The sequence below is a fragment of the Sessilibacter sp. MAH3 genome (assembly GCF_054658275.1).
In genome coordinates this window covers 1-48,785 of sequence record NZ_BAAGIE010000027.1, presented here as the reverse complement: position 1 = coordinate 48,785, position 48,785 = coordinate 1, and the positions used below count along the sequence as shown (strand labels likewise).

General features: G+C 44.0%; 43 protein-coding genes and 1 riboswitch. Of the genes, 21 read left to right on the top strand and 22 right to left on the bottom strand.

Annotated features, from left to right (window positions below; all coding sequences use genetic code 11):
- From ACYQ2C_RS15030 to ACYQ2C_RS15015, 4 genes are all read left to right on the top strand, one after another.
- Positions 1-722: hypothetical protein (locus tag ACYQ2C_RS15030; protein WP_460115708.1), on the top strand; the 722-nt coding region annotated here is incomplete at its 5' end.
- 159 nt (positions 723-881) lie between these two features.
- Entirely contained in the window at positions 882-1,529 is a 648-nt protein-coding gene (locus ACYQ2C_RS15025) for an MBL fold metallo-hydrolase (RefSeq protein WP_460103905.1), read from the top strand.
- Position 1,530: 1 nt separating this feature from the next.
- Positions 1,531-2,169: a M48 family metallopeptidase gene (locus tag ACYQ2C_RS15020; protein ID WP_460103937.1), complete on the top strand. Its 639-nt coding sequence runs from the start codon at positions 1,531-1,533 to the stop codon at positions 2,167-2,169.
- A 154-nt stretch (positions 2,170-2,323) separates the two neighbouring features.
- Positions 2,324-2,692, top strand: coding sequence for a DUF2750 domain-containing protein (locus ACYQ2C_RS15015; protein WP_460051647.1), 369 nt, complete (start codon positions 2,324-2,326; stop codon positions 2,690-2,692).
- Between the two features lie 73 nt (positions 2,693-2,765).
- Here ACYQ2C_RS15015 and ACYQ2C_RS15010 read toward each other — a convergent pair whose 3' ends face one another.
- From ACYQ2C_RS15010 to ACYQ2C_RS14995, 4 genes are all read right to left on the bottom strand, one after another.
- Entirely contained in the window at positions 2,766-3,248 is a 483-nt protein-coding gene (locus ACYQ2C_RS15010; protein WP_460051649.1) for a peroxiredoxin family protein, read from the bottom strand.
- A 109-nt stretch (positions 3,249-3,357) separates the two neighbouring features.
- On the bottom strand, positions 3,358-4,020 hold the full coding sequence (locus ACYQ2C_RS15005) for an HAD family hydrolase (protein ID WP_460103908.1): 663 nt from the start codon (positions 4,018-4,020) through the stop codon (positions 3,358-3,360).
- Between the two features lie 401 nt (positions 4,021-4,421).
- Positions 4,422-4,730 carry a c-type cytochrome gene (locus tag ACYQ2C_RS15000; RefSeq protein ID WP_460051652.1) on the bottom strand — a complete coding sequence of 103 codons (309 nt, stop codon included), beginning with the start codon at positions 4,728-4,730 and terminating at the stop codon, positions 4,422-4,424.
- 174 nt (positions 4,731-4,904) lie between these two features.
- Positions 4,905-6,560, bottom strand: a complete 1,656-nt coding sequence (locus ACYQ2C_RS14995) for an acetolactate synthase large subunit (RefSeq protein ID WP_460103910.1) — start codon at positions 6,558-6,560, stop codon at positions 4,905-4,907.
- A 332-nt stretch (positions 6,561-6,892) separates the two neighbouring features.
- Between ACYQ2C_RS14995 and parC the strand changes: the two genes are divergently transcribed.
- The 4 genes from parC to ACYQ2C_RS14975 all read left to right on the top strand — a co-directional run bounded on the left by parC (position 6,893) and on the right by ACYQ2C_RS14975 (position 11,940).
- A complete protein-coding gene (gene parC / locus ACYQ2C_RS14990) occupies positions 6,893-9,139 on the top strand; it encodes a DNA topoisomerase IV subunit A (protein WP_460103912.1) in 2,247 nt (748 codons plus the stop codon).
- 269 nt (positions 9,140-9,408) lie between these two features.
- Positions 9,409-9,720: a DUF2834 domain-containing protein gene (locus ACYQ2C_RS14985; RefSeq protein WP_460051655.1), complete on the top strand. Its 312-nt coding sequence runs from the start codon at positions 9,409-9,411 to the stop codon at positions 9,718-9,720.
- Positions 9,721-9,939: 219 nt separating this feature from the next.
- The gene (locus ACYQ2C_RS14980; protein ID WP_460051656.1) at positions 9,940-10,215 is read left to right on the top strand and encodes a PilZ domain-containing protein; all 276 of its coding nucleotides are present in this window, start codon (positions 9,940-9,942) and stop codon (positions 10,213-10,215) included.
- A 495-nt stretch (positions 10,216-10,710) separates the two neighbouring features.
- The gene (locus tag ACYQ2C_RS14975) at positions 10,711-11,940 is read left to right on the top strand and encodes an HD-GYP domain-containing protein (protein WP_460103913.1); all 1,230 of its coding nucleotides are present in this window, start codon (positions 10,711-10,713) and stop codon (positions 11,938-11,940) included.
- Between the two features lie 177 nt (positions 11,941-12,117).
- Here the strand turns inward: ACYQ2C_RS14975 and ACYQ2C_RS14970 are convergent, their stop codons facing one another.
- Entirely contained in the window at positions 12,118-12,951 is an 834-nt protein-coding gene (locus tag ACYQ2C_RS14970; protein WP_460103915.1) for a glucosaminidase domain-containing protein, read from the bottom strand.
- Between the two features lie 261 nt (positions 12,952-13,212).
- On the opposite strand from ACYQ2C_RS14970, the gene ACYQ2C_RS14965 reads away from it, so the two are divergent.
- Entirely contained in the window at positions 13,213-13,767 is a 555-nt protein-coding gene (locus ACYQ2C_RS14965) for a TFIIB-type zinc ribbon-containing protein (protein WP_460051660.1), read from the top strand.
- A gap of 174 nt (positions 13,768-13,941) precedes the next feature.
- On the opposite strand, the gene ACYQ2C_RS14960 is transcribed toward ACYQ2C_RS14965, so the two are convergent.
- Both ACYQ2C_RS14960 and ACYQ2C_RS14955 read right to left on the bottom strand, forming a co-directional pair.
- A complete protein-coding gene (locus ACYQ2C_RS14960; protein ID WP_460103916.1) occupies positions 13,942-14,613 on the bottom strand; it encodes a replication protein P in 672 nt (223 codons plus the stop codon).
- Positions 14,525-15,913: a DnaT-like ssDNA-binding domain-containing protein gene (locus ACYQ2C_RS14955; protein ID WP_460103918.1), complete on the bottom strand. Its 1,389-nt coding sequence runs from the start codon at positions 15,911-15,913 to the stop codon at positions 14,525-14,527. The genes ACYQ2C_RS14960 and ACYQ2C_RS14955 overlap by 89 nt, the downstream gene beginning before the upstream one ends.
- A 155-nt stretch (positions 15,914-16,068) precedes the next feature.
- Between ACYQ2C_RS14955 and radA the strand changes: the two genes are divergently transcribed.
- The gene (gene radA, locus ACYQ2C_RS14950; protein ID WP_460051665.1) at positions 16,069-17,436 is read left to right on the top strand and encodes a DNA repair protein RadA; all 1,368 of its coding nucleotides are present in this window, start codon (positions 16,069-16,071) and stop codon (positions 17,434-17,436) included.
- Between the two features lie 16 nt (positions 17,437-17,452).
- Here radA and ACYQ2C_RS14945 read toward each other — a convergent pair whose 3' ends face one another.
- The 4 genes from ACYQ2C_RS14945 to ACYQ2C_RS14930 all read right to left on the bottom strand — a co-directional run bounded on the left by ACYQ2C_RS14945 (position 17,453) and on the right by ACYQ2C_RS14930 (position 23,698).
- Positions 17,453-17,812, bottom strand: a complete 360-nt coding sequence (locus ACYQ2C_RS14945; RefSeq protein WP_460051666.1) for a VOC family protein — start codon at positions 17,810-17,812, stop codon at positions 17,453-17,455.
- A 21-nt stretch (positions 17,813-17,833) separates the two neighbouring features.
- Positions 17,834-18,181: a PilZ domain-containing protein gene (locus ACYQ2C_RS14940; RefSeq protein ID WP_460051667.1), complete on the bottom strand. Its 348-nt coding sequence runs from the start codon at positions 18,179-18,181 to the stop codon at positions 17,834-17,836.
- Positions 18,182-18,675: 494 nt separating this feature from the next.
- A complete protein-coding gene (gene ettA / locus ACYQ2C_RS14935; RefSeq protein WP_460103920.1) occupies positions 18,676-20,340 on the bottom strand; it encodes an energy-dependent translational throttle protein EttA in 1,665 nt (554 codons plus the stop codon).
- A 223-nt stretch (positions 20,341-20,563) separates the two neighbouring features.
- Positions 20,564-23,698 carry a TonB-dependent receptor gene (locus ACYQ2C_RS14930; RefSeq protein WP_460103921.1) on the bottom strand — a complete coding sequence of 1,045 codons (3,135 nt, stop codon included), beginning with the start codon at positions 23,696-23,698 and terminating at the stop codon, positions 20,564-20,566.
- A gap of 281 nt (positions 23,699-23,979) precedes the next feature.
- On the opposite strand from ACYQ2C_RS14930, the gene ACYQ2C_RS14925 reads away from it, so the two are divergent.
- The 4 genes from ACYQ2C_RS14925 (at position 23,980) to ACYQ2C_RS14910 (ending at position 27,634) form a co-directional block, all read left to right on the top strand.
- Positions 23,980-25,122 carry an endonuclease/exonuclease/phosphatase family protein gene (locus ACYQ2C_RS14925; RefSeq protein WP_460103922.1) on the top strand — a complete coding sequence of 381 codons (1,143 nt, stop codon included), beginning with the start codon at positions 23,980-23,982 and terminating at the stop codon, positions 25,120-25,122.
- 499 nt (positions 25,123-25,621) lie between these two features.
- Positions 25,622-26,887 (top strand): serine hydroxymethyltransferase, encoded by a 1,266-nt coding sequence (glyA, locus tag ACYQ2C_RS14920; protein ID WP_460051673.1) that lies wholly within the window; start codon positions 25,622-25,624, stop codon positions 26,885-26,887.
- Between the two features lie 184 nt (positions 26,888-27,071).
- Positions 27,072-27,329 carry a type II toxin-antitoxin system Phd/YefM family antitoxin gene (locus ACYQ2C_RS14915; RefSeq protein WP_460051674.1) on the top strand — a complete coding sequence of 86 codons (258 nt, stop codon included), beginning with the start codon at positions 27,072-27,074 and terminating at the stop codon, positions 27,327-27,329.
- Positions 27,317-27,634 (top strand): type II toxin-antitoxin system RelE/ParE family toxin, encoded by a 318-nt coding sequence (locus ACYQ2C_RS14910; RefSeq protein WP_460051676.1) that lies wholly within the window; start codon positions 27,317-27,319, stop codon positions 27,632-27,634. The genes ACYQ2C_RS14915 and ACYQ2C_RS14910 overlap by 13 nt, the downstream gene beginning before the upstream one ends.
- A 307-nt stretch (positions 27,635-27,941) precedes the next feature.
- Here the strand turns inward: ACYQ2C_RS14910 and atzF are convergent, their stop codons facing one another.
- The 8 genes from atzF to ACYQ2C_RS14870 form a co-directional block, all read right to left on the bottom strand.
- Positions 27,942-29,750: an allophanate hydrolase gene (gene atzF, locus ACYQ2C_RS14905; protein WP_460103923.1), complete on the bottom strand. Its 1,809-nt coding sequence runs from the start codon at positions 29,748-29,750 to the stop codon at positions 27,942-27,944.
- Positions 29,751-29,760: 10 nt separating this feature from the next.
- Complete coding sequence (gene uca, locus ACYQ2C_RS14900) at positions 29,761-33,375, bottom strand: urea carboxylase (RefSeq protein WP_460103924.1); 3,615 nt, start codon at positions 33,373-33,375, stop codon at positions 29,761-29,763.
- Between the two features lie 61 nt (positions 33,376-33,436).
- A complete protein-coding gene (locus tag ACYQ2C_RS14895; RefSeq protein ID WP_460103925.1) occupies positions 33,437-34,075 on the bottom strand; it encodes an urea amidolyase associated protein UAAP2 in 639 nt (212 codons plus the stop codon).
- Positions 34,072-34,809 carry an urea amidolyase associated protein UAAP1 gene (locus tag ACYQ2C_RS14890; protein WP_460103926.1) on the bottom strand — a complete coding sequence of 246 codons (738 nt, stop codon included), beginning with the start codon at positions 34,807-34,809 and terminating at the stop codon, positions 34,072-34,074. Before ACYQ2C_RS14890 ends, ACYQ2C_RS14895 begins: the two co-directional genes overlap by 4 nt.
- Positions 34,810-35,068: 259 nt before the next feature.
- Positions 35,069-35,818 carry an ABC transporter ATP-binding protein gene (locus tag ACYQ2C_RS14885; protein ID WP_460103928.1) on the bottom strand — a complete coding sequence of 250 codons (750 nt, stop codon included), beginning with the start codon at positions 35,816-35,818 and terminating at the stop codon, positions 35,069-35,071.
- A complete protein-coding gene (locus ACYQ2C_RS14880) occupies positions 35,818-36,636 on the bottom strand; it encodes an ABC transporter permease (protein WP_460103929.1) in 819 nt (272 codons plus the stop codon). Before ACYQ2C_RS14880 ends, ACYQ2C_RS14885 begins: the two co-directional genes overlap by 1 nt.
- A gap of 11 nt (positions 36,637-36,647) precedes the next feature.
- Positions 36,648-37,688 carry a putative urea ABC transporter substrate-binding protein gene (locus ACYQ2C_RS14875; protein WP_460103930.1) on the bottom strand — a complete coding sequence of 347 codons (1,041 nt, stop codon included), beginning with the start codon at positions 37,686-37,688 and terminating at the stop codon, positions 36,648-36,650.
- Between the two features lie 71 nt (positions 37,689-37,759).
- Positions 37,760-37,883, bottom strand: a riboswitch (guanidine-I (ykkC/yxkD leader).
- Between the two features lie 234 nt (positions 37,884-38,117).
- Positions 38,118-39,869 (bottom strand): chloride channel protein, encoded by a 1,752-nt coding sequence (locus tag ACYQ2C_RS14870; RefSeq protein WP_460103931.1) that lies wholly within the window; start codon positions 39,867-39,869, stop codon positions 38,118-38,120.
- Between the two features lie 401 nt (positions 39,870-40,270).
- Here ACYQ2C_RS14870 and argC point away from each other — a divergent pair, with 401 nt between their 5' ends.
- The 6 genes from argC (at position 40,271) to ACYQ2C_RS14840 (ending at position 44,088) form a co-directional block, all read left to right on the top strand.
- Positions 40,271-41,308 (top strand): N-acetyl-gamma-glutamyl-phosphate reductase, encoded by a 1,038-nt coding sequence (gene argC, locus ACYQ2C_RS14865; RefSeq protein ID WP_460103932.1) that lies wholly within the window; start codon positions 40,271-40,273, stop codon positions 41,306-41,308.
- A gap of 65 nt (positions 41,309-41,373) precedes the next feature.
- Entirely contained in the window at positions 41,374-42,114 is a 741-nt protein-coding gene (locus tag ACYQ2C_RS14860; RefSeq protein ID WP_460051690.1) for a DUF6776 family protein, read from the top strand.
- A gap of 4 nt (positions 42,115-42,118) precedes the next feature.
- A complete protein-coding gene (locus ACYQ2C_RS14855) occupies positions 42,119-42,589 on the top strand; it encodes a bactofilin family protein (protein ID WP_460051692.1) in 471 nt (156 codons plus the stop codon).
- A 48-nt stretch (positions 42,590-42,637) separates the two neighbouring features.
- Positions 42,638-43,012 carry an iron-sulfur cluster insertion protein ErpA gene (gene erpA / locus ACYQ2C_RS14850; RefSeq protein WP_460051694.1) on the top strand — a complete coding sequence of 125 codons (375 nt, stop codon included), beginning with the start codon at positions 42,638-42,640 and terminating at the stop codon, positions 43,010-43,012.
- A 52-nt stretch (positions 43,013-43,064) separates the two neighbouring features.
- The gene (locus tag ACYQ2C_RS14845; protein WP_460051695.1) at positions 43,065-43,517 is read left to right on the top strand and encodes a DsrE family protein; all 453 of its coding nucleotides are present in this window, start codon (positions 43,065-43,067) and stop codon (positions 43,515-43,517) included.
- An 88-nt stretch (positions 43,518-43,605) separates the two neighbouring features.
- Positions 43,606-44,088, top strand: a complete 483-nt coding sequence (locus ACYQ2C_RS14840) for an N-acetyltransferase family protein (protein ID WP_460051697.1) — start codon at positions 43,606-43,608, stop codon at positions 44,086-44,088.
- A gap of 38 nt (positions 44,089-44,126) precedes the next feature.
- Here ACYQ2C_RS14840 and ACYQ2C_RS14835 read toward each other — a convergent pair whose 3' ends face one another.
- Together ACYQ2C_RS14835 and ACYQ2C_RS14830 are read right to left on the bottom strand one after the other, a co-directional pair.
- A complete protein-coding gene (locus ACYQ2C_RS14835) occupies positions 44,127-45,260 on the bottom strand; it encodes an anhydro-N-acetylmuramic acid kinase (RefSeq protein WP_460103933.1) in 1,134 nt (377 codons plus the stop codon).
- Positions 45,257-46,750, bottom strand: coding sequence for an OapA family protein (locus tag ACYQ2C_RS14830; protein WP_460103935.1), 1,494 nt, complete (start codon positions 46,748-46,750; stop codon positions 45,257-45,259). The genes ACYQ2C_RS14835 and ACYQ2C_RS14830 overlap by 4 nt, the downstream gene beginning before the upstream one ends.
- Before the next feature lie 240 nt (positions 46,751-46,990).
- Here ACYQ2C_RS14830 and tyrS point away from each other — a divergent pair, with 240 nt between their 5' ends.
- Positions 46,991-48,298, top strand: a complete 1,308-nt coding sequence (gene tyrS / locus ACYQ2C_RS14825) for a tyrosine--tRNA ligase (RefSeq protein WP_460103936.1) — start codon at positions 46,991-46,993, stop codon at positions 48,296-48,298.
- A 159-nt stretch (positions 48,299-48,457) separates the two neighbouring features.
- On the opposite strand, the gene ACYQ2C_RS14820 is transcribed toward tyrS, so the two are convergent.
- Positions 48,458-48,785: hypothetical protein (locus ACYQ2C_RS14820; protein WP_460115706.1), on the bottom strand; the 328-nt coding region annotated here is incomplete at its 5' end.

The following is a 48,785-nucleotide window of genomic DNA, read 5'->3' as shown; positions in this document are numbered from 1 at the left end:
AAGTAGAACAAGTAGAACAAGTAGAACAAGTAGAACAAGTAGAACAAGTAGAACAAGTAGAACAAGTAGAACAAGTAGAACAAGTAGTCGCGATAAATTCAGTTAATGCTAAATACTTGGACAATCAAAAAAAGACGCAAGAGTTTATTAGCGAACTTTCTATCGGCCCCGTTTTTAATTCTGATTTAAATTATGTCTTGACTCTCGATACTGAAAACGATTTTTCATTTTATGATTTATCGACAACAACTGCTGAAGTAATGTGGTTCGATGAAAATGTTGATTTGTTAGAGACCGAATATCGACTTAGCTTGAGTGACTTGATACTGAATAAATTCGTATCTGCCGAAAAATACGGTTTAATAAATAATCTATCGTTGTTTGACCGAGACTCCCTAGTTCATAGCTCGGATGTAAATATGGAGTCGTTTATGAATGAACCGGTGCACGTTATAAAACACACGAAAAAAATTACCGTGAGTTTTTTGGTGATTATCTCCGATATAAATTCGGGTCAGCAATTGCAGTCGAGAATTATCGATTTAAATGTCGATTATGTGGATTACAGTGTTAAGGCTGAGCAACTGGGTGAGACGGTTTTTATCCCCTATATTTTCGCAACCATTCCCACTGATCGATATTTGTTGGACGAAACCTTTCGCTACGGTCGTGAGCTGTTGTTATCTCGATACACAAATCCTATTAATCTCGCGGAGTTTTAATAAATATTCGCAAGTTGTTTGCAATTACCTGCAAATAAATTTTAGTGTAATTACCGATAGCATTACTCGGAAAACGCCGAGTCTGTAGCGCATCTGCTTTCACATCAATCTAAACTCGGTATACTTGGCCTAGGCATTCTCTCGTGTGGTATTTAGGCTATGTTAAAATTTGAGCTGGTTCCTGTTACGCATTTTCAACAAAATTGCAGTGTTGTTTGGTGCAGTGAAACCAATCAAGCGGCATTAATTGATCCCGGTGGTGAACCGGAGCGCATCATGCAAGTGGTGGAGCGACTTAAACTTACCGTGGTGGCAATTTGGCTAACCCACGGCCATCTCGATCATGTTGGTGCTTCAAATGCGCTCGCTAAAACACTCAAGGTTGATGTTATCGGCCCACACAAAGACGACGAATTTTGGCTTAAGGCGCTACCCGAACAAAGTAAGATGATGGGTTTCACCGCTCATGATGCTTTAGCGCCAACACGTTGGTTAAATGACGGCGATACATTGTCGTTGGGTAATTTAACTTTTTCGGTATTGCATTGCCCAGGTCATACACCGGGCCACGTGGTATTGTTTGAGCCAAACTCAAAAATGGCATTTGTGGGTGACGTGATTTTTGCCGGATCGGTTGGTAGAACAGATTTCCCGCGCAGTAATTCTCAGCAACTGATTGATTCCATTCGTGAGAAATTATGGCCATTAGGCGATGATGTGAAGTTTGTTCCCGGACACGGCCCAATGTCTACCTTTGGCCAAGAGCGGCGCGTCAATCCCTTTGTTGCGGATGCTCGATTTGGCTAGCGTGGCAGAAGTTGGTACTTCGACGGGTTTAGGTTTTCCCTATTCTTTGCGGCGTTCGCGACGACGAAAATCCCTCGAAGTCAGAATCAGTCAGGGACAGGTTTTGGTGTCGGTACCGCACTTTGTTAATGAGCCGGAAGTTTTACGATTTTTAATCAGTAAGCGTGCTTGGATTCTAAAAAAAGTTGGTGAGCAAAATCATCTACTCGATACAAAACCAAAGCGCGAATTTTGTGATGGTGCGAATTGGCCGTATTTAAACGAGAACTTAACACTACGGCTTTATTTTGGCTCCAAGCTTGATGTTAATCGTCGTGATAACGAACTGCTGATCAGTTTATCGCGACGATCAAAAAGCAGTATTGAGTCACAGGTGCGAGGCGCATTAGAGTTTTGGTACAAAGAGCAGGCTTTAAGAGTTCTCTCTGAAAAGAGTTTTGCGCTTGCCAAGCTGATTAACCAAGACTTTACTGAAGTTCGAGTTCGCAAAACCAAGTCGCGTTGGGGGCATTGCACCAGTAAAGGTGTGCTGCAATACAACTGGTTAATAATGCTTGCACCGGAAGCTATCGCGGATTATTTAGTGGCGCACGAAGTGAGTCATCTGCGTCACTTTAATCACAGCCCTGAATTTTGGTGATTGGTGGCGAGTTTGTGCCCCGATTATCAACAACGACGCCGATGGTTGAAATCCGAAGGTTTTAGCCTGTGGTTTTGATGTTAGGTTTTGATAAATGTCTGTCGCATAGATCCACAATAATTCATAATCGAATTTTTTAGCCCGGAAAGATCCCATGAGCACGCTTCCACTGAGCAACGATTTAGACGAAAACTATGACCGCTTCATTGTTGAAGCCCTAGAGACTGGTTGTGTTTGGGGATTGTGTAATGAAGAAGGTTGGGCGGTATGTCCTTCTGAGGCCAGCCCTAATCGCGATGTTATGCCGTTTTGGTCACAGCCAGAATTTGCAGAGGTGTTGTGTGATGACGAATGGCAAGATTACGAAGTTACCGCTGTAAGCACAGAGGAATTTTTAGAAGAGTGGCTAACTGGCTTACACGATGACGAAGTGTTGGTGGGAGTTAACTGGAACGAAAATCTTGAGGGTGATGAAATTGAGCCGCTGGATTTATTAGAAGATTTCGATGGCGAACTAGAGTAAAAACGCTTTTCAATGAAAAAAAACGAGCCTAAGGCTCGTTTTTTTATGCGTGTAATTTGGTTCGGAAAATCTATTAAAGCTCCAATGCTTCTCTAACCGCAGCCACAGCCGTCTCTTTACTGGTGCCTTTTTGACGAATGTAGGTGATGTTTTTATTCTCGTCCATCACAAATAAACCTGGAGTTCCTACAACGCCATAGCGTTGTGCCACTCGATCGGCTTGCAGCAACAGTTGCATGCCATAACCTTGTTTTTCCATGTAGGCTTTGGGGTCGCCGTCATCCCAAACATCTAAGGCATAGAATTTAACGTTTTGATCTTCGAGCTCAGCTCTTAAGGCATCTAACTCAGGCATTAGCTCGTGACAGAATGGACACCAAGTCGCCCAGAATAAAATAACCGCTTTTTGTCCTTCTGCGTCAGCGTACAAAGATATTCGTTCGCCGTCTCCAGTGGTTAAAATCCAGTCTGGAGCCTTTTCGCCACTTTGAGGTGGCATAGCTGCAAAGGCAGCAGTTGCAAAAAACATCCAAAATACAGCAGCAATCACTCGCATGAGAATTTCCAAATCATTATTGGTTTGTGTTCGACGTCGCCTTTTGACCTAGGTGGATTTTGATGGTTCCCAAGCGAACGTTTTGTGAAAGATTTGCGATATTTTTTACTTAATGGCCTGTGTAATTTCGCAACAGTTCAGGCAAATTTATCATGTCGTCGAAGGCGATAACCGCTCCCGCTGCCAATTGATCTTGTATGTTCATACCCGGCGCGTAAGCGAAGACGGTCATGCCAGCGGCGGCCGCAGCACGGATTCCCACCACTGAGTCCTCAATAGCGGCGCAATCTTGAGGATTGGTGTTAAGTCGGCGAGCGGCCTCCAGATAAACATCGGGGGCGGGTTTTGCTGCATCGACATCTTCAACGCAAACGGCGTCTAGAAAATAGTCTGTGAGCCTTGCTCGGGTGAGTTTGAGTTTAAGACTTTCGCGCTGAGTATTGGTGGCTACTGCTTTAGGCAAGGTGATGTTCTGTAAAGCATATTCAATATTGCTAATGGTTTGTAGGTTGGTTTGTAGCTCGTGAACGAATCGTTGATAGAGTTTTTGCTGGAACGATTCTGGAACTGGGTAACCCAATAACTCGGCTGCTTGTTGCAGGTTATCTGCCACAGATTTGCCAGCAAAATAATGCAACATCTGCTCGTAGCTTAATTCGAGTCCCAATTCGTTAAGACCCTTCTGCCACAAGATGTTGGTCATATGTTCGGTATCCACAAGAACGCCATCGCAATCAAAAATAACGGCTTTAAAAGGGAATGTATTTGTCATGGACCTTCCAAATCTTATGTAAATTCTTTCCAGATGCTTTTAAATCAAGGCTGAACACGAAAAGCGATAAAAGAATGATCGTACCACGCCTGAAAGGAGCGGTTTTTATCGAATGCTGAGTTGGGTGTAAAAATCGGGAAATATCTTTAGAAACTTCTTTAAGAAACTTCTGATTGGCACATCCATGATTGAATCAGAGGGCAGAAATTGACGGTGCGATTTCCAATTTCTTCACAACTTCAAGCTCCTACTGTTTTTGAAATTGGCGATATATCCTTGAGTCGCGGGCAACGTGGATAAATCAGAGTTTTCTTTAACAGCATAACGCTATTGATAAAGAAAAAAACCGGGAACAAGAATCCCGGTTTTTTCTAGGTCGACCAAGAGATGCAGGGAGCGACTTATAGACTTGCAAAATAAGCTGCTAAGTCTTCGATATCTTGATCTGAAAGACCTGCGGCCATCGGAGTCATGAAATCTGATAAACCACCTTTACGCTCTCCGGCACGATAGGCTTTAAGAGCATTTACAAGGTAGTCAGCATTTTGACCGCCGATTTTTGGGTAGTTTGGAGCGACGGTAGTTTTACCATCGGGTCCGTGACAGCTTGCGCAAAAGGCTGATTTAGCTTGTCCAGCGGCTGGGTCGCCCGCGGCCATGGCTCCGAAGCTGACGAATGTGGCAATAATTGCAGCGCTTATTTTTTTCATGGTATTTCCTAATCACAGGTTATTGAAATCACGTAATTCGACCTTGCTTGTTATTTCTCAAGTTCACCGGAATTGCGAATATAACAAACCAAAGTTCGGATAAATGTCTGCTATTTGTATGCTTTAGTGGCCTATAACATACCATAAAGAAGACAATATTTTGCCGCCTTAATTTTAAATAGGGCAGGTCATTTCACCGAGTTTTTTCGTCAATTTTACGTTTTCAGTGTAGTCGATAGGAATTACCACAAGGCTTGGGCCGGGCTCAGAAATGGCTTTTTTTAGCTCGGTCTGCAAATCATCGGCATTGGAGACATGATGACCGTTCCATCCAAATGCCGCCGCCAGCTTTAACCAGTCCGGATTGCCAAAGGCCAAATCGGTGTGGCGGCCAAATTCGTTTTCTTGTTTCCAGCCAATCAAGCCGTAACCGCCGTCTTCCCACACCATGACCGTTAGGTTGCATTTGAGTCGAGCCGCGGTTTCCATTTCTTGCACGTTCATCATAAAACCACCGTCACCGCAGATTGCCAAAATATTGCGCTCTGGATACACAAGACTTGCTGATATGGCGCCGGGCAGTGCAAAACCCATGGAGCAAAAGCCGTTGGGAATTAAGCAGGTATTGGGCTCGTGACTGATCCAATGACGAGCGATCCACATTTTGTGCGCGCCTACGTCACTGAGTAAAATGTCTTCTGGGTTTAACACTTGGCGAGCATCCCAAAGGGCTTTTTGCGGACGAATTGGGCCGCTGCCTGAATCGTCTTTGTGGGCTTCAAGTTCGGTAGTCATATCGCGGCGTACACTGCGTTGTACGCTAAGGTCAAAATCGAAAGGACCGTGAGCATCAATTCGCTCATTGAGCATCCACAGCGCGTGCGCCAAATCGCCAACGATCTCTACTGAAGGATCGTAGTTCTCGTCGATTTCTGCCGGTAGAAAATCGATGTGCAGAACCTCTTTCTCGCCGCCGGGATTCCAAAGCTTGGGATGGTATTCAACCATGTCGTAACCGATGGTGATGACCAGATCAGAGGCATCTATGGCGCAGGCGGGAATATCTTTGCTACCCAAACCAATGGTATAGAGACTGTATTCGGCGGACATATCCACACAACCTTTGGCCATAAAGGTGTTCAGCACACCAATGCCGGTTTTCTCGCACAAAAGACGCAGTTGCTTTGAGGCTCGGTGGCGAATACAGCCATTACCGGCGATGATGATCGGGCTTTTAGCGGCTTTGATTCGTGCAAACGCTTGATCAATGATTTTATCGGCAGGTACTGGTCGGCGGAATTTTTTGACCTTCAGAGGCTGCTTGTCGACCTTTAGCTTGGCGATGTCCTCGGGCAATTCTATGTGCACTGCACCGGGCTTTTCGGTGCGAGCTAGACGCACGGCCTTGCGAACGATTTCTGGAATATTTTCTGGATGCCAAACGGTGGTGGCCCATTTGGTGACCGGCTCGAACATATCGACCACGTTCATGACCTGATGGGATTCTTTGTGGAGACGGGTTGAAGCGCCCTGGCCGGTAAGCACCAGCATAGGCGCACGATCCATGTTGGAGTCCGCAACGCCGGTGATTAAATTGGTGGCACCTGGGCCAAGTGTTCCTAAGCAACCTGCAGGATTTCCGGTGAGTCGGCCATAGATCTCTGCCATAAAGGCCGCGCCCTGTTCGTGGCGAGTGAGAATAAAGCGAATTTTTTTGCTTTTCTCCAGCGACATCATGAAATCGGCGTTCTCTTCACCGGGAACACCAAAAATGTATTCGATGCCTTCTTCTTCTTCTAAACATTGCACCATCAAATCGGATGCTTTCATGGTAATACCCTCATGCTTTTTGACTGCTCACGACTCTTATCGTTGCGTTTGTACCACCTTGTGGCGAGTGACTTTTTGACAGGATTGAGTAAATTTAAAAGATTTTGTCACTCGGGTGTGGTCATTGGAAGCCATTGGCCCTTGAGTATTTTCCATTACCTTCATAGTTTGCTTTTTATTGGCAGGTTCGATAGCGCCACGCACTAGTAAGCTATAAAGTTGTTATCAGTCCTCGTTGTGTGAATGAGCGAGGTGAAAGCAAATTGCTCCTAACGGAGGCGTTTGGTATAAGCCTATAGCAAACGAGTAATTCAGAATTTAGGATAGATTGTATGACCGAGCTGACTTACGGAGCCGATGGTGAAGAAACCATGGCTCTGAGAGCCTTCACCGAAAAAGCGTACCTCGATTACAGCATGTACGTGATTTTAGATCGTGCGTTACCTCATGTTGGCGACGGGTTAAAACCTGTACAGCGTCGCATCATCTACGCCATGAGCGAACTCGGCTTACAATCTACAGCGAAGTTCAAAAAGTCTGCCAGAACCGTGGGTGACGTGATTGGTAAGTTCCACCCTCACGGTGATAGCGCAGCCTACGAAGCCATGGTACTCATGGCGCAGCCTTTCTCTTATCGCTATCCATTGGTGGATGGCCAAGGCAACTGGGGTTCCCCCGATAACCCTAAGTCGTTCGCGGCCATGCGTTACACCGAGGCGCGTTTAGCCAAATACGCAGAAGCGCTGCTTGCCGAGGCGGGACAGGGCACTGTTGAGTGGCTGCCCAACTTTGACGGTACCTTAGAAGAACCGAAGGTTTTACCGGCGCAGGTGCCTAATGTGCTGCTCAATGGCACGACAGGTATCGCCGTGGGCATGGCAACCGACATTCCACCTCATAACCTACGTGAAGTGGTTAATGCCACCATTCATCTGCTCGATAATCCAAACGCCAGTGTTGCTGAACTGTGTCAGTTTTTACCTGGCCCAGATATGCCAACTGATGCGGAAATCGTAACCGGCCCAGCGGAGCTGCAAAAAATTTACGAAACCGGTCGCGGCGGCTTAAAAATGCGTGCCCTTTGGACCAAAGAAGACGGTGATGTTGTGATTACGGCGTTACCCTATCAGTCCAGCGGCGAAAAAATCATGGAGCAAATCGCCAACCAAATGCAGGCGAAAAAGCTGCCTATGGTTGCCGATTTGCGAGACGAATCCGATCACGAAAATCCAACGCGATTAGTGATCGTGCCGCGCTCGAACCGCATCGACCTCGAACAATTGATGAATCACCTGTTTGCCACCACAGATCTAGAACGCAGTTATCGCGTCAACGTAAACGTGATTGGTATCGACGGCAAACCACAAGTTAAGCCTTTAAATGTACTTTTGGGTGAGTGGCTAACCTTCCGGTTAGATACCGTTCGCAAACGTCTTTCGTACCGACTAGAAAAGGTTGAAGAGCGGTTATTGCGATTAGCGGCTTTGATGTTGGTATATCTCAATGTTGATGAAGTCATCGAAATTATTCGTAATGAAGACAAGCCTAAGCCTGTACTCATGGATCGTTTTAATCTTATCGAAATGCAAGCTGAGTACATTCTTGATACACGCTTACGTCAGTTAGCGCGTTTAGAAGAAATGAAAATCCGCGAAGAGCAAGAAAAGCTCGAAAAAGAACGCGACGATTTAGAAAAAATTCTCGGCTCAGATCGACGCTTAAAAACCTTGGTTCGCAAAGAGCTTGAAAACGCCAGTAAAGAGTTTGGCGACGATCGTCGTTCACCGATAGTTGAGCGCGCCGAAGCCCAAGCTTTTAGCGAAGCTGATTTACTCAGTAGCGATCCAACAACCGTTGTTCTCTCTGAAAAAGGCTGGATTCGCGCCGCAAAAGGCCATGATATTGATCCGGCCGCACTCAGTTACAAATCCGGCGATAGCTTCAAATTTGCTGCACGCGGTAAAAGCAACCAAGCCGTAATATTACTCGATTCAACCGGACGCAGTTATTCTTTGGCAGTACACGCATTGCCGTCGGCAAGAGGCCAAGGCGAGCCGGTTACCGGTAAACTAAATCCACCCAGTGGCGCAACCTTTGAAGGTATGGTCATGGGTGAAAATGATCAGAAATACCTGGTCGCAAGTGATGCCGGTTATGGATTTATTGCCAAGCTTGAAGATATGCACACTAAAAACAGTCGCGGTAAAGCGCTGTTAAATGTTCCTGAAGGCGCGAAGGTTTTGCCTTTGGTTGATGTGCCCAGCGACGATGGTGCAATATTAATTGCGATCAGTAACGAAGGACGAATGGTCGCCTTTCCGGTTGGTGAATTACCAGAATTGGCGCGTGGTAAGGGCAACAAAATTATCAACATTGCCAGTGCGCGTGTGAAAGATCGCCAAGAATATGTTGTTGCAGTTGCGATCTTAACCGAATTGCAAAAACTCGTTATTCATGCCGGAAAACGAAAAACGGTGATGAAGCACAGTGATCTGGAGCATTACTTGGGGGAGCGTGGCCGACGTGGCAATAAACTTCCAAGAGGCTTCCAAAAGGTCGATGCCGTAGAGATTGAGTAACTTAATCTCTTACGTTAACTCAAAGGAGCTCTGCTTAACCCGGAGTTTCCGGCGACACAAATCTATATTGCCAATTTCAAGAACGGTAAGGGATTGAAATTGGCAAGAAGTTTTTCAATCACACGGTAAATTTCCGTGCTCTGATTAAATCGCAGACGAATTAATTCTTCATTTCTCTATGTGATCAACTCTCTAAGTGATCAAGGTGTAATGGGTGTGAGTGTGATTATGCGCTCACACAACGTTGTGCTTTGGGGTGAATGCATTTTATGGCGAAATTATATTTAGTATTAACGGTGCTGGGAATTATTCTACCGCTCTATGCGTTTGTTTCTTGGCTCATCGCTCACGGATTTAATGTCGCTCTATTTGTTAGCCAAATTGTTGACAACAAAATAAGTCTATTTGCTTGGCTGGATGTTATTGTCGCTGCGGTTGTTTCAATTATTTTTATTGTAACCAACGGCGCTAAGCATCAGATTCCTAATCGATGGTTAGCGATCTTGGGCACACTTACCGTGGGAGTGTCGTGTGGCCTACCATTGTATTTGTATTTAAGAGAGCGACATTTAAAAAATTGATGGCTTAAATGTGCTCTACAAAACGGTTTAGGGTGTGGTAATTTTAGTAACATTAAAGGAGGCTTCAATGCGCCAAATTATTAGTAAACAATAAATCAGCATTAGCCTGTATATGCCAAAACGCTGCTAAGAAATTATTATCAATTTGAATTCGCAATTTAATCGCGCAGACCTATACTGAAGGTTCATCCCAATAATTACCACAGCTTCGAGGTCACTATGATAGAGAAGCGACGAAGTGAACGCACGCATTGTCATTGCACCGTCGAAATACAACCACTGGACCACGTTGTGGTTATGAATCGATTACGGTGTAGAGATGTATCTGACACCGGTGTTTACCTTTACGGCGACGATATACAAGGTTACGCCCAGGGCACCAAAGTCAGTTTAAGAGTTTGCTCGGTTTTGCCAAATCAAAAGATTAATGTTGCCCGCGTTGTGCGTAATGATCAATCGGGTTTGGCACTTGAGTTTGTCTCGGAACACCTTTGATACATATCTTGTTGTCGATATCATCTTCGTTGGAGTATTACGCCGACGATGAATTATTATTTTCTTAAAATCTATTCCAAAATAAGAGTTGAGACTTTTGCTCATCTGCCTTAAAAAGCACCTGCCGATTAAGTTGCTTCTAAGTTTTATTCATTGATTCTAATTAAGGCCGGTAGACAATATCGACCGTCTTCATGTTCACACAGAATTCTTGACGGCTTTACCTAACTCATTGCTATTCTAATGAATGAGCAGACTTAAAAACAGATTTCCAATTTTTCATAATTTCAATAACTTATCGTCATTAGTGCTGCCTTTGTATTGTTGATCCCTTAGGTATCTAAAACGGCGCAGGATTTGTTATTAACAAAAATTTCGAACGATTCAGAAAATATTATTTATAAATATTCGCTAGGCAGTGATAAAAGCTATAATTTTTTCATACAGTTATACCTGTCAATTTTATTGGTGATAATCAAATTTCGTAGTTAAGCTATGCCTAGTATTAAACGGATATCTACAAACGATTTAGAAGTGGGTATGTACATCGCCAATTCTAACAACGAATGGATTCCCAACGGGAATTTGTCGCGTTGTGGACTGATTAAAGATCCATTAGTTGTTGCTAAGATAAAAAGCCTAGGCATTCCCGAAATTTATATCGATATCGCTCGTGGTAAGGCGCCTGAAAGTCTAGCAACCTCTAATTTAGAGCTGATCAAACAAAAAGAAAACATACAATCACTGCTGAAAAAGCCGCACATCAGGCTGAATGAAAAAACCTCTTTTGATGCTGAATTAGCCGTCGCGAAAAAAATTCAATCCGAAGGCTTGGCACTTGTTGAAAGCGTTATGACCAATGTGAAATACGGTCAAGCCGTTGACGTCAACAGCACCAAAGAACTCGCCGGAAACGTTATTGAGTCTCTACTGAATAACCAAAATGCTTTGCTGTGTTTGACTCAACTTCGCACGAAAGACAAATACCTTGTTGAGCATTCATTTAATGTCAGTATTTTTATGGGGATTTTAGCCGTTTCCCTAAATATTATGGGTGATGAGCTCAATGATTTGGTGACTGGAGCGCTGTTGCACGATGTTGGCAAAATCAAAGTCTCCGACGGAATTTTAAATAAACCCGGAAAACTAACATCCGAAGAATGGCGAGAAATGCAGATGCATGTCACCTTTGGTGAGCAATATTTGCGAGATGTGCCGGGATTATCCAAGGAAATTATTGATATCTGTGCGCAGCATCATGAGCGCCTTGATGGCAGTGGGTATCCGAGAAAATTAGCCGCATCAGAAATACCACTGCACAGCCGAATGGCGGCGGTTGTCGATGTGTATGATGCGATCACGGCGGATCGTGTTTATCACCAAGGCATGGCTCCGGCCATTGCTTTAAAAAAAATGGTGGAATGGTCCGATGAAATTCATCTCGATAAAGATTTGGTTTATCAATTTATTCGTTGTTTAAGTGTTTATCCCCAAGGCAGTTTCGTGTTACTGAACAATCAGCGATTAGGAATCGTGCAGGCTTTACATAAGACCGAAATGAAAAAACCCGTGATTACTATTGTTTATAATTTGGAAAAAAATATCCGAGTGCCTAATTTCCCTATAGATCTTTCTGACCCTTCTTGCTCGTGCAAGATAGAACGTGTGGTATTACCTGAAGAATATGGGCTTAATTTAAATGAGTTATTGGGTACGCTGGGTTAAAAATTCGGGTGCTAATTTCTGGGTTTTCAACGGTGCTGAGATGTGCCATCAGATTTGTTGAATGTAGATAACTATATTTATGAAGAAAATAAAACGCTAGTTTTTAAACATTTTTCTACCATTAAATTAATCATCCGTCACAACAGCTTCTTAACATAATGTGCCTTTTGTTGCTTCTTAAGAATCTTTTTTAGGTTGAGGGTTGTCGTATTTTTCCAGTCTGTTTGAGTCAATCATATTTTGAATTAAAACCACGTACTCGTAGCCCTTTTCAGAGTACTGCTCTAAGCCTTTGGCCAATTCTTTGCCGGTAATACGTTTATTTTCGTTGCGCAACTGCTCTCTTATTATTCTTAAATCGTAATAGGCTTCGTGAGTATTAATGTTATTAAAATACGCCTCAATAGATTTTGTAACATTCGGAAAAGTTTTTACCTCGTGATTCGCTCCGTCTAAACGTGCGCTAGGAACTATGCCGCAGCCTTTTTCGTAGCACCATTGTCCGTAAAAATTATTACCTTCTTGTGCGAAGCGAGACGTTCCCCAACCACTTTCATTGGCGGCTTGTGCTAGAGCTAGTGATGCCGGAATTTTATCGACGCGTCTAATTAATGTTTGTAGGTCTTCGGTTTGGTATTTTGCTTGAAGTTGCAATAATTTTTCGCGTTCGATTTTATTGAGTGCTTGGTTGTTATCAAGTTTTTCTTTAATTTTAAATAAATGACTACGATTAGCTTCAATTCTTTGATTTTGACTGTTAATGGCTGGTAATAAATAATTAAAAAACGCCGATTTCTTTAGAGCAACATCGGTAATACTCTGGAAATCTGGAATGGTATTATTGGGTATAAATTCAGGGAAATTTTGCCAAATATCAGACCGGTAATTCCCATCTTTGGCCGTTGGGGTGTTGATAAGCAAAACTAAGGTAAGAATAAATAAACCTACAGCGTATAAAACAAATACAAAAATAAGTGCGTTCGCGCTTGATGTGGTACTTTTCTCGCTCACTGTAACGTTCCTATGGATTTAAATCCTTACTGTTTAAATGCACGGTTTATATTTGGCAAATATTTAGTCTTTTGTTGGGTCTAATATAACTAAAATCAAGTAAAACTGTCTATTTTTTGCTAATGGAATACCATTGCCTATGACCTACGTCGATTCTTGAAATAATGATTATTCACGCTAATGTTTTTGGGCCTCATTAACATGATAGAATCTAAGGCGACAAAGAATTTGCCGATTTAAAAGAAGAATAGGGAGGAAAACATGAAATGTACCGCGTGTGGTCAGGGTGATTTATCTCCCTGTTTAATTGATGGATTATTTCGCGCTCATAATTGCTCAAATTGCGGCGGTTATTGGATTCTTGTTGAGGACTTTGTTGCTTGGAAAGAGAATCACCCTAATTTCCAATTTGCAGTAGATGCCCAATTGAGCGAAATTGCCAACGATTCTAAAAAAGCGATGTTGTGCCCAATTACTGGCACCCTAATGCAAAAATATAAAATTTCGGCTAATTCCGAGCATAAAGTTGATTACAGCCCATCGGTTGGTGGTTTATGGCTCGATAAAGGTGAATGGCAGCTGCTCAAGTCTGAAGGTATTGCCGGTGCGCTTAATTCGTTGGTGACACAAACTTGGCAGAAAAAAATTCGTGATCAACAGGCGCAATCGCGTTTTGTTACCTTGTATGAAGAGAAATTTGGCAAAGAGACCTATCAAAAAGTAAAAGAGTTTCGGCAATGGTTGGATCAACAGCCACAAAAAGCAGATTTGTTAGCGTACCTTTGCGCCCACGATCCGTACAGTGCCGAAAAATAAAGGAAATTCTACCGGTCTTTAATTGGCTCAAGCCTGATGTAATCTCAGCGCAAGTTCGAAAATGCAATTTCTGAGTTTTCAAACTGACGAGTAAGAGTGGTTATTTTAGGTACGGTTGTTGAGGTTGGCAGGACATTGTTCGAGTGCAGGAAACTCTGAATAAATCGGAGTTTCCTAAAGATCAAGCTTTGCCCTAAGTGCCGCTAATCTTTGTTGATTTTCTTCTCGCGTTAATACGCTTTCTTGGGGTGACGGCAATTCTTTTAATTTCGGTGCTTTGAGTTCTTCACCGTTACGCACGCGTTCGCACAGTTCTCGATAATGTTGCTTGAAGATCGGTAGCGCTGTGCTCTCTGGTGTGCTGGCCAGAAAAAACCAGTCGCAGGCAAGTCCTGCATAATATACCGCTGGATGACTCCATTGATATCCGGCCTTAGGGCTTGGCGCCTGGCAGGCTTCTACATAGGCAGCGCGCGGTTCGGGCAGGGCAGCGTTACTGTGCCTTTCGCACTGAGCCACCATTTTGCTTAGCGTCGGTAAATATTCCGACTCAAGAATAATCGCTTTGGTGGCGGCTAAAATGGCTGCTGGTTCGAAGTTTTGCAAACTTTCAAACCATAATCGCTTGGCTTGCACTTCTAGGGCTTGTTCTCGAAAGGCCGCGTAGTACTGGTTGCCGTAGTTAATCTTAAACAACGAGAATACCTGGTTGATGGTGTCGATTAAGGCGTCTTTATCGAGATTGTGATCAGCCTGCTCAGTAGGCCCAGCTCCGGTCGGTGAGGCTTTCTTCGAGTGAGATATCTCTTGTGCTACGTTTTGGATCACCTGATTGCTGTCTTTCATGGCTTTGATTTGCGAGTTCGTTACCGGTTGAATGGTTAATGAGCTGATGCTGTTTCGCCCAAACGTATTTTAAGTGACGGATAAAAATGCTGTCCCAGCTGTGCTTGGGCTCGCCACGATTGCGCCAGTAGAGAATAAACTCTGGGATTTGGCTGGCGATAAAGGTTTCATCCATTTCACATTGAGTTTTCAATAACTCAACGCATTCTGGGGTTGGTGCCCAGTCGTTGTTGATAATGGTTGCCGTCGGATTGACGGTAACGCCTTCGCGGAAATACGTCCATTGTTTGCTGACGTGCTGGCAAAATAAATCGCCCCAATTGTTGCGAAAGCTGCCGTTTTCAATCCACTTGTGAACGAACTCGGCTACACAATCGTCGATAAACTGCGGGTCTATGTCGAGCTTTTCTAAATACTCTACCGTATGCGCCGCCGGTTGCCATTGATTAGTCATGGACACCGGTTTTTTGTTGGGCAAAAACGGTGTTTCTTTTTCTTGCCAATCTTTTTTCACCCACGAGTAAAACACCATTCCCCAAGACGCGCTGGTGGTGCCGGTTTCGTGATAGTACAGGCGAAACCGTGTCGCACATTCATCGATGTAATTGAGAGGAATGTCTTCGGCTCTTAACTGAGCCACAACTTGGTGATCCGGTTGCCAGTTTGGTGGCAGAGTGGTTTGCTGCGATTGCTGACGCTGTTGCCTTGCTTGATCGGTTTGAAATTGCCGATATTGGCGCAGTGCATGACTTTGAAACTTAGCGCCCCAAGCTCGGCTGGTGTCGCCTCGCTCCCGCCAATAGGTGACAAATTCCGGTACCAGAGCACGAACAAATTGCTCGGGTATACCGTGCTCTCGAATGCGTGCCAAAGTGTCTGCATTAGGTTGCCAGTTCGGTGCAATGGGTGAGCTGAAGTTGGTGTTACGGCCTTCCGAATATTGACCGCGAGCAGAAGTCTCTCCGCTTTGGTTTGCTTCTTGTTCAATGCGACGGTTGAAGGCGAACCTCAGTTCACCACTGCTGCTAAATGGCGCCGAGGCGATCAACAGAACGCCTTGTCCGCGCAGCTGCTGCACGACCCGGTCTAAATCGAAGGTGCTCCAAAACGGAAATAGAATCTGCGCTTGAGTGTTGTCGAGACGAAACCATCGAAACTGATTGCGTATTTGCGATGGTTGATACACACAGAACTCGTTTAAAACAGCGATCATTGTTGCCGCTTCAAGTCCGTATTCACAGGCTTGGTGACGGTCAATAACAATGGGGTGACGCTGTGAATGATGTTCTGAATCAGGCATAAAATTTCGCAAAGAGTATCGGTTTGTAGAAGGATTTTAAGTCGCCGATTAGGAATAACAAGCGAGTTTGTTGGTTTCGGTGGATTGTTGTTGGACAAATGTTAAATCGAACGGTTGAATAGGTCGGTTAATAGCGTTTTAAAGAGAAGATTATCGTGGCAAAGCAAAAAACCGCTTACGTTTGTAATGAATGTGGCGCTGATTTTAGCAAATGGCAAGGCCAATGTACCGAATGTGGTGTTTGGAATAGCTTATCTGAGGTTCGTTTGGGCGCTGTGAAAGCGTCAAGAGAATCCCGATCCGGTTACGCCGGTGCTCGTTCCAACAAAGCTCAGCTACTCGATGAGATCAGCTTAGAAGATTTACCCAGATTTACCTCGGGCACCCACGAGTTTGACCGGGTTTTAGGAGGCGGCTTTGTGCCGGGTTCGGTGGTTTTGATTGGCGGTAATCCCGGGGCTGGTAAGTCCACACTTCTGTTGCAAACCTTGTGTTTTCTCGCGTCAAAGATGAAGGCTTTGTATGTCACCGGTGAAGAATCTCTGCAACAGGTGGCCATGCGAGCTAAACGACTGAATTTACCCTCAGACAGCCTGTATTTGTTATCCGAAACCAATGTAGAAGCCATTGTCAGTGCTGCAGAAGAACATCAGCCTAAGGTGTTGGTGGTGGATTCCATCCAAGTGGTGCATCTCAGCGATATTCAATCGGCGCCGGGCAGTGTGTCGCAGGTTCGAGAGTGTGCTGCCTTTTTAACGCGGTTCGCGAAAACCACCGGCACGGTTTTGATTTTGGTGGGTCACGTAACCAAAGACGGTTCTTTAGCGGGCCCGAAGGTGCTTGAGCACATGATCGATTGCTCGACGTTGCTCGATGGTGATCAAGACAATCGCTTTCGCATTCTCAGAAGCCATAAAAATCGTTTCGGCGCGGTTAACGAACTGGGTGTGTTCGCCATGACCGAACAGGGCTTAAAAGAGGTTTCCAATCCGTCGGCTATCTTTTTGCAGCGTAACGAAGACCGCGCCGCCGGTTCGGTGGTGATGGTGGTTTGGGAAGGCACGCGTCCGTTGCTGGTCGAGATCCAGGCACTGGTAGACGACAGTCACCTTGGTAACCCGCGCCGCGTTGCTGTGGGTCTTGAGCAAAACCGCCTAGCCATGCTGTTAGCCGTATTGCATCGTCACGGTGGTTTGCACTTGGGCGATCAAGATGTGTTTGTCAACGTGGTCGGTGGCGTCAAGGTGACCGAGACCAGCTCTGATCTCGCTTTATTACTTGCCGTGGTTTCTAGCTTCAGGGATCAGGTTTTGTCGCAAGAACTTATTGCCTTTGGTGAAGTGGGTTTATCGGGGGAAATTCGCCCGGTTCCAAACGGCCAAGATCGAGTTCGAGAGGCAGTAAAACACGGTTTTAAGCGCGCCATTGTACCGGCGGCAAACTGCCCTAAAAACGGTATTGAAGGGATTGAGCTAGTACCGGTAAAGCGTTTATCGGATGCGATTGAGGCGTTGTGGGGTTGAGCTTATCTTTTGAGAATTAGTCTTGATCAGACCAAACCGCAAATTCGTTACCCGAGGGTTCTAGAAAATGAAATCTACGGCCGCCGGGAAATGCAAATATTGGTTTAATAATGTCGCCGCCCGCAGCGGTTATTTTAGTGAGCGTTGCTTCTAAATCGTCGCTGTAAAACACGGCTAGGGCAGAGCCGCTATCGGTTCTAGCCTTGTGTTCGGATTTAAAAAAACCACCATCAAGACCGGCATTGGCAAATGCGACATATTCGTCACCGTAATCGGTAAATTGCCAATTGAATACTGTGCTAAAAAAAGCTTTCGTTGCTTTTAAATTACTTGCGGGATATTCCAAGTAATTAAGCTTTTCGTGGTGGCTGCTCATCGAGAGTATCTATCCGGCTGATTAGTCTTGGTTGCGTGTATAGCTATTCAATAAACGTCTCAACTGCGTGCTGTTATCTACATTGGACGGTTTGCACTCTATACCCAAATAATTGCCTTTGGTGTGTGCCAAATGCCCACGCATTTTAATTTGTTCGCCAGAGTCGAGATTAATAAATAACACCAGCTCTTCTTTTGCAACCAGCATTGGATTGCGATTTGTGGCTACTAGGGCACCGTTGAACGATAAGTCAACCAATTGCACCGGCCAGCGGCCTGTTGCACTGATCAGTTCAGCGGTTGCGCGAAAATTAACGCGCGGAAAGTAACGTCGCTCTTTAGGGCGAGAAGTTTTTTCTGATGTATTCATAGGGTGCTGCATGTGATTAATGGGTTTTCGTTCTTCTAAATTAGATTACTGCGACGAAACCAATCCTTGTTGACTTGTAGAGTGTTGTCCTGACACACAATCTATTACTGATTACTGCAAGATTTGTACGATCACACGAAAGTGATGTGAGATGCTATTACAGAGAGTTGCAAGCTCGATAAATCTAGTGCGCTGCGTAAACTATGATCCTAATTTCGAGGACGCTTTAGACAATTTGTTTCTACTACCTTATTTGGTGTGACTAAGCTGACTCAAAAGTCTCAGGCTGGAACGAAATATCGTGTTTTATAAGGCACATAGCTTTGGGCATAACAACGAGAAACGTAGGAACATGCAATTTATAGGGTGATTTTATCATCTTATAAATAAACAAACATGAAAGAAAAGAAAGATTGGTAAGGATAAATTGAAAGAATTGTTGATGATCTGGTTTGGAGAAATGTGCAAGTGGCGAGGCCACTTGCAATAAGCCATTACACTTTAATGGGTTTGTATTTAACACGTTTGGGCTGTGCTTCTGAGCCTTTACGTTTTACAAAGTCTTCATGATATTCGGTGTAGTTACCTTCAAAGAACACCACTTCACTCTCGCCTTCGTACGACAAAATATGCGTTGCAACGCGGTCAAGGAACCAGCGATCATGGGAGATAACCAAGGCGCAACCGGGGAAGTTCAAAAGCGCTTCTTCAAGTGCACGTAGAGTTTCAACGTCCAAATCGTTTGACGGTTCGTCAAGAAGAAGAACGTTAGCACCCTGTTTGAGCGTATTGGCCAAATGTAAACGACCGCGCTCACCACCAGACAGCTCACCTACGCGTTTTTGTTGGTCACTGCCTTTAAAGTTAAAGCGACCCACATACGAACGTGAGGGAACTTCGTAGTTGCCGATCTTAAGAATATCATGACCGCCAGAAACGGCTTCCCATACGGTCTGCTCGTCTTTTAAACCTTCACGGCTTTGTTCAACAAACGCTAGCTGAACGGTTTCACCCATTTCAATACTGCCTGCGTCCGGCTGCTCAGCCCCAGAAATCATTCTGAATAACGTAGACTTACCTGCACCGTTACCACCAACGATACCCACAATGGCACCTTTAGGAATGGTAAAGCTCAGGTTGTTAATCAACAGACGGTCGCCAAAGCTTTTGCTGACGTTTTTAAACTCAATGACTTTATCGCCAAGGCGCTCACCCGGCGGAATGTAAATTTCATTGGTTTCGTTACGGCTTTGGAATTCCTGCGATTGCAGTTCTTCAAAACGTGCCAAGCGGGCTTTGTTTTTGGCGTGACGGCCTTTCGGGTTTTGACGAACCCACTCAAGTTCTGCCTTGATGGCTTTTTGGTGAGAAGCTTCGGCGCGCTCTTCTTGCTGCAAGCGTTTTTCTTTCGCTTCTAACCATGTTGAGTAGTTGCCCTCGTAAGGAATACCGCGACCTCGGTCAAGTTCCAAAATCCAACCGGCGGCGTTATCTAAGAAATAACGGTCATGGGTAATGGCCACAACAGTGCCTGGAAAATCAACCAAGAAGCGCTCTAACCAATGTACCGATTCGGCGTCCAAGTGGTTGGTTGGTTCGTCAAGCAATAGCATGTCTGGACGTGAGAGCAGCAAGCGGCACAAGGCTACACGGCGACGTTCACCACCGGACAGTTTAGTAACATCGGCATCCCAAGGTGGTAAACGCAATGCATCTGCGGCGGTTTCTAATTTATGATCAAGATTGTGCGCGTCCCACGCTTGAATAATGTCTTCAAGCTCGCCTTGGCGTTTGGCCAGGGCATCAAAATCGGCGTCGGGTTCGGCGTAGTCTGCGTAGACTTGATCAAGAGCAGCGATGGCGTCAACCGCTTCCTGAACACCCTCTTCAACATTACCGCGCACGGTTTTGGTTGGGTCTAGGTGAGGTTCCTGAGATAGATAACCTACCTTGATGCCGGGCATTGGACGAGCTTCACCGTTGTAATCGGTGTCGACACCCGCCATGATTTTTAGAAGGGTAGATTTACCCGCACCGTTTAAACCAAGTACGCCAATTTTCGCACCTGGAAAAAACGATAAAGAAATATCTTTTAAAATCTCGCGCTTAGGAGGAACAATTTTCCCCACGCGATTCATACTGTAAACGTATTGAGCCATATAACAGAATTCCTCTGAGTCGAGTACGTGCTGGCTTTGACGAGTTGCTCAAACAGCAACTGACTAGAAATTAATAATAGGCGGCCAAAATCTGGCTAAGGTCGCGGAAGGTACCGGAAGTTTTCAATAGTTTCAAATTTATATTAGCGTCATTGTAAAGCTTTCACACATAAAAAAACCGGCGCAAAGCGCCGGTTTTCAAGTTACAAAGTTTATTCAAAACTTAGAACTTATAGTTAACACCTACACGAAGCTTCCATAGAGAAGCTTGGGTATCACGAGTTTCACCTCGTGGATTCAAGAACTCTCTATAAGTGTAAGTATCAGTTGCTTCATCATAGGTAGCATCAACAACTTGCTGAATTTGTGGGAAAGAAGCTTGAGTCAACTCGCCCCACTCGTCGTTTAACAAGTTGCCAACGTTTTCGATAACAACAAACAGGTTAGCTTTTTGATCTGGAGTAAATCCAGGAAGCTCTTGATCGATACGTAGATCGAAACGGTTCCACCAGCTGCCCTCGATGGTGTTACGGCCAGCGACTGAGCCACGAGATAGACCTGCTTCGTCAACTAGGCTGAAGAATGCTTCGGAATCGAAGGTATCTGCGAAAACTACGTTTGGATCATCTACACCTGTTGGAACGTAAAGAAGGTTACGGTTACCGCCGTTAGCAGGATCACCTAAGAAACCGTTGCTACCAAAGGTATATGAGTAAGATCTGTTTTGGCTAGATACACCGAATAGAGAGAACTTGGTGTAGTTGTCGCCAAAGAACGCTTTCTCGTAAGACAATCTTAGAGTGAAGCGGTGCGGAGTCTCGAAGTTAGAAGTACCAACGCTTGGATTGTTTAGGTCATCGATTGCAGTATTCGTGAAGTTCGAGAATGCAACAGAGCTAGCACCAGCGGTGACATCTTCAGAATCAGTAGCAGCATAACCTAACGAGAAGCTTAAGCCGTTATCGTATTCTTTGCTAAGTGACACAGAGAAAATGTTAGAAGAACCAGAATCGCCTTTAACGTTGGTTAACTCAAATACTTGAGTAGATCCGCCAAATGCGTCGGCACTTGAGTAGATAGGGCGACCATCGAAAGTGGTTCCGGTTTGCTCCAACGATGCATCAATAACAAGCGCAGCGTCTTCTTTTTCGGTATGGATAAAGTCGGTTTGTAAGATATAACCGTTACCCACGTCTAAACTCGCACCCAAGTTAAATTTCCACTCAGAAGGCACATCGAAATCAGGATCGATTACGTTTGTGCCACCGATGCTACCTTGTGGGTTAGCGTTAGCGACAAAATCGATACCTTCTTGAGGTGCATTGGCGATTGGAGTGCCGTTGAAAGTTAGATCTGCGAAGTTTACGTTACGTGCTTGGTATTCAACTTGAGTGATACCAGTGTTTGAGTAGTTGTTAGACAACCAAACGTTCGGGTTACCACCAGAGTAAAGACCTAAACCACCGTGTAATTCTAGGTTGCCATCAACATTGTATTGGAAGCCAAAACGTGGTTGAAGCAAATCAGCGCCGTCTAGGTTATCAGCGTTAGAGAAGCCCAACGCGTTTGATAGGTTCGGGTTGAACGCTGGAACGTCGTCACTTTCGTAGAAATCGTAACGAAGACCAAACAACAAAGTTAAATCAACATTGCTGAATGTGTACTCGTACTGGCCGTAAATTGAGCCAATTTGGTATGCGAAATTGGCAGCAGCATCCGCAGGATTGTTAGTACCTACGGCACTTTCGTAAGTAATACGAGATGCTTGGCCCGCTTCAAAATCGTCAATGCTGTTAAAGCGGTATTCACCAATAGATTCTTGAACGAATAGGTTAAATACGTCCAAGTCTTGGTATTCGATACCACCTGAGAATACATGGTTGCCTGAGTAATAAGTACCGGCAAACTTGAAGTTCAAGTTGTCGTAATTCAAGTCGTTAGATTGACGTGAATCATCAGTACCTAAGTAAATGGTTGAACGGTCGCCGTTAGCGCCGGTATGGAAAATCTGCACCTCACCAAATTGACCGCCGTCTATAGAATCTTGGCGGTTATCAACGTCGGTGTAACCGACTTTAAATTCGGTAGTGAAGTTATCAGTCCAGTTTGAGAATAACTGAACAGAATAAGAAGTTAACTCTGCACCATCTTCATACAAGTGGTTTGAAAATTCAAATTCGTCAGAGTCGCCATCAGATTCGGTTGTAACGAAGCCATCAACATAGTTATAGGTTAACGCTAGACGTTGTGAATCGCTGATGTTCCAGTCTAATTTAACGAGGATCTTTTCGTCTTCGTTATCAAAGGTGGTTGGTACGCCGCCTGGATCATAACCGTAAACACGCTGAGAAATTTCGCGGATACGATCAAAGTCAGCTTGGGTAAAGCCGTCAACTGGAGTGCCGGCACCTGAGCCTTCAGGGCCTCTGTTGAAGTTGTCTGCACCTTCTAATTTTTCGTAAGCGGCGAAGAAGAACAATTTGTCTTTAACAATTGGGCCACCCACGTGGAAACCAAAACGTTTTTCATCGAAATCGTCCACGTCGATATCGTCGCCGTCGATTTCATCACCAGTGAAGCTTTCATCGGTGTAGTCGTAGAAGAAACCGCCATGGAATTCATTGGTACCAGACTTGGTAACGGCGTTGATGTTACATGCAGTAAAGCCGCTGTATTGAACATCAAATGGTGCAAGTTCTACGGCAACCTGATCAATAGCATCAAACGAGAAGGGTACACGGTTGGTTGGGAAGCCGCCTTGGCGAAGACCAAAGTCATCGTTTAAACGCACACCGTCAACGGTAAGAGAGTTGAAACGTGGGTTAGCACCACCACACTGAATGGCGTTGTCGTTGGTTGGGTCAATGTGGATTCGAGGATCGGCGCGAATGATATCTTTAATGTCGCGGTTAATCGCTGGAATAGATTGAATATCACTTAGGTTGAACGTCGAAGACGGGCCAGTTGCTGTGTTATTTAATGCGCTAGCATCAGCAATAACGGTTACTTCTTCGATGTTACTATCGCCCAAAGTGGCGTTGAAGTTAAAGGTCTCACCTAACTGGAGGAAAATACCTTCTTGAGTTTCGTCTTCGAAAGTATTCGAATCCACGATAATGCGGTATGGACCGCCAACGCGTAGACCACGAGCTGAGAAGCGACCGTTAGAATTAGTTGTAACCTCTGAAGACGTATTCGAAGGAATGTGGATAATTCGAATAACAGCAGAAGTTGGGCTACCACTTGGTCCAGTGATTTGCCCAGTAATAGCGGAGGTGGTTTCTTGTGCAAGTGCGCCTGATGCACCAGCAGCTAAAAACACGGCCGCGGCTAAGCGTCGCTTGATGAATGGTTTCATAGCGTTTCAATCCCTAATGATTACGTTATAAAAGTGATCTTAATGTTGTGTTGCGAACAAATAAAATACGAATCGCGCAATTGTCGATACAAATTATTACAAATTAGTTACAGTGTCAGCCCCTGCGATAACTATTTTTTATTCGGCCAGTACACTAATTACGATGATTGTTCTCTCGGCGTCATAAATAGTTTTTAACTGACGGAAATGGATAAGTTTTTATGGCAAATAGTCAGCTTTTTAAGTGGTTAAGTTTTTTAATTTTTTGTATTTGCAGTGCTATGACTTACGCAGATGAAAATTCCGCAAGCTCAGTCATTCGTATCGCAACTTTTAACGTCAGTATGGAAGCAACAAATTACACTGACGAAAAACTAGACGATGAAAGCAACGATATTCTTACTAAAGAATTACTGAGCGGCAAAAATTCACAAATAAAAAATATAGCTGAAATAATTCAGCGTGTTCGTCCAAATATCATTTTGTTGAATGAATTCGACTATATTCAAAATCCTAGCAGGGGCGTATTGGCGTTTATTGATCAATATCTAAAATTAGCCCAGCAAAGCGAATTATCGGGAATCGATTATCCCTACTTTTTTACTGCTCCCGTTAATACCGGAGAACCAAGCCCGTACGATTTTAATCGAGATGGCATTGCCTCTGGTAAAGGTGAAGATGCGTGGGGCTACGGAAATTATCCCGGCCAATACGGAATGGTAGTGTTGAGCCAATTTCCAATAGACATAGAGTCAATTCGCACTTTCAAGAATTTCCGTTGGCACGATATGCCCGGCGCTTTAATGCCTGTAGATCCGGCTTCAGGGGCGCCTTGGTATTCACAACCACAATGGCAAGATTTTAGATTATCGTCCAAGTCTCATTGGGACCTGCCAATAACCATTCAAAATAAAAAGATTCATCTGTTAGCACAGCATCCAACACCACCGGTATTTGATGGCCCGGAGAATCGTAATGGCCTTAGAAACCACGATGAAATCCGTTTGATTACGGATTATTTATCGGGTGAATCGTATCTTTACGACGATGCTGGATCTCGCGAAAAATTTAATGGCCAGCGCTTTGTTATTCTCGGCGACTTAAATGCCAGTGTGTACAGCAAAGAAACCTATCCGGGTACCATGGAGCAGCTGCTTAATCACCCAAAAATAAATTCGAGTTTTATTCCTACAAGCGACGGCGGCAAAGAAAATGCTCCCGATGATGCCAATAGTGATGAGCATACCGCGTTTTGGAAAAGTCGGGCTGATTACGTATTACCTTCAAAAGAAGGTCTAGAGATTGTTGGTGGTGGTGTCTATTGGCCGACCAATGACAGCGCTTTGTTTCGTTTGGTCGCCGATCGTAAAGCGTCTTCAGATCATCGTTTAGTTTATTTGGACCTGAAAATAACTGACAACTAAAAAGCGAAGGCCGGTTTTGTACTGAAAGAAAGTCTCTTTTGTACGGGAATAAATACCTTAACAAAAAGGTTAACGAACTCTTACTAACCTAGAATTTCCAATATCACAAGGATGTGCCACCAATTTTAAGAACGGTAAGTAATTGAAATTATAAAGAAATTAAAAATCGAATGGTTAATTTCTTTCCTCTAAATTAATTGTGGAAGTATTAATTCTAAGTGATTTAGTTTACTTTCCCAGACGAATAACTACTTGCCTGTGTATTCAGTAAAAGTTGTTTTAGAAGAATTTACGTTCAAGAATCCGTAGGCCGATTCCCTACACAAACCCTGTTGAATCTGTATTGAATCTATTAAATGGTGCAAGCAGTGATAGCTTTGGTATTTTTCTGCGTATTCCTGTCTTAATCGACCAAAAACACTAAAATAGAGAGCAAATTTTACTGGATCGTGTAAAATCCGCGCCTCATTTTTAGACACCGGACCAGAAGGGGTAGCCAATGTTTGAATCCAACCAAACCCTGGAGCAATTTGATCCCGAAATTTGGGAAGCTATTGAGCAAGAAAATCAGCGCCAAGAGGAGCACATCGAACTGATTGCTTCTGAAAACTACACCAGCCCGTTGGTCATGGTTGCTCAAGGCAGCAAATTGACGAACAAGTATGCCGAAGGCTACCCTGGCAAGCGCTACTACGGCGGTTGTGAATACGTTGATAAAGCCGAAGCCTTAGCCATCGAACGCGCTAAAGAGCTCTTTGGTGCCGACTACGCCAACGTACAGCCACACTCGGGTTCGCAAGCGAACGCAGCGGTTTATCAAGCCTTGTGTGAGCCGGGTGACACAGTTTTAGGGTTTGACCTTGCCCACGGCGGTCACCTTACTCACGGTGCCAAAGTTAACTTCTCGGGCAAAACCTACAACGCCATTCAATACGGCTTGAACACCGAAACCGGTGAGGTCGATTACGACCAAGTTGAAGCTCTAGCCAAAGAACACAAACCAAAAATGATTGTTGCGGGTTTCTCTGCGTATTCCAAAGTTATGGATTGGCAGCGCTTCCGCGATATCGCAGACAGTGTTGGCGCCTATTTAATGGTTGATATGGCTCACGTTGCAGGTCTTGTTGCTGCCGGTGTTTATCCAAACCCTGTACAAATTGCAGACGTAACCACCTCTACCACCCACAAAACCCTTCGTGGTCCTCGTGGTGGTATTATTTTGGCCCGTGCTAACGAAGCAATCGAGAAGAAGCTTAACTCAGCGGTATTCCCAGGTGGTCAAGGTGGCCCATTGATGCACGTAATCGCTGCTAAAGCGATCAGCTTCAAAGAAGCGCTATCACCAGAATTTAAAGAATACCAAAAACAAGTGGTTGCTAATGCAAAAGCAATGGCAGCGACCTTTATGGAACGTGGTATTAAAATCGTTTCTGGCGGTACGGAAAACCACCTAATGTTGGTTGATCTAATCGGTAAAGAATACACCGGTAAAGACGCTGATAAAGCTCTTGGCGATGCTTACATCACCGTTAACAAAAACGCAGTGCCAAACGATCCGCGTTCACCGTTTGTGACCTCTGGCTTGCGCGTAGGTACACCAGCGATTACTACTCGTGGTTTTAAAGAAGCCGAAACCATTGAATTAACCAACTGGATTTGTGATGTTTTAGAAAGCCTAGAAAAAGGTACCTCTGAAACCGTAATTCCAGAAGTAAAAGCAAAAGTATTGGATATCTGCGCACGCTTCCCAGTGTACGCAAGCTAAGTTCAAAGGCTTAATTGCTCTTAAAAAACCGCAGATGAAAGTCTGCGGTTTTTTTATGTCTGCTGTTTAAGGCTTGTGTTTTTGGTGAGCAATTTTTTATAGGTTTGACGCAAGCTTTAAATACACGTTGTTGATTAAAGTTTGAACCTTGCGTGTCACTAAGTGATAGAATAGTATCACTGTTATGAAAACAGAACTCGTAACCACCTTAAAGCGCCAAGCCACAAAAATTTTGGCTGAGCTGCACGAAACCAAAGAACCGGTTCTAATAACAGAGCACGGTCAGCCTTCTGCTTATCTTGTTGATTTTGAACACTACGAGCAAATGCAAAATCGAATGAAGATATTAGAAGGCGTTGCTCGTGGAGAAAAAGCTGTGTTGGAAGGAAGAGTTTTGTCCGAATCAGAAGCTGAAGAAAGAATGGGGAAATGGCTCAAATAAAATGGACCGAACCCGCGTTTGCAGATTTGGATGAATTAGCCGAACACATCGCTCTCGATAAACCAAGTACGGCTAAAAAGTTCGTTAACGAAGTGTTTCAAGCAACTCAAAAATTAAAAACATTTCCTGAATCGGGACGTAAGCCACCTGAGCTAGAAAACACAGACTACAGAGAATTAATTGTAGGGCCGTGCCGTCTGTTTTACCGAGCCGATAAAGATAATAATGTGTATATCTTATATGTAATGCGCAGCGAGCGAGAGCTGCGGTTATTTATGTTAAAAGATCGGAAAGGTAATCGCTAAATATTCTGAGTCAGAGTGTATTGCTGGTTGTACTTTATGCATTATCGCAATTGGGGTATTGATTGAGGTACTTACTTATACCTCAAAATAACGTCGGTAATCCAAGCACACTCGAATCTTCTTGGAACTTCTGATTAACGCATTCCTGATTTAATTAGAGAGCAGAAATCGAAAATGCCATTTCCAATTTCTTCACACCTTCAATTACTTACCATTCTTGAAATTGGCAAAACGTCCTTGTGTCGCTGGAAACTCTAAGTTAATTAGAGTTTCCGATAGGTTATTCTCACCTATTTTTGTTGTGCGATTACTGAGATAAAGTCTTCAGATAGGCTCGCCACCCACCCAATTCTGTAATTTCCTCTGCGCCTTCTATTCCGTAACCTTCACAAATAAAACCCGGTAACCATCGGCCGTCATCGAGTTCGAGTTTGCCAATGCCTAAGGGTGCTGGAATGCCTGCGACAAAGCTGCCGAATTCCGTCATTGGCAAGCGCCATACTTCTACCGCAATTTTTGCTCCGTTTTCAGTGTCGCGAATTAACCCTGGACGAAACGGTGGGCCACCGGCGAGTGCGTACATGCGGTAATTTTTTGAGGTTGTGGTGGTGTTAATTAATTTTCCGCCGCGTTCGGTAAGTTGCCAGTTCAGTGGTAATCCTTCTAGATGCGCACCGCAAACAACAACATCAACGGTTTTTGTTGAGTTAACTTTAGGTAGATGAGTTATTGTTTTCGAGGTTGTACTTGCGCCTTCGGGTGTTACAAAAATAGTCTCAAGATAATTAGCGATTGAAAGCAGCGACCGGTCGGCAAATGTATCGCCGATTAAGGTAATGCCAAACGGTAAATTCTTTTCGGTAAACGATGTTGGTACAGCAATGGCCGATAAATCCAATAAATTCACAAAATTGGTGTAATACCCCAACTCGCTGTTGTGTTTAATGGGCTCATTTAGCATTTCTTCAATAGTAAATATCCGACCTGCCGTTGGCATTAATAACGCATTACACTTATTTAATTGAGCACGACAGGTTTTTGCGAGACCTTCAAGTTTATATTGTGCCGAAAATAATTCATGAGCTTTGGGTTCACCGCCGGGGGCGATAATATCGCGCACCACCGGAAAAATAGCATTGGGATTAGTATTAATTAACTCTTGTGCGGCTAGATAGCGTTCGGCAACCCATGGGCCTTCGTAAAGCAGCTTGGCGACTTGGTCAAAGGGTGAATAATCTATAGGAATTAAGGTAACGTCGGCGATGGCTTGCAGTTGCTCAATCACCTTGTGATAAGCTTTTTCGTACTCTTTATCGCCAAAAAATTTCAGTTGCGATGACTCAATAATTCCCAGTGTGAAAGGTGGTGTTTGCTGGCCAAAATATCGTGATTTATTCGACGGCGTATTTTCTCGGCTGTATTCATCGCTTATATTAAAACCTTCGGCACTGGTTAATATCGTGTTGGCGTCTTCGGTAGTTAACGCAAAAATACTCATGCAGTCGAGGCTTTTACACGCCGGTACCATCCCCGATGCAGATAGTAGTCCGCGCGAAGGTTTTAGTCCGACTAAATTGTTAAAGCAGGCTGGTACTCGACCAGAACCGGCGGTGTCGCTGCCTAAACTAAAGGTCGCTAAACCCAATGCAACGGCTACCGAAGAACCAGAGCTTGAACCGCCGCTGATATACTCTTGATTAAACGAATTTTTACAGGCACCAAAGGGTGAGCGGGTTCCGTTTAAGCCTGTAGCAAATTGATCAAGATTGGTTTTACCGACGGGTATGGCACCCGCGTTAATTAACTGTTGTACTGCAAACGCTGATTTTTCTGGCGTGTAAGCAAAAGCTTCACAGCCCGCCGTTGTGGGAATTCGAGCAAGATCAATATTATCTTTAATAGCGAAAGGAATTCCCCACAGTGGATAGTCTGCTATGGGTTTTTCTGCTAAGGCTTCAATGTAGGGATTTATTTCTTTCGCCGTTAATAAATGAATCCAAATATTGTGGTCGGCAAATTTTTTGGCTTTATCTAAAATATCTGCGATTAATTGTTGTGGTGTTAATTGTTCTGATAAATAAGCATCGCGTAACGATTTTATGGTCATAGAATTCATAATTTCACTCCTAAAGACTTTTAGGCTCTAGCACAATCAAAGGTTGACCCGCTTCAACGCGTTGACCTGCGGTTTTTAATACATGCGAAATGGTTCCGGCGGTGTGAGTGGTAATAGGTATTTCCATTTTCATGGATTCCAAAACCACCAAAATGTCGTCGGTGGTAATTTCGTCGCCCACGGATTTTTCTACCAGCCAAACGCTGCCCGAAACCGGACTTTCAATAACAATACTCGATTCCGGCCAATCAGTGGTTTGCAGAGTTTCATTCACTTCTGATTCGTTAAAATGAAATTGTCCGTCGGCGTGCCAGCGTTGTAATTCTTGGTTAAAGGCGTAATCGCGTTTTTCTGTGAATTCTTCAATTGATGTTTGATTCTCGGTCAAAAATTTTTGATAGCTGCTTAAATTAAATTCGGTTTCTTCAATTTTTAACGGATAATTACCTAACGGAAAATCACGGCGAATATGATTCAGTTCTTCGTGGCTGACTTCGTAAAAACGAATTTGATCAAAAAAGCGCAATAACCAAGGCTGTTCAAATTCTTTGGTTTTTTGATAGCGATTCCACATTTGCAAGGTGCGCCCGACAAACTGATAACCACCGGGGCCTTCCATGCCGTAAACGCATAAATAAGAACCACCAATACCTACCGAGTTTTCAGCTGTCCAAGTTCTGGCAGGATTGTATTTGGTCGTAACTAAACGATGACGCGGATCAACTGGTGTTGCAACTGGCGCCCCTAAATAAACATCACCGAGTCCCATGACTAAATAGGACGCATCAAAAACAATTTTTTTAACCTCGTCGATACTTTCTAAACCATTAATACGACGAATAAATTCTAAGTTACTTGGACACCAAGGTGCATCAGCTCGCACCGATTGCTGGTATTTTTCGATTGCTTGGCGGCAGGCTTTATCATCCCAAGACAGCGGTAAATGCACGATTCTTGATTTAATGGTGATGTCGGCCAGATTTTTATAAATAATTCGCTCGGCATTTTTTAGCTGCTGAACTAAATCTGTGTGATCGAGTTGTTGGCTATCAAAATGGATTTGTAACGAGCGAATACCGGGTGTTAATTCTTTAATGCCGGTTATTGGATTTTCGCTCAGCCAATTTAACAAAGCATGGGCGCGTAAACGCAAAGGAATATCCAGCATTAAATCGCCATATTCCACTAGCAAAAAATGATCGCCGGCCAAGCGATAACTGATTTCTATACCGGCATCGTGTTTACTGAAGGTCGAAAATATCGGCGTGGTTATTTCTGCTTGTTCAAATTCAACGGATTGCGGTTGTAATGTATCGAGTTGTTTTAATTGCGCGACTTCTAACGCTTTGGCCGTGTCGATAGAAACCGGAATAAACTTGATTTTATCACCGGCTTTTAATTGGCCCAGTTTCCAAAGGTCTGCGGTAATAACCGTAGCTGGGCACACAAAGCCACCTAAAGATGGACCATCTGGGCCAAGAATTACTGGCATGTCACCAGTAAAATCAACGGTACCAAAAGCGTAGGCGTTATCGTGAATATTGGATGGATGCAGTCCTGCCTCGCCGCCATCTTTACGCGCCCATTGCGGTTTAGGGCCAATTAAGCGCACGCCGGTGCGACTGGAGTTATAGTGCACTTGCCATTGAGTGTTAAAAAATACCTCGATGTCATCTTGAGTGAAAAAATCCGGTGCGCCGTGAGGGCCATAAATAACTCGTAATTCCACTTTGTTATTTATATCCGGAAATATATTTGACGATACCGATGATGCTTTTTCATCAGATAAATCATCGGATAAAAAAGGTAGCGTTGTTAAGCAATCACCCGCGCGAAGTGCTCTACCGGCGTGACCGCCAAATTGGCCCAGTGTAAACGTAGCTTTAGAACCTAAATAATCGGGACAATCAAAACCACCGGCAACGGCTAAATAACAGCGTGCACCCGCGGATGTTATTTTACCCATGGTCAAGGTTTGGTTGGCTAGAATGTTAATTGGGGTATTTAATTGAATCGTCTCACCATCGATTGTCGCTTCTAGGTTGGCACCGACAATGGCAATGGTGGTATCAAAACTGAATTGTAGACATGGGCCTTGCAGCGTAATTTCTAAAGCGGCTGCATCGGATTTGTTGCCTAATAATTTATTGGCTAAACGAAATGAATAATTATCGAAGGGGCCGCTCGGTGGTACACCTACATTCCAAAGCCCGGTACGACCGGGAAAATCTTGTATGGTGGTCAGCGTTCCCGCGCTTAACACATCAATGCGTTTGGGTTGATATTTAAATTCGTTTAAATAGCGAGTGGTAACATTGCCTGCAAGGAGAGTTTTGTCGTTTAATAGATCACATAAATAATCTTTGTTGGTCGTTATACCGTAGAGCTTGGTTTTAGCCAGAGTGTCCCTCAGCTGATTAAGAGCAGTAGCGCGATTTTTTCCATGACAAATAAGTTTCGCTAGCATTGGATCAAAATACGGCGATACAGTAATGCCCGATTCAAGCCAGTGATCGATGCGAATATTTTCTTGGCTCGGAAATTCAACGTGAGTTAATAGGCCAGAGGTGGGTTGAAAGTTTTTGTAGGGGTCTTCGGCATAGAGTCGAACTTGAACGGCATGTCCTTCGGGTTTCAAGGTATTTCTAATTGCGTTTAAATCCAGATTCTCGCCGGAGGCAAGTTGTAACATCATCTGAACCAAATCGATGTTATACACTTCTTCGGTAACGCCGTGTTCTACCTGTAGCCGAGTATTTACTTCCAATAAATAAAAATCTTGGGTGTCGGCATCTAAAATAAATTCGACGGTGCCAGCATTTTGATAATTCACGCTGGCCAATAATTTTTCGGCGGTAGCATGAAGGTTTTTCTTGATCTCATCGCTTAGATTTGGAGCCGGACATTCTTCAACGACCTTTTGATTGCGTCTTTGGCTGGAACAATCTCGTTCTCCAATGGCCAGTGCGTTCCCTTTACCGTCGCCAAAAATTTGTACCTCAATATGTCGGGCGCGGGCGATAAATTTTTCAAGAAATACGCGGTTATCGGCAAAGTTTTTTTCACCAAGACGTCTTACACTGTCAAAAGCGCCGCGCAGCTGATCTTCGGTTTCACACAACTGCATACCAATGCCACCACCACCGGCGCTGCTTTTTAGCATAACGGGGTAGCCAATTTCGGTGGCCGATATAAGGGCTTGATCGAGATTTTCCAGAACTTCTGTACCCGGTAATAATGGTACCTTGGCAGCTTGAGCCAGCTCACGAGCGCGGTGTTTTAAGCCGAAATCTAAAATCTGTGAAACGCGCGGGCCAATAAATACGATACCGGCCTTGTCACAAGCCTCCACAAAATCAGCGTTTTCACTTAAAAAGCCGTAGCCGGGATGAATCGCTTGCGCGCCCGTATGTTTGGCGATGGTGAGTAATTTTTCGTAATTTAAATAGGTATCTTGTGCAGGGCCTTCACCCAAACAAAACGACTCGCTGGCTTGGCGAACGTGTAGGCTTTGAGCATCACTTTCGGCGTAAACCGCTACCGATTGAATATTGAGTTTGTTAAGCGTGCGAATAATTCGGCAAGCAATGGCGCCGCGATTGGCGATAAGAACTTTACTGAACATACATTATCGTTGGCGGGTCGTCCCGCGGGCATTACGACAGTGGCCGTCCACTGAAGGTGATTTAACTATTCCAAACCAAAACTTCGATTGGCGTTGGGTTGTAACCGTTACAGGGATTATTTAATTGTGGGCAATTCGATATGAGCACCGTGATGTCCATTAACGCTTTTAATTCTACGTATTTACCCGGCGCCGAAATGCCATCTTCAAAGGTTAGGCCGCCATCTTCGGTTACCGGTACATTCATAAAGAAATTAATGTTATGAGTGATATCACGTTTGTCTAAACCAAATTCAGGATTTTCGGCAATGGCAAGCATCCAGCTATCACGGCAAGCGTGCATGCAACGTTTCTCTAAATCATAACGAACGGTATTACTTTCAGTTGCGCAAGCACCACCCAATGTATCGTGACGTCCGCAGGTGTCGGCAACGATTTCTAACATGGGGTTATTCAGATTAGACCGAAGAACGCTGCCATCGGTTAAATAAACATTTCCTTGTTCGCGAATAGTATCGGTTGCGCTGTAACGCTCTTCAGGGTTGTGTGAATTATAAAATAACGTATCGGCGGCTTGATTACCTTCGAGATCTAGAATTCTTAAAACACTGCCCGCAGTGATATTGTGAATAAAATAATCGCCCGCCAAGACTTTCTGGGTGAAATCGGCATTTTCTGCCATTAAATGACTGATTTTCATAGCGCTACGATTCCTTGTTGCTGCCCCAAGTAATACAACTGGTTATTGGCGAAGCCGCGTTGATTTTCGGGTCTAAAATTCAAACAATAATCGTCATCCATAACGGGTTCAGCAGCAGAAATATCTATTTTTACCGGTTTTGCTGGGTAATTTTCTTCGGTATTTAATGGATGAGGGCAGGTGTGTAATATCACAAGCGTATTCATTTCAAAGCGAAGTGTAATGCTGTTACCCGGTGATGAATGATTTTTGTTGAACGTTAATGCACCGTTTGCATCGGTGGTAATTTTGCTGAATAAATTTAAATTAGCAGCAAGATCTTTTAAACCTAAGCCGTATTTAGCGAGTTCAACTAAAAAAGCATCGTGTCCGTTTTGATGCCAGGCATTGCGATGATTTTGATAGTCGCGAACACCCCACGATTTTGTGACTTGATTTGCGGTGCAGTTACCACCAACCGTATCGTGCCAACCTAAATCATCCTGCGTGATGGATGCGAAAATCCGCCCCATGTCTGAATATAGGCAGTTGCCGCGTGTTAATTTAAAGGTGTGCTGGCATTTTAGCGTGTCGGGTGCGTTGTATTTTTCTAACAGATTGTCGGGATTATAAAAAAGCATACCGACGTTCGCGCCACCTTCGATATCGGTAAGCGTCATTTGTGTGCCACGCAATAACCTGAGTGACCAATGCCCGCCGGGAGCAATAGTGGTGGAGTAGGTTGATAAGCTCACGGTGTCTCCAGAGTTTTATCTAAACAGTATTTAGGAACCGCTGATTAAATCATCCATAATTTAATTAGGGGACAGACATTGAAAATGCGATTTTCAATGTCTGCACAATTTCAATCACTTAGAGTTCTTGAAATTGGCGATACATCCTTGTTTCGCTAGAAACTCTAAATTAATCAGAGTTTCCTTTGATTTAGAGTTTCCTTTGATTTAGAGTTTCTTTTAATTTAAAAAAAGAGCGCTCAATAGTTTTCGAGTTCAATTATTTTGTCGGTGACAATAAATTTTCATAATTCGAATTTTTAGAAACCGGTAAATTGTAGGTAATTGTTGCGCCGTAGGCGTTCGGGGCTTGTGGGTCGTGACGAATTTTATCGAATACCCAAAGTCGCGTGCCTAGATAAAAACCTTCTTTTAAATCGTGAGTGACCATAAATATGGTTAAGCCGTGCTCGCGCCATAAGTTTAGAACCAGTTGATGCATTTCGGCACGAATACCCGGATCTAGAGCGCCGAAGGGTTCGTCCAATAACAGTATTTTTGGTTTGCCCAGTAGCGCTTGAGCAATGGCCAAACGTTGTTTCATTCCGCCGGATAACTCGTGTGGATATTTTTTTAAAGCGTGCTCTAAACCCACTTCTTTGAGTAGTTTTTCCGCCGCAGATTTTGCTTCTCGTTTGGCTTTGCCAAATAAATATCCAGTAAAACCTTTGCGCTCAAATGCTTTTGCGGCCATGACATTTTCTAAAACCGTCATGTGTGGAAACACGGAATACTGCTGAAAAACAATGCCCCTTTCTGGGCCGGGTTCGCTGGCAATAGGCTTGCCGTTAATCAACAATTCACCCCGAGACAATTGCTCGGTGCCTAATAATAAGTTCAGAAAAGTGCTCTTACCACAGCCGGAGCTACCGACCATGGTAATAAAATCCCCTTCTGCCACGGTTACATTAAGTTGCTCTAAAACAACGTTTTCGCCGTAGTTTTTCCACAAGTTTTTAACTTCAATCACTATCGATTACCTTGTGAATGCCACGGATACAATTTTCGATTCAGTAACGCTAAAAGCTGGTCAACAATAAACGCCAATAATGTAATCCACGCGACGTAGGGTAAAATAACGTCCATGGATAGATATCTTCGTACCAAAAATATTCGGTAACCTAGGCCGTCGGTTGCGGCAATGGCTTCGGCGGCAATTAAAAATAACCAACCTGCACCCAGTGATAAACGCACAGAATCGATGAGTTTTGGCATTAATTGCGGCAGCAAAACGCGAACTATAATTTGTGATGTATTTGCGCCTAAGGTTTGCGCCTTTACTAATTGTTCGTTGGGAATTTCTTCGGCGCGTCTTTGAATGTCGCGAGCAATAAATGGAAAGATGCCAATAACGATTAGAACAACTTTAGATAATTCGCCAAGACCAAAAACAATAAATAGAATTGGTAGTAATGCCAACGGTGGAATTAATGAGATAACCGTTAAAAAGGGCGATAAGCCCGATTTCACCAATGGAATTGCACCGGTAAAAATACCAAATAGCAAACCCAATGCTGCTGCACATAAAACGCCTAATCCTAACCGCTTTAGACTGCTTGCGGTATCTATCCAAAATGTGTACTCGCCGCTGCGTTTGCTAGGCTCTAGAGCCAAGCGTTCCATCGCGTCAGCCATTTTGCTAACCGGCGGTAATAATTTGTCGTCAGCGTTTTCAGCAAGTCGCGCATTAGAATTAATTACATAAAGTACGGCAATTAAAAAAAACGGCAAAATTCCAAGTGCAAACGCTAGAGGTTTCGAGGGCTTTAAATTGATTAGGCGTTTCATAGAATAATTATTTACAGTTTTCCGTCTGCGGCCATTTGCATAAAGGTTGGATCGAAACGCAATTTAATATTGTTTGGATCACCGTAAATGCCTGAGGGTGTTTCAATGCCAACAAAGCCTGCATCCGGTGCGCCTTCGCCTAAAATGCCGTGGTCAAATGAAAATTCAGCAACCTGTTGCATAGTGGTTTTTAATTCAGAACTATTGGTTAACGATAGTGCTTGGCTCGGCTGATAAAACATTTCGGTGCTTGCTAGCTGCGCTTCATACCCGGTTAAATCGGTACCGGAAGCTTCGGCCATAAAAGTTTTTGCTTCTTTTGCAGCAGCGTCGTCACCGCTCATGGTTGCCATGATTTCATACCAGGCGCCAACCAGTGCTTTACCGAAATTAGGGTTTTCTTTTAGAACATCGGTATTTACAACTAACAGATCAATAATTTCGCCGGGAATTTTTGAAGAATCAAATACCAGATTGCTGCTGGGGTTTGTAAGAATTTCGCCTAATAAAGGGTTCCATGTAACAACAGAAGTCACATCGGATGTGCCGTAAACAGAAACCAAATCTGCGTCGGAGGTATTTACTACTTTTAAATCACGTTCTGATAATCCCACGCTATCTAATGCGCGAGCTAATAAATAATGTGAAACACTTAATTCAACCAGATTAACGGTTTGACCTTTGATTTCGGCGAGGGATTTTTTATCTTTGAGTACAACACCATCGTTGCCGTTGGAGAAGTCTCCAACAATTAATGCGGTTGAATCTACGCCACCCGCAGCAGGAATGGTTAGCGCATCCATGTTCGTCATAGAGCAACCGTCAAAAGCTCCGGCGGTATATTGATTTATGGATTCTACGTAATCATTGATTTGCACAACATCAATTTTAATATCGTATTTATCGGCCCATTTTTTAACGATACCGTGTTCGGCACCATAGGCCCAAGGCATCCAACCCACGTAAATTGACCAGCAAATTTTAAAATTATCGCGAGCAAATACTGAATTAGTCAGGGAAATTAATAGCGCTGCAAGGAGAAGGTGTTTCATTGGAGACCTCTCGGATTTATAAGTATCAAATTTTCAGTTACGTGGAGCACTCTTGGCTAAACGCCAATTAAGTCTCCCGGGCTTTTGTCCCGCCGTGTAACCTCTATCTGAACTATCCGAAAGGAAAGTTAAGGAAGGTCGAGTGCTCTCGGACCAGTCGCTTAAGAATAAGCCGGAACCCTAGCGCTCTATTTAATCAAATTGTATCGCCGTCTATACCAAGAGTACGGTCGTTTTTATTAAAGCAGTCTTTATGCCACCGAGTAGATGTCTTGGAATTGGCGGTATTAAGCGGCTACCTACAAAATTAACTATTATCATACGATCATAGTTGGTGCATTTCTATTTTTTATTTAAGTTAATGGTGCGCCCTTTAGTAATAATTTTGTATTTTGTAAGGAATCCTTCTTCAATTTCTGTCAGCTTAAATTAAACCGAGTAATAATTATTAATATCGTCGCGAGTAACAACGCCTAGAATTTCGGTCTCCAGCGGTAATTGTCGAGGGTTTTGTACATACACGGCCTCGACGGATTCGCTTTTCATTAATAAATGCGCTTCAAGTACGGTAGCCTGCTCGTGAATGGGAGGCATAGTGAGTTTTTTGCCCGGCACTTCTAAAAGGTCGATGGGTTTTTCAAGGGTCAAAATGGCATTTGGTGCGTCTTCTAAAAAGCGCGCTAAGTCTGCGGCACGTAATAGACGTTTGGTTTTACCAAGTTCATTGAGAACAATCCAATCCGGTCTTTTCTCTAGCAGTTCGATTGCTTTTTTATGGTCAATTTTATAAGGAGAAGACACTAATTTGACGTTCATAAGACTTCGGATGCCGATCCTTCGCAGGTCGTTTTCAAAGCTTGTGGATTTAACAATTAAACCTTGGCTTTTTAGGCTGGTAACAAATATGCCTTGGTCACCGATAAAATATCGTGTTGTTAAACAAGAAATTACCACGACCAGCATACTTGGGAAAATAATGGTGGGATTGTTGGTTAATTCGAGCATGGTAACCAGAGCAGTGAGTGGAGCGTTGAGTACAGCTCCAAGGCTTGCGGTCATGCTCACTAGCACATAAAAGGTGGTTCCCGAGGCGTGAATAGGGTACGCCCAATGTGCGAAGAAACTTAAAATGGCTCCGAAAATTGCGCCAATAAATAATGTTGGGCCGATTAATCCACCGGGCATACCAAGATTTACACTGACGCCGGTTGCTATTATTTTTCCGATTAAAATTAATGTCAGTAATTTAACCTCTGTGTGGTCGAGCATGGCTTCTGCGACTGTGTCGTAGCCAAGACCTAAAATCTCCGGCAGATAAAGTGCAATTACTCCAGTTACTGCACCTGCGAAGCTTATGCGAATAAATATGGGCGTCGCATGCAATGGATTTTTCAATAGCATTAATTTAGAAAATACGGTGGCCAATAATCCAATTAGAACTCCTGCCACGAGTAAAAACGGTAATTCGGTTAGGCTGGTAATTGCAATATCTTGAACGCTAAAAACAAACTCTGTACCAAATGCTAGGCGCGTAATTAGCGCTCCCGCAAAAGACGCCATAATTACTGGCACAAAACCGGTAATTGTGTACTCCATTAAGACCACTTCCATCGCAAATATAACGCCTGCTAATGGCGTGTTAAATGAGGCCGAAATGGCAGCAGCGACACCGCAGGCTACTAAATTACGTAAGCTGTTGTTGGGAATTTTGAGAACCTTACCAAAGCCGCTGGCTGCTCCTGCACCTAAATGTACAGCTGGTCCTTCTCGACCTACGGATTGACCAGTGATTAAACACAAGGCTCCGGCAAAAAATTGCACCCAAAAGTTGGATTTTGCTAAATGCCCTTGGAAGTTGTAAAGGCGATCGAGTACGTATCCGGCGCCAACGCGAATACTGCGCTTGGGAAGAAATTGAAAAATAATGCCGATAATCACAGCTCCCGCAAAAGGAACTAAAAATCTTAAATAAAATGGTAATGTTTCGAAGCCTTCTGAATTGGGTAAATACAGGCTTGTGCCGAGTTCAATGAGCGCTCGAAACGAAACAATTAGAACAGCGGCGAGGCATCCGGTGATTAAACCTAAAATAGTTAACTGTGGCAGTGCATTCAAGTATGAAAGCTGATGACGGAAATTGGTCAAAGACGAGGTTATTGCTGATCGAAAACCTTTTTGCATTGGACGATACGACGAGTCAATGAATTTAGAATTAGCAAGGGTAAACTAAAAGTTCCTGTAACGGTAATTTAAGACACCGGTAGAATTGCCGATATAGGAAATTCCGATTAACCCAGCGTTTCCAGAGACACTGGAATGGGTTGCCAATTTCAAGCGCTATAAGTAATTGAAATTGTATAGAAATTGAAATTCGTATTGTCAATTTCCGATATCTGTGTCGTTCATCGATACGTTAATCAGGGTTCTCTATAGTTATTTTCATCTTCCAGTATTGGGGCTACGCAATGGCGTCAATCACCAATACTTTAGCTTTTGGTTCTGCGTGGGTATCATTGCCGCCTTTATTTGACGATCGTTGTTGGTGCGAATCGCACGATCATATGGGCTAGAGGGCTTTTTCAATGGTAAAAGTAGGTATCGTTGGTGCCACTGGTTATACCGGTGTTGAGTTGCTGCGAGTTTTGGTCAATCACCCGCAAGCGGAAGTTGTTGCGGTAACCTCTCGTTCTGAGGCGGGCGTAAAAGTGAGTGATTATTTTCCAAGCCTACGAGGTCGCCTTGAGCTTACTTTTACCGATCCAACCTTTGATGAGCTCAGTCACTGCGATGTGGTGTTCTTCGCCACGCCTCATGGTGTAGCTCAGGCCCAGGTTCCTGAACTGATTTCTCGTGGCGTTAGGGTTATTGATTTGTCTGCGGACTTTCGAATCCGAGATGTCGCCCTCTGGGAGAAGTGGTACAACCAACCTCATGGTTGTCCCGATTTGGTCGATATGGCTGTATACGGCTTGCCAGAGCGTAATCGTGAGCAGATTGCTAACGCTAAGTTGATTGCCTGTCCAGGATGCTATCCTACGGCCACGCAAATGGCTTTTTTACCGTTAATTGAAGCAGGTATTGTTGATACTCAGTCGTTAATTGCGAATGCGGCGTCAGGTGTCAGTGGGGCTGGTCGTCAGGGTAAGATCGACAATCTTTTTGCCGAAATCTCCGACAGTTTTAAAGCGTATGGCGTTAGTGGTCATCGTCATCTGCCGGAAATTGAGCAGGGTCTGAATGATGCGTTGCCTCAGGATGAAAAAGTCAGTTTGACTTTTGTGCCGCATTTATTGCCCATCATTCGCGGTATTCACGTAACGGCCTACGCAAAATTGCGTGACACTAGTGTTGATTTGCAGGCGTTGTTTGAAAGCCGTTACGCAAACGAACCCTTTGTTGATGTGCTGCCAAAGGGCAGTTGTCCACAAACTCGAACCGTGAAGGGGACTAACCTCTGTCGAGTTGCAGTCGCTCGCCCTCAAGAGCGTGACACGGTTGTAGTGATGTCTGTTATTGATAATTTGGCAAAAGGTGCCTCAACTCAGGCAATCCAGAATTTTAATATCATGTTTGGGTTGCCAGAAGGTCAAGGTTTAGAGCAGGTCGCATTATTCCCATAAGATTTGCTTCTACAATTACAGTCATCTGCACAGAACAAAATATTCTAATGGGAATGGCTTGAGCGATGACAAAACTCAAATCGACAAAATCGAAACAGTTAGTAGTGGTTGAGCATCAGCCGTGGCGAGGGCGCATTTTGTTGCTCGTCGCGGTAGTGGCGATTGTACTTGCAAGCTTTGGCGGGTATTGGTTTGGTGGCTACGTGTTACGTCAAGAAGTGGCTGAGCTCACTGTCGCAAAGCAGGCGCTAGAGTCAAAGCTTGCGAGCGCAGAGGATAAGGTTAACGAATTGCGTCAACAATCGGCGAATCTGCGTTTGGGTTCAGAGATCGATAAAAAAGCCAGCGAAGATGTGCGCAATCAGGTTGTAGAACTCAGAGATAAGATCGCAACTTTAGAGGCTGATATCAGTTTCTATCGTGGCATCATGTCACCGAAAGGTAATCAGCAAGGTCTGACCATTGGACAGGTCGATTTCATCGCCACACAAATCCCGCGCCATTATCAATATCGAATGGTTATCCAGCAACTGGCAAGTAATCACAATTTGATTTCCGGGGCGTTAACTGTCACTGTTGTGGGCCGACAGGGCGGCCAGGCGCGCCAATTTCCATTGAAAGATCTTTCTGAGCAAATCGACGACGAAGACATCAAGTTGCGATTTAAATACTTCCAGAATATCGAAGGCGAGCTAGTTCTTCCCGAAGGTTTTGAGCCCGAACGTATCGAATTGATGGCAAAATCGAGTGGTAAAAACGGGCAATTAGTAGAGAAAAAGTTTGGTTGGTTGGTTCAGGAGACCTAGAACAATGTTCAACAAAAAAAGCGCTGACGTAAGTACGCCAAAAGCTTCGAAAGGTGCGACTACGTTGATTTCAAATACCACGGAAATCAAAGGTGATTTGGCTTTTAGTGGCAATCTTATGATTGAAGGTAAGGTGTTTGGCAATATTACTGCCGCTGAAGGCCCTGCCCATCTTCAGGTTCTCGACTCTGGCGAGGTTATCGGTGAGATTCGAGTGCCGACCATTATCATCAATGGTCGTGTTCGAGGTGATGTCTATTCAAGCGAACACGTTGAGCTCGCAGAGCGCGCCGTTGTTGATGGCAATGTTCATTACGCGTTGATTGAGATGGTTAAGGGTTCACAGGTTAACGGTAATCTTGTGTTCGAAAAAGTACAGCCTGCCAAGGCTCCAGCTAAGTCTGATAAACCATCTGCCAAGTCAGATTCTAAACAAGACTTGAAAAATGGTGGCGCTGAGCCCATTAATGCTTGATCATTAGACTCAAGTATTTTTTGGCTTTCAACTGGTTACGAGGTGACTATGGCTTCTGGTGTTATGTATCATGACGCTGCCGCAGATTCTGCTAACTCTTTAATTAATCTTACTGATAGCGCGGTAAGTAAAGTGCGAGAGTTGATTGAAGATGAAGGTAATGAAGACTTAAAGTTTCGAGTGTATGTAACCGGTGGCGGCTGCTCTGGATTCCAATACGGTTTTACTTTCGATGAATCAACTACCGACGATGACTCCGTTATCTCGGTTGGTGGTGTTTCTGTTTTAGTAGACTCCCTGAGTTACCCTTTTTTGACCGGCTCCACTGTCGATTATGAACAAGGGTTAGCGGGTGCTCGATTTGTGGTAACCAATCCCAATGCGTCTAGCACCTGCGGCTGCGGAGCTTCCTTTACTATATAGTTTGAATTCACAACAAGTTTTTGGGTGGAGTTGTGAGTTTGGTCGATACTCTATGAAAAACTTGTTTTATTTCTTTCTCATTTTCTTCGGTTGGTCATCTTTAGTGAATGCGCAAGTCGAACAGCGCAATGACTTGCTGTTCGAAGGCAACTATCTGGCGCGCATTGGTAACAACTCTCCCGAAGAAATTGAGCGTGCACTTGTGCGTATTGAGCAGTATTTTCTGGCCGATCAACCTGAAGGTGATTACGACCCAGTTGTAATCGTATTGCACGGCCCAGAAGTCGGCATTTTTTTACGCAGTCAATATCAAGAACATAAGCACTTGGTCGATTTGGCTGCTCGTCTAACCGCCTTCGAAGTCGTGGATATTCGTGTTTGCGAGACCAGTATGGGAGTGCTTGGTCGGCCAGTGAATGAGCTGGTTCCTTTCGTAAATACCGTACCTTTTGGGCCTGCCGAGGTGAATCGCCTCATTAGCGAAGAGCAATACCTATACTTTTGACAAGCAGCCGACGGCTAAAAAGTCGTTGGCTTTTAGGTATTGTTTGCATTAACGTCTGGATTTTCCATCGATTTCCAAAAAAATTTCTATGCGTATTCGCGAAGCAACAGAAGACGACTTTGGACAAATTTGGCCAATCTTCCATGAGGTCGTCTCGGCGGGTGATACCTATGCCTTTGACGTTAACACCGATGCTGCTGGAGCGCGAAGGCTTTGGCTCGATGTGCCGCGTAAAACATTTGTTGCCGAAGATAAAGGCGAAATAGTCGCGACCTATTACATTAAAACCAATCAATCTGGCCCTGGTGAGCATGTATGTAACTGCGGTTATATGGTGGCGAGTGTCCATCGAGGTAAAGGAATTGCTGCTGAGTTGTGCGAGCATTCTCAACTGATCGCCAGGTCGCTTGGTTACAAGGCTATGCAATTTAATTTTGTCGCTACTTCTAACACCGGCGCGGTTCGGCTTTGGTCAAAACTTGGATTTGAGACTGTTGGGCGGTTACCCCAAGCCTTTAACCACCCAGAGCAAGGTTTGGTGGACGCTTTGGTGATGTATAAATGGCTCTAATTTTAAGAGTTTCTCGTGCGCTTTATGGTTAGTGCTTTTTAGCTAGAACTTCGTGGTGCGGCGGGATATATCGCACCCAATACGAGATCTCTGGTTGCTCCGGTAACACTGGGGCAGTTATTCGTTAAGTTCTTCATTGTGCGCATCGCCAGCCATGCAAATCCAGCTGATTCTACCTGTTGTGGGTCAATGCCAAGGTCTGCTGTGCTTTTCACACCTACGTTGAATAATTCAGATAACCGCGTCATTAGTGCAGTGTTGAATGCTCCACCACCGCAAATAAATACTTCATCAGGGCTAAACAGTTCTAGTGTTTGCTTTGCGATGCAAGTGGCCGTGAATTCAAGCAGGGTAGCTTGCACATCTTGCGGTAAAAAAACTGTCTGTTCGTCGAAGTCCTCAAGAATGGCGTTTAGCCAATCCAAGTTAAACTCTTCTCTACCTGTACTTTTGGGATGCGGTTGCGACAAAAATGGGTGTGCGAGTAGTTTTTCGAGCAGGCTTTCGCTTACGATTCCTGATTTCGCCCAATTGCCATTTTCATCAAATGGTTTGCCTTGGTGCATTTCACACCAGGCGTCCATCAGACGATTGCCCGGCCCTAGATCGAAGCCAATTAGCTCATTGTTAGGATCAAGTTTAGAAAGGTTGCTGATGCCGCCAATGTTAATTATTGCTCGTGATTTGTTGGGCGAAGAGAAAAAAGCTCTGTGAAAAATAGGAGCTAAAGGTGCTCCTTGCCCACCTGCTGCTATATCTTTACTGCGGAAGTCTGCGACTGTGGTGATACCGGTAAGTAGCGAGATTACGCTGGCATCACCAATTTGCCAACTAAACGGAAAGGGGGATGTACCTGGAGGACGGTGCCGTATCGTTTGTCCGTGACTGCCGATAGCAGAAATCTCCGTAGATTTTTTTCCGGACTTTTCCAACAGAGACACAGCTGCTTGGGCAAATAAATAGCCAAGCTCTTGATGAGTTTCCCCGATCCGATCAATAGAGTAGGAATTGCAGGTGGTGAGCTCATCCAAACGCAATTTCAGATCGTTTGGAATGTCGTGGCAGCAATGATTTAAAAGCTGGAAGTGCTCTTTGGTGACTTCCAGCAACACAGCATCGATACTATCGATGCTAGTGCCGGACATTAGCCCAATATAGAGCTCAGTTGTCATTGCTTGGGGTCGTTTACGTCTTGCAATGCAAGCTGTGTATTAGCAATTACACCAAGTTTTGCAAGGTGTGGCTGAGTTTGCTGAGCAAAGCGTAACATTTGTGCGTCGGGGATGGATTTCGCTTTTGGTAGTTTCACAGTTACAGGATTTCTTACGGCGCCATTTACATAAAACTCATAATGCAAATGAGGTCCTGTTGCGAGTCCGGTCGAACCAACATAGCCAATAACTTGACCCTGTTTCACGTGAGTGCCATTTTTCACGCCACGACGGAAGTTGTTCATGTGCGCATAAAGGGTTTTATAGGTTTGGCCGTGTTGAATGATTATCGCGTTACCATAACCGCCTTTTTTACCTGCAAATACAACTTTACCATCACCAACAGCTTTAATGGGTGTGCCCTTTGGAGCTGCGTAGTCTGTACCTTTGTGTGCGCGAATGGTGTTCAGCACCGGGTGTTTACGTTGTAGGTTAAAGTGCGAGCTAATACGAGCGAAGTCGACGGGTGTGCGCAGAAATTCTTTGCGCATTGATTGGCCGTCGGGAGTGTAGTATTGGCTGTCACCGGATTCGTCGGTGTATCTAACAGCTCTATAAGTCTTATTTTGATTGGTAAATTCGGCGGCTAAAATTGCGCCATTGGCAAACTTCTCGCCGTCTAGAAATTTCTCTTCGTAGAGGACTTTAAATTTATCCCCTTTGCGAATATCCAGCACAAAATCGATATCCCAACCAAAAATATTGGCCATTTCCATAATGACACTGTCATCCATGCCGACTCGGGAGCCTGCTAAGAACAATGATTCGTTAATTTGAGCCTCATTAAAGGCTAATTTTACGTCTGGAACGGCGGTTTGCTGAGTGAAATCAAAAGAGGCATCTGATTTGTTAAACATCAGAGTATCTAAGCGATTAGGCTTGTATCTAACTGCTACAAGTTCGCCTTCCTCAATCAAAAACTCAATTTCTTCACCCGGCTTAAGTTTGGTGAGTCCTTTGGCAGAGTCGCTACTGTTTACAAATTGATAGACATCTCTATCACTCAGTTTTACGCGCTTAAAAATATTCGACAAGTTATCGCCGGATTTAACAATTTGTTTCTGCCAGTTTTGAGTCGGCTCAGAAGGGCTGTTTTGATCGACTGAACTACTTAGCACTTCCGATGCTATAGCGGTTAGATTGCTATCCTCTGGCTGCGAAAATTCAGTTTCAATAGCTATTTGAGAGGCTGTTGCGGTCGTCTGTGCAGAATCTATTTCCCATTGCGGATCATTTATTTCCTGCTCTGCAAATGATATTGCTTGGTCGGATAAAGCTTTCTCGGCAGAAAGTTCTTTATGCTTAATTGCGTTGGCGTCTTTACTTGGCCAAACAGACAACAATCCAAGCAGCGATACGGTTAGAGCGCTCGTTACAATAAAATGAGTCTTGGGGAAATGCAGCCAGTTTAACGACTTTGATGTTTCTGTTTTTGAATCAATTGGTTGCATGGGAATCTTGAAAATTAGTTAAAAAACACACTGTATTTCTTTGTTTATAACAGAAAAAAGGGTATTTATCATCCCAATGAAACAACTTTATCGAAAATTTTGCGCGTGTTCTCAAGGTTTGCTTTGATTGTTTTTTAAGGTAAGGTTCCGCGTCCTAAAAGTCAGACGTAGATTATCTTTTCTACCTTACAGATTATATCTTTTATTTCTCCTTGTTATTTAATCATAGGCAAAAAATCCATGGCGGTGAGTATTCAAAATCTCCTCGATGACTTGCAATCACGAGGCTTGGTCAATCAGATGACCGGTGAAGAACAATTGATAGAGCATCTGAAAGAGCCTCGCATCCTATATTGTGGTTTTGATCCCACCGCCGACAGTCTTCATATTGGTAGTTTGGTTCCGCTTTTGACGCTGCGACGCTTTCAGTTGGCTGGGCATAAACCTATCGCTCTGGTTGGTGGAGCTACGGGTTTAATTGGTGACCCCAGTTTTAAGGCGCAGGAACGCAAGCTGAATTCGTCCGAAGTGGTAGCAAAATGGACCCAAAAGATTCAGCAGCAGGTATCTCGTTTTATCGAATTCGACTCTGGTGATAATTCAGCGTTGGTAGTAAATAACTTAGATTGGGTTGGCAAGCTTGATTTAGTGAGTTTTTTACGAGATGTGGGTAAGCATTTCTCCGTAAATAACATGATTAATAAAGAGTCGGTTAAGCAAAGATTGGATCGCGAAGGAGAAGGTATTTCCTTTACCGAATTTACCTACATGCTTTTGCAGAGTTATGACTTTGCCGAACTGTTTAAGCGTCAACAGTGCTCCATACAAATTGGTGGTTCCGATCAATGGGGTAACATCATTGGTGGTGTTGACCTTGCTCGCAAGATGTACGGTGGCAGCGTCTTTGGCCTTACTCTTCCACTGGTAACCAAATCTGACGGTACCAAGTTCGGTAAAACAGAGTCCGGTACGATCTGGTTGGATGCATCGAAGACATCGCCCTACGGTTTTTATCAGTTCTGGCTAGGAACAGCCGATGCCGATGTCTACAAGTTCCTAAAATACTTCACGTTCCTATCGGTCGAAGAGATAGACGCGATAGAGGCGGAAGATAAATCGGCAGCAGGTCGCCCCAAAGCGCAAGGTATTCTTGCGGAGCAAGTGACAGAGCTGGTTCATGGCGAAGATGGATTGGCTGCGGCGAAACGAATTACCGAGGCAATGTTCAGTGGTAATTCTGAGTTGTTGAGTGAAAATGATTTGGATCAATTGGCTTTGGATGGCTTACCTTCGAGTAAATTGAGTTTTGCTGATCTTCAGGAAAAGCCTTTAACCACAATTTTGGTTGAGTGTGGAATGGTGTCTGCGGGCCGCGAAGTTAAAGACGCGCTCGGAAGAAGTGCCGTTTGGATCAATGGGGTAGAGAAATCTCAAGATGACAACATGTTGAGTGCTCAAAACTTCTCTAATGAAACTGCTCGTTATGGCCGCTATTTCTTGGTTAAGTTGGGTAAGAAGAAGAACCATCTGATCGAAGTTTCTTACTAATATCCCGAGTGTAAAAATAATTCTAAAAAAGAGTTGTCAGTCAAAAATATATTCCGTATAGTTCGCGCCCTCTTGCCAAGGGGTACAGAGAAAGCCCGCTGTAGAAGGGTTTTCAAAGGCTCCTTGAAGAAAAGATTCATCTATAAAGATTGAGTTTTTTCAAGCAAGGTTCTGGCAGTTTTCGATGTGATTTTTGAGTAAAAAAGCCCATCGAAAAGAACTTGAATAAAGTGCTTGCCAAGAATGAAAGGTTGCGTATAATGCGCGCCCTCTTGTCCAGGAAGAAAAAGAAAGCCATTTATTAAAAGGGTTTTCAAAGCTTCCTAAATAGAAGGTTTTGGTTCTAAGAATTAAGCTTTCTAAAGACAAGGTTCTGGCAAATTTCGAAGTGATTTTTAAGATAAAAAGAGCGACGAAAAAAACTTGAAAAAAGTACTTGCCAAGAACGAGAAGCTGCGTATAATGCGCATCCCACGTTGAGGGGAGG

Bases quoted from the DNA above. Each gene is read 5' to 3' on its own strand.
- ACYQ2C_RS14835 (WP_460103933.1), bottom strand. From the start codon at position 45,260: ATGACAACTGAGCTCTATATTGGGCTAATGTCCGGCACTAGCATCGAT.
- argC (WP_460103932.1), top strand. From the start codon at position 40,271: ATGGTAAAAGTAGGTATCGTTGGTGCCACTGGTTATACCGGTGTTGAG.
- ACYQ2C_RS14965 (WP_460051660.1), top strand. From the start codon at position 13,213: ATGAAATGTACCGCGTGTGGTCAGGGTGATTTATCTCCCTGTTTAATT.
- ACYQ2C_RS15005 (WP_460103908.1), bottom strand. From the start codon at position 4,020: ATGACAAATACATTCCCTTTTAAAGCCGTTATTTTTGATTGCGATGGC.
- ACYQ2C_RS14880 (WP_460103929.1), bottom strand. From the start codon at position 36,636: ATGAAACGCCTAATCAATTTAAAGCCCTCGAAACCTCTAGCGTTTGCA.
- ACYQ2C_RS14955 (WP_460103918.1), bottom strand. From the start codon at position 15,913: ATGCCTGATTCAGAACATCATTCACAGCGTCACCCCATTGTTATTGAC.
- ACYQ2C_RS14940 (WP_460051667.1), bottom strand. From the start codon at position 18,181: ATGAATACATCAGAAAAAACTTCTCGCCCTAAAGAGCGACGTTACTTT.
- ACYQ2C_RS14895 (WP_460103925.1), bottom strand. From the start codon at position 34,075: ATGAAAATCAGTCATTTAATGGCAGAAAATGCCGATTTCACCCAGAAA.
- erpA (WP_460051694.1), top strand. From the start codon at position 42,638: ATGGCTTCTGGTGTTATGTATCATGACGCTGCCGCAGATTCTGCTAAC.
- ACYQ2C_RS14860 (WP_460051690.1), top strand. From the start codon at position 41,374: ATGACAAAACTCAAATCGACAAAATCGAAACAGTTAGTAGTGGTTGAG.
- ACYQ2C_RS14930 (WP_460103921.1), bottom strand. From the start codon at position 23,698: ATGAAACCATTCATCAAGCGACGCTTAGCCGCGGCCGTGTTTTTAGCT.
- ACYQ2C_RS15000 (WP_460051652.1), bottom strand. From the start codon at position 4,730: ATGAAAAAAATAAGCGCTGCAATTATTGCCACATTCGTCAGCTTCGGA.
- ACYQ2C_RS14995 (WP_460103910.1), bottom strand. From the start codon at position 6,560: ATGAAAGCATCCGATTTGATGGTGCAATGTTTAGAAGAAGAAGAAGGC.
- ACYQ2C_RS15015 (WP_460051647.1), top strand. From the start codon at position 2,324: ATGAGCACGCTTCCACTGAGCAACGATTTAGACGAAAACTATGACCGC.
- ACYQ2C_RS15025 (WP_460103905.1), top strand. From the start codon at position 882: ATGTTAAAATTTGAGCTGGTTCCTGTTACGCATTTTCAACAAAATTGC.
- ACYQ2C_RS14985 (WP_460051655.1), top strand. From the start codon at position 9,409: ATGGCGAAATTATATTTAGTATTAACGGTGCTGGGAATTATTCTACCG.
- ACYQ2C_RS14915 (WP_460051674.1), top strand. From the start codon at position 27,072: ATGAAAACAGAACTCGTAACCACCTTAAAGCGCCAAGCCACAAAAATT.
- ACYQ2C_RS14870 (WP_460103931.1), bottom strand. From the start codon at position 39,869: ATGCAAAAAGGTTTTCGATCAGCAATAACCTCGTCTTTGACCAATTTC.
- atzF (WP_460103923.1), bottom strand. From the start codon at position 29,750: ATGAATTCTATGACCATAAAATCGTTACGCGATGCTTATTTATCAGAA.
- uca (WP_460103924.1), bottom strand. From the start codon at position 33,375: ATGTTCAGTAAAGTTCTTATCGCCAATCGCGGCGCCATTGCTTGCCGA.
- ACYQ2C_RS15010 (WP_460051649.1), bottom strand. From the start codon at position 3,248: ATGCGAGTGATTGCTGCTGTATTTTGGATGTTTTTTGCAACTGCTGCC.
- ettA (WP_460103920.1), bottom strand. From the start codon at position 20,340: ATGGCTCAATACGTTTACAGTATGAATCGCGTGGGGAAAATTGTTCCT.
- ACYQ2C_RS14925 (WP_460103922.1), top strand. From the start codon at position 23,980: ATGACTTACGCAGATGAAAATTCCGCAAGCTCAGTCATTCGTATCGCA.
- ACYQ2C_RS14945 (WP_460051666.1), bottom strand. From the start codon at position 17,812: ATGAGCAGCCACCACGAAAAGCTTAATTACTTGGAATATCCCGCAAGT.
- ACYQ2C_RS14845 (WP_460051695.1), top strand. From the start codon at position 43,065: ATGAAAAACTTGTTTTATTTCTTTCTCATTTTCTTCGGTTGGTCATCT.
- ACYQ2C_RS14875 (WP_460103930.1), bottom strand. From the start codon at position 37,688: ATGAAACACCTTCTCCTTGCAGCGCTATTAATTTCCCTGACTAATTCA.
- tyrS (WP_460103936.1), top strand. From the start codon at position 46,991: ATGGCGGTGAGTATTCAAAATCTCCTCGATGACTTGCAATCACGAGGC.
- ACYQ2C_RS14960 (WP_460103916.1), bottom strand. From the start codon at position 14,613: ATGAAAGACAGCAATCAGGTGATCCAAAACGTAGCACAAGAGATATCT.
- ACYQ2C_RS14975 (WP_460103913.1), top strand. From the start codon at position 10,711: ATGCCTAGTATTAAACGGATATCTACAAACGATTTAGAAGTGGGTATG.
- glyA (WP_460051673.1), top strand. From the start codon at position 25,622: ATGTTTGAATCCAACCAAACCCTGGAGCAATTTGATCCCGAAATTTGG.
- parC (WP_460103912.1), top strand. From the start codon at position 6,893: ATGACCGAGCTGACTTACGGAGCCGATGGTGAAGAAACCATGGCTCTG.
- ACYQ2C_RS14980 (WP_460051656.1), top strand. From the start codon at position 9,940: ATGATAGAGAAGCGACGAAGTGAACGCACGCATTGTCATTGCACCGTC.
- ACYQ2C_RS14910 (WP_460051676.1), top strand. From the start codon at position 27,317: ATGGCTCAAATAAAATGGACCGAACCCGCGTTTGCAGATTTGGATGAA.
- ACYQ2C_RS14855 (WP_460051692.1), top strand. From the start codon at position 42,119: ATGTTCAACAAAAAAAGCGCTGACGTAAGTACGCCAAAAGCTTCGAAA.
- ACYQ2C_RS14830 (WP_460103935.1), bottom strand. From the start codon at position 46,750: ATGCAACCAATTGATTCAAAAACAGAAACATCAAAGTCGTTAAACTGG.
- ACYQ2C_RS14840 (WP_460051697.1), top strand. From the start codon at position 43,606: ATGCGTATTCGCGAAGCAACAGAAGACGACTTTGGACAAATTTGGCCA.